Genomic DNA, 57,671 nt, shown 5'->3' with positions numbered 1-57,671 from the left:
CACTTGGGATGCAGGTGCAGATCGAGCTCGTCGATGAGGACGACGCCCGGCGTCTCTATCAGCACGGCGGCACCCAGGTGCGGGTTCAGCGTGGCGGCCCGCGTCGCGATGTCGGCGACCATCGCCAGCATGGAGCGCTGGCCGTCGCTGAGCTGGGTGAAGGGCTGGAGCCCGCGGGGGCCGAAGTCGATGACGACCTGGCCCAGGGCCGCGTCGAAGTCGATGCTCCGGGCGCCCGGCAGGCAGTCGGCGATGGCCTGCTGCACCGCCTTGAAGGCGCCGGTCTGCCGTCCAGCCTGTTGGAAGCTGATCCAGGTCTGGCGGGCGATCCAGCGGACGAAGGCGGTGGGGCTCACGCGCGGGGTCATCGCGTCCGCGTAGCCTTGCAGGCGGGACAGCTTCGTCCGCTCGGTCAAGGCACGCTCGCTGCGGACGATGGCCTGATCCGGTGCCTGGCTGCAGAGGCGGCAGACGCCGTAGTGGGCGATCAGCGGCAGCAGGCCATCGCCCTCGCGAGCCGTTGTGCTGGCCTTGTCCGCGCTCGCCTTGATGGCCTCGGCGTCGCGCGAGGTGGTGCGGCCAGGCCAGCTCTTCAATTCACGGCGCCAAGTCATTGCCTCACCCTGCACCCTTCCCTCGGCCTCCACGGCACAGGGGTAATGCGGCTCCCAGCTCGCGGGCTCGGCGATCCCTTGCCCATCCAACCCGTTGCTGTGACCGCCGAGCGCGGTGAAGCGGACTTCCTCCGGGCGCAGGCTCCGCGAGCGCTGCCCCGGGATGCCGAGTAGCCAGCTCCCGGCCGCCACCGCGAGGCCCTCCAGGATGCTGGTCTTGCCGGAGCCGTTGTCGCCGACAAACAGCGTGAATTGCGGGTGCAGCTCGAAGCTGTCCTGCGGGAAGCACTTGAAGTTGGTCAGGGTCAGGCGGTCGATGCGCATGGGCTGTGCTGGCGAGATTGATGCTTCGGCCGTGACCGGCGTGGTGGGCTCAAAGCCTGCCTTTGAAGACCTTGTCGAGCACGGCGGGGAGGAGGGCGTCGAGCTCGGCTTGGTTGGCGGCTTGGGCGTCTTGGATGGATTGCACCTTGGCGCGAAGCGCGGCGAAGGCGCGCTGCTTGGCGAACGCCGGGACCGGCACCTCGATCCTCGGGAGCATTTTGGCGTTCAAGGTGCGGTTGCGTGCGATAGTGGCGGGCGACGTCTCGACGATCTTCTCGAAGCCTTCTTCAGTCTGGAAGTAGAACCAGAGGAAGTCAGGATCGGCGAGACCGAGTTCGGGTAGGCAGGTGATGAAGCGGTGCACGCCGATGCGACCTTCATCTTCGGGCCGAACGACGGCGATGGCGCCCTCCCAGGCCATGATGTTGCTGAACACGAGGTCGCCCGGGACCATCTGGAACATTTTCTTGTGGCTGATGTCGGCGCCGCCGGATGTCCCTTTGAAGAAGGTGCCCTTGTGAAACGAACGGATGCCAATCTCGTCGTAGCTCTTGTCGGTGTCGATCTCCACCGGCCGCCGCACGATGGGTGCGACCTCGCCGAGGGGGCGATAGGCGGCGCCTTGGACCAGGTGGTGGAAGACGCTGTGGAGCAGGGCCGCAGCGTCGGACTGTATCTCAGCTCGGAGGCGCTTGGCTTCATCGACACGTGCCCACAGGCTGCTCAGCGATTCGGCGATGCGCTGCTGTTCCCGGAGCGGTGGGAGTGGGATGCGGTGCGACAGGAGCTTCTGTGGATGCAGGCGCTCGCGTCTTGCACCAACGCCCGTCGAGAACCGAGCCAAGTCTTGCCAGATCATTGGTCTTCGGAAGTACCAACCCAGGAATTCCGCGGACGTGCGAGCGCTTTCGATCTCGAACGTGGGGAACTCATTGGTAACGAATGCGCCACCGGCGCAGTCCGGCACCAAGGCATAGGCGCCTTCGAATGCCTTCAGCCGGCTGTAGATGAACTGGCGCGCTCCTACCCTGAACAGGTAGTCGGCACCGAAAGTCGAGCCATCAATCGGCTCCTTCTCGAACACCCCGCGCCCGAAGCTGTAGAGCCCGATGTTCGGATAGATCCTGCCCGCCTCCACCGGGTGCCGGTCGCTGACTTGTGTCAGCAGCTCGCCGAGCGGGACCAGCGGCCAATCGGTCATGCGGCCGAGACCGCCGCGATCTCGCCCTTGATCTCTTCCAGGATCTCCAAAACCCGCCGCTCCTTGCGCTCGATCTCGGCAATCAGCTCCGCCGGGTCACGATGCTCCATCGCCTCGCGCGCATGCGGGTTCTTGCGGTCCAGATTCACCGCCAGCAGCCGCCCGTCGCCGTCGTAGCGCAGCACGTCCTCCGCGCTGACCCGCCAGGCGTGCTCGTTCTCCTGCCGGTGGTGCCACCAGGCGAGACAGCCTTCGAGGTCCGCGTCCTGCAACGGCTTGGTCTTGGTGAGCTTGCGCCGGCCCTCGGGCAGCGGGATCTGGAAGTACCAGATGTCGCGCGTCGGCCCGGAGCGGTCGAAGAAGATGAGGTTGGACGGGATGTCGGTGTAGGGCGCAAAGACGCCCTCGGGCAGGCGCACGATGGTGTGCAGGTTGTAGTGCTTGAGAAGGTCTTCTTTGATGCGGGCGCAGACGCCGTCGCCGAACAGGGTGCCGTTGGGCACGACGACGCCGGCGCGCCCGCCGCGGTCGTTGCCGGTGCCGGGGCGCTTTAGGCGGCGCATGATGAGCTGGAGGAACAGGAGCGCGGTCTCGGCCGTGCGGCGGTCCTGCGGGAAGTTGCCGAGGATGCCGCGCTCCTCTTCGCCGCCGAAGGGCGGGTTGGTGAGGATGCAGTCCACGCGCTCGCGGTCGGTGAGGTCGCGCAGCGGCGTGCGCAGGCTGTTGCCGGGGTCGATGCGCGGGTAGTCGAGCCCGTGCAGCAGCAGGTTCATCTGTGCGAGCAGGTAGGGCAGGGACTTGGGCTCCCCGCCCTGGAGGCTCGCGCCTTGCAGCGTGCGGCGGTCCTCGACGGTCCGGCACTGCGCGGCGAGGTGGGCGAGGGCCTCCACCAGGAAGCCGCCTGTGCCGCAGGCGGGGTCGAGCACGGTCTCGCCCAGGCGCGGGTCCATCACGCGGACCATGAAGCGCACCACGGGTCGCGGCGTGTAGAACTCGCCGGAGTCGCCGGCGGCGTCGCGCATCTCCTTGAGCAGGCTCTCGTAGAGGCGGCTCAGCGTGTGCATCTCCTCGGATGCGTTGAAATGGATGCCGTCGATGAGGTTGATGACGTCGCGCAGCAGGTAGCCGTCGGCCATGCGGTTCTGCATGCCGCGGAAGACGGTGGCGATGACGTCGCGGCGGTCGGCGCCGTCGGCGCTCTGGAGCCCGCGCAGGTAAAAGAACAGGCCCGCGCCGCGCTTGCCGTCGGCGCGCATGGCCTCGTCGTTGTTGACGAAGGCGATGAGGTCATCACCCGTGAGGCCGCCGTCGGCGCCGGCCCAGTCGCGCCAACGGTAGGGCGGGGCGATGTCGGGGCGGAAGGGCCGGCCCGCGAGCTGCGCCTCGGTCTCGCGCAGCCGCTCCATGTCGTCCAGAAACTTGAGGAACATGACCCAGGTGAGCATGGGCAGGCGGTCCAGCTCGCCGTTCAGGCCCTTGTCTTTGCGCATGATGTTGCGCGCGGACTTGATGATGGCCGCGAGCTGCTGGGCGGTGGTTTGGGGCTTAGCGGGGTTTGCTTTGCTCGGCATGGGGTTGTGCGGTTGGGGGCTGGCGGGTCACGAAGCGCTCCAGGGCGGCATCGAAGGTGACGACGGGCAGGTTCATGGCTTCGGCGCGGGCGGCCAGCAGCGCGTCGGCGAAGCCGAGGCTCGTTGTGCCGTAGACCGCGAGCGCGCGCCGCAGGACGGGCACGTCGGGGCCGGTGATGCCGCGGTAGCCGAGCAGTCCGTCGAGCTTGTCCGCGATCTCGGGCCGCGGCACCCGATACAGGCGCTGCATGACGTAGACGCATTCGGCAAGCACGGACTCGAGCACGACGACATGCCGGTCCCCGATGCGTACGTCGTCGAGCAGCGCCTTGGCCCGCCGGTGCAGCGCTGCGTGATCGGCGAGCAGGTAGCGGAGGATGACGTTGGCGTCAATCAGCCCGGGTTTGGGCCGGCTCGTGTCGGGCACGCATCTCGGCCTCCCAGGCCGCGTCGGATTCGTCGGGGTGTGGGGCGGGCTCGGCGTAGCGCGCCAGGCTGGCGGCCAGGTCCGGTACCGGCTCCAGGCGGATGCTGCCGTCGTCGTCGATCAGCACCCGCACGACATCGGAGCCCAAGGCGTCGCGTGCGCGCTTGGGCAAGGTCACCTGGCCCTTGCTGGAGATTCGGGCGGTTTTCTCGAAGGCGATCATGGGCGCGGCTCGGTTGCTTTACCTTCTGCGGCTGCTTTACCGGCAGTCTAGTGCATTACGCCCGGTACAGCAGCGCCTGCAGGCGCGTCACGGCTTGGCGCAGCGCGAGCGGCCCGCCGAACAGCTCGGCGATCTCCTGCGGGTTGCCATGCTCGGTGAGCGGCGGGACTTGCAGGGCGTCCGGGATGCGAAACTCGCCGGGGCCGTGCTCGGTGTAGCGGTCCAGCAGCTCGTTCAGGATACCGCGGGCGGTGGCGCTCCAGCGCTCGAAGAAGTCGGGCTGTTGCCGGCGCAGGTACTCGGCGCGCTCGCGGCGGGTGCGCAGCGGCTTCTGGAAAGCGAGGTGGCAAAGCAGATCGAGCGGGTCGGCGTCCGGGCGGCTGGCGGCGTCCGCGAGCTGCGCGGCGTCGATGCCGTGGCGTGCAAGGCGAGCCTGCACCTCGTCGCGTGTTACGGGGTCTGCCCATTGGTCGCGCAGCTCATCGGCGGAGACGAACAGCAGGCGCAGGCGCTCGGCGCTGTAGTCGGTGTACTGCACGACGCGCAGTTGGCGGCCGGCGTCGTCGTGCTCGTAGACGACGTGGCCGATGATGCGGAACCTGCCGCCGTCTACGTAGAGCTTGCGCGGCTCCGGGTCGGCAACGGTGGACGCGCCGTTGGTGGCGGTGTCCGGGTCGCCGGCGGGCTCGGTGCCTGGGTCGGCCGGGGTGGCGGTGTCGGCGGCGGACTCGGGGTCGATGTCGGTGCTTGCGGTCGCGCTGCCGGCGGCGTCGATCTCGGTCACGTCGAGCGCGTCCGGAAAGCCGTCGAAGTCGGCGTCGGCGAAGCGCAGGGTGGCGGAGCCGGTGTAGTCGATGATGTTGAACCAGGTCTTGCCGTGGTCCTCGCGGATGCGGGTGCCGCGGCCGATGATCTGTTTGAACTCGCCGCCGCTGTTGATGACGCGCACCAGTACGACGTTGCGGCAGGTGGGCACGTCCACGCCCGTGGTGAGCATCTGCGAGGTCGTGACGATGGCGGGCGCGGGCTCGTCTGGCTCCTGGAAGCGGCTGAGCAGTGCCCGGCCGCGCTCGCCCTCGTCGCCGGTGATGCGGACGCAGTAGTCCGGACGGCGGGCGGCGAGGTCCTGGTTCAGCTCTGTCAGGGCCTGGCGCATGACTAGCGCGTGCTCCTGATCGACGCAGAAGACGATGGTCTTGGCCCAGCGGTCGCCGCGGCGCATGAAGTCGCAGAGGTGCTTGGCGATGGCGCGGGTGCGGGCCTTGAGCGCGATGATGCGCTCGAAGTCCTTGGTCTCGTAGTGCTCGTCCGGGATCGGGCGGCCGTAGCGGTCCTGCTCGTCGCGGCTCGGGCGCCAGCCGGTGGCGTCTACGTCCGTGATGACGCGGTGCACGCGGTAGGGGGCGAGAAAGCCGTCGTCGATGCCCTGGCGCAGGCTGTAGCTGTAGACCGGGCTGCCGAAGTAGCGGTAGCTGTCGCGGTTGTCGTCGCGCAGCGGGGTCGCGGTCATGCCGAGCTGGCAGGCGGGGTGGAACCACTCCAGAATCTCGCGCCAACTGCTCTCGTCGCGCGCGCTGCCACGGTGGCATTCGTCGATGACGATGAGGTCGAAGAAGTCCGGCGGGTACTCGCGGTACAGGCCGGGCCTGGCGGTGTCGGCGGCGAGGGCCTGGTAGATCGCGAAGCACATCTCCCGGCTCTTGTGCACGCGGCGGCCGTCGATCTTCCAGCGCGTGTTGCCGAACGGGGCGAAGTCCTTCGCCATCGGATCATCCACGAGCACATTGCGGTCGGCGAGGAAGAGCATGCGCGGCTTGCGGTGCAGCCCGGCAAGATTCCAGCGCGCCTGCCACAGCCGCCAGCAGATCTGAAAGGCGACGGTCGTCTTGCCGGTGCCGGTGGCCATGCAGAGCAGGATGCGCGGCTCGCCGGACAGGATCGCGGTCAGCACGCGCGCGATCGCAATCTGCTGGTAGTAGCGCAGGGGCCGCTCGGGCTGGTGATGGGCCGGGGTCAGGAATTGCTTGGCGCGGCGGTCGTCGAGCCCCTGCGCGGCCTTGAGGCGGGTGAACAACTCTGCCGGTGTCGGGAAGGCGTCGAGGCTGGTCTCGGTGCCGCGGATGAAGTCGAACTCGATGATCCAGTGGCCGTTGGTGGCGTAGGCGAACCTCAGATCCAAGTCGGTGGCATAGCCCTTGGACTGCTGCAGGCCGGTGCCCTCGGGGGCGTCCTCGGGCTTGGCCTCGACGGTGGCGATGGGCAGGTCGCGCAGGAACCGCAGCAGGTAGTCGACGCGCTTGCGCTCGCCGCGGACGGGGCGCCCGTCTAGGATGCGGATGCGCCCATCGGTATAGCCGTATTGCTCCGACAGCGAGTGCGGCTCGGTCTCCCAGCCCGCGTCGCGCAGGCGCGGTGTCACATAAACCCGGCAGGTGTCGGCTTCGTTGAGCGGCATCCCTGGTGTCCTCCGCCGACGCTCGGCGGTGGCTGTGTGCGTCTATGTCGAGTGTCGCACGGGCGGCGCGCTTGGTCAGCGCAAGGTGAGCCGGCTGGAAACCGGCACCACCGAGGCTCAGCCCTGCTTGAAGATCCGCTCCTTCTCGCGCGCCCAGTCGCGGTCTTTCTCGGTGGCGCGCTTGTCGTGGAGCTTCTTGCCCTTGGCGAGGCCGATCTCGAGCTTGGCGCGACCGCGCTTCCAGTACAGCGCGGTGGGCACCAGGGTGTAACCGGCGCGCTCGGTCTGGCCGATGAGGCGGTTCAGCTCGGCGCGGTGCAGCAGGAGCTTGCGGCTGCGGGTCGGGTCGGGCTGCACGTGCGTGGAGGCGGAGGCGAGCGGCGAGATGTGCGCGCCGATCAAAAAGGCCTCGGCGTGCAGGATCTTGACGTAGCTCTCCTTGAGCTGCACCCGCCCGGCGCGCATGCCCTTGACCTCCCAGCCCTCGAGCGCGAGGCCGCACTCGAAACGCTGCTCGATGTGATACTCGTGCCCCGCCTGCTTGTTGAGGGCGATGGTGTTGCCGCCGCCGGCGGACTTGTTCTTTTTTCCTTTGGTCATGCGTGGGAGTGTAAGCTATCGCGCACTCAGATCGTAACTCACAAAGCGCAAAGGTTGGTTGCGCCCTCGGGGGGGCAACGCTACACTTAGCGGCTTTTCAGCGGGGGATTACCCATGCGACGGCCTTTCATCGCTGGCAATTGGAAGATGAACGGCAGCAAGGCGGAGGCTGCGGAGCTGATTCGCGGCATCGTCGCCGGTGCGGCGTCGATGCAGAAGGTCGAGATCGCCGTCTGCCCGCCGTTTCCGTATCTGTACGTCGCCGAGCAGATGCTGGCCGGGACGGCCATCGCGTGGGGCTCGCAGGACGTGTCAAGGGAAGAGGCCGGCGCCTTCACCGGGCAGGTGTCCGCCGCCATGCTGAAGGACTTCGGCTGCCGTTACGCCATCGTCGGGCACTCCGAGCGGCGCCAGTTCAACGGCGAGACGGATGCGATCATCGCGCGCAAGTATGCGCGCGCCGTGGCCGGCGGCGTCACGCCAATTCTCTGCGTCGGCGAGACGCTGGACGAGCGTGAGAGCGGCAAGACCGAAGAGGTGGTCGCCAGGCATATCGACGCGGTCCTGGACCTAGGCGGTGCCGAGGCTTATGCGGTCGGCGTCGTCGCCTATGAGCCCGTGTGGGCCATCGGCACCGGCGTGACGGCGACGCCTGAGCAGGCACAAGAAGTGCACGCGTTCTTGCGCGAGCGTATCGCCGCAAAGAACAAAGCGGTCGCCGAGGGTCTGCGCATCCTTTACGGCGGCAGCATGAAGCCCGGCAACGCCGTCGAGCTCATCGGCCAAGCGGACATCGACGGCGGCCTGATCGGCGGTGCGGCGCTGAAGGCGTCGGACTTCCTCGCCATCTGCCAGGCAGGCGAGGACGCGGCTTGATGCAGCGACGCGGCCTGATGCAGCGAATGACCGAGCGCCCGATGCTGCGCCGCCGCTATACCCAGCCGCTGTACCAGTAGTAACGGAAACCCATGCAACTCTTTCTGACCGTTCTGCACTTGATGCTCGCCCTAGGGCTGATCGGGCTTATCCTGATCCAGCACGGCAAGGGCGCCGACGCCGGTGCTGCCTTCGGCAGTGGTGCGTCGGCCACCGTGTTCGGTGCGCAGGGTTCGGGGTCTTTCCTGACGCGGATCACCGCGATCATGGCGACGCTCTTCTTCCTCACCAGCATGGCGCTGGCCTACTATGCATCGCAGGTAGGGGAGCCGGCGGGCCTCATGGACGACGTCGCGCTGCCGGCACCATCCAGCGGGACGCTGGGTGATCTGCCCGAACCGGCCGATGACGCGCCGGCGCGGGCCGCGGCCGAGCCCGCCCCGCCGGAGGGCGTGCCAGCGAGCGCGGAGGAGGCGGACTTGCCCCCCGTGGCGGAGCAGGATGATCTGCCTCCGGTCGTGGACGCGCCGGCGTTCGTGCCTGCGGAGGCAGGCGCCACCGCCGAGGATGACACGCCGACGCTCGGGGAGCAGGATACGCAGGAGCAGGAGCAGGAGCAGGAGCAGGAGCAGGAGCAGGAGCGGGATACGCAATAGAATGGCCGGGCCTTCCCGGAGCGCTCGACAACCTAAGGTCGAGCCCCGAGATCTTTCGCCGACGTGGTGAAATTGGTAGACACGCTGTCTTGAGGGGGCAGTGGCGCAAGCCGTGCCGGTTCGAGTCCGGCCGTCGGCACCAACAATCGCAGCCCCGTGCGCCGGACATGCCGGCCAACGGGGTCCTGCCAAAGCAGTCGGCGATGCGGCCAACTGCCTGAAATTGCAAGGAATAACGCTAGTCTGTCAGCTTGACAGCCGGGTTCCCGCGGCTCTACACTCCCGCCCGCACCGGGGCGCAGCATTTGCTGCGGCAATCCTTCACATTGAGCGAGCGAGCGGCGCGTGCTGGAAGACTATCTCCATATCCTGATCTTCATCGTCATCGCGCTCCTCATCGGCTTCGTGCCGCGGGTGCTCGGGATGCTACTTGGCCCGCGCCGCCCGGACCAGGCCAAAGACTCCCCGTACGAGTGCGGTTTCGAGGCGTTTGAGCACGCGCGCATGAAGTTCGACGTGCGCTACTACCTCGTCGCCATCCTGTTTATTATCTTCGATCTCGAGATCGCGTTCCTGTTCCCTTGGGCCGTGGTGCTGGAGGACCTTGGCATCGCAGGCTTCATCGCCATGTCGGTGTTTCTCGGGATACTCGTCGTCGGGTTCCTGTATGAGTGGCGCAAGGGTGCCCTCGAGTGGGAGTGATCAGGCGTGGGAGTGACCCGGGCGTGACAGACCCGATCGCGGAAGCCGTATCCCCGCTGAACTTCGGAGAAGCGCACCATGGGCATTGAAGGCGTGCTCGAGGAGGGCGTCGTCACGACGACCGCCGACAAGCTGATTAACTGGGCGCGCACCGGCTCGCTCTGGCCGATGACCTTCGGCCTGGCCTGCTGTGCCGTCGAGATGATGCACGCGGGCGCCGCGCGCTACGACCTTGACCGCTTCGGCATCATCTTTCGGCCGAGTCCGCGCCAGTCCGACGTCATGATCGTCGCCGGCACCTTGGTCAACAAGATGGCGCCAGCGTTGCGGCGCGTCTACGACCAGATGGCCGAGCCGCGCTGGGTGATCTCGATGGGCTCCTGCGCGAACGGCGGCGGCTACTACCACTATTCCTACGCGGTGGTGCGCGGCTGCGATCGCATCGTGCCCGTGGATGTCTACGTGCCGGGCTGCCCGCCCACGGCCGAGGCACTTCTGTACGGCGTGCTGCAACTGCAGAACAAGATCCGCCGTACCAATACCATCGCGCGCTGACGCGCCCTCGCAAGTTCCGCAGTCGCAGCCATGTCCGACACGCTTGCTTCCACCGGCGACGCGCGCCTCGACACCCTCGCCGACCTCTTGCGCGAGCGCTGGTCGGGCGCCGGCTTTGAGCTGGGCTCGGACCTCGGCGAGCTCACGCTCACCGTACCGGCGCCGCAGCTCAAGCTCGTTTGCGAGCTGCTCCGGGACGCCGCCGCCTTCCGCTTCGAGCAGCTCATCGATCTGTGCGGCGTAGACTACGCGGCCTATGGCAAGTCCGAGTGGGACACCGAGGACGCCTCCAGCACCGGCTTCGGCCGCGGTGTCGATCGCGACGTTGAGCTGGCGGACGACGACCCGCGGCGCTTCGCCGTTGTGTACCACCTGCTGTCCGTGGAGTACAACCGCCGGCTCAGACTCAGGGTGTATGCCGGCGGCAGCCAGCCGATGGTGGACTCCGTGGCCGACATCTGGTCGGTTGCGAACTGGTTCGAGCGCGAGGCCTTCGACCTCTTTGGCATCCTGTTCCGCGGTCATCCGGACCTGCGCCGCATCCTGACCGACTACGGCTTCGTTGGGCACCCGTTCCGCAAGGACTTCCCGCTCATCGGCCACGTGGCCATGCGCTACGACCCGGAGCAGGCGCGCGTGGTTTACGAACCGGTGGACATCGTCCCGCGTACGCTCGTGCCCAAGGTCATCCGCAACGACAGCCGCTACGTGACCGAGGAGCAGGCCCGCGCCGCGCGGGCTGCGCAGGACGCGACCCAAGGCGCCACCGGAAACGCCGCCAATGCCTGAGATCCGCAACTACACGCTGAACTTCGGTCCGCAGCACCCGGCCGCGCACGGCGTGCTGCGCCTGGTGCTGGAGATGGACGGCGAGGTCATCGACCGCGCCGACCCGCACATCGGGCTGCTGCACCGCGGCACCGAGAAGCTCGCCGAGTCCAAGCCGTTCAACCAGAGTATCGGCTACATGGACCGGCTGGACTACGTGTCCATGATGTGCAACGAGCACGGCTACGTGCGCGCCATCGAGAAGCTGCTCGGCATCGAGGCACCGATCCGTGCGCAGTACATCCGCACGCTGTTCGATGAGATCACGCGCATCCTGAACCACTTGATGTGGCTCGGCGCGCACGCGCTTGATGTCGGCGCCATGAGCGTGTTCCTGTACTGCTTCCGCGAGCGCGAAGACCTGATGGACTGCTACGAGGCGGTCTCGGGAGCGCGCCTGCACGCGACCTATTACCGCCCGGGCGGCGTCTACCGCGACCTGCCGGCACAGATGCCGCGCTTCCCGGAGACCAGCACCAAGTGGCACGGCAAGGCGGCCATCGAGAAGCTGAACGAGGCCCGCAGCGGCTCGCTGCTCGACTTCCTCGAGGACTTCACGCACCGCTTCCCGGGGCTCGTTGACGAGTACGAGACGCTGCTCACGGACAATCGCATCTGGAAGCAGCGCACCGTCGGCATCGGCGTCGTGAGTCCGGAGCGGGCGCTGAGCTTGGGTTTCACGGGTCCGATGATCCGCGGCTCCGGCATTGCGTGGGACCTGCGCAAGAAACAGCCCTACGCCGCCTATGCGGACATGGACTTCGACGTCCCGGTGGGCCAGAACGGCGACTGCTACGACCGCTACCTGGTGCGCATCGAGGAGATGCGCCAGTCGAACCGCATCATCAAGCAGTGCATCGACTGGCTGCGCGCACATCCGGGTCCCGTGATGCTCGATGACCACAAGGTCACGCCGCCGGCGCGGGTGGACATGAAGGACGACATGGAAGCCCTAATTCACCACTTCAAACTCTTCACCGAGGGCTATTGCCCGCCGCCCGGCGAGGTCTATGCGGCCGTCGAGGCGCCGAAGGGCGAATTCGGCTGCTACATCATCTCCGACGGCGCCAACAAGCCGTACCGGCTCAAGGTGCGCGCCCCCGGCTTTCCGCACTTGGCCGCGCTGGACGAGATGTCGCGGGGCCACATGCTCGCGGACGTGGTCGCCATCATCGGCACCATGGATATCGTGTTCGGGGAGATCGACCGCTGATGAGCTTTCGCAACGCACCGCTCGCCGTTGTCCACGACGTGGACAAGAGCACGCTGCTAACGCCCGAGATTCGCGCCGAGATCGACACGCACGTCGCGAAGTACCCGCCGGAATGGAAGCAATCCGCCGTCATGCCGGCGCTGACCATCGTGCAGGACCACAACGGCGGCTGGCTCAGCAAAGATCTCATGGATCAGATCGCGGCCTACCTGGACATGCCGGAGGTGGCCGTCTATGAGGTCGCCACCTTCTACGCGATGTACGACCTGGAGCCGGTGGGCCGCCACAAGATCTGCATTTGCAACAGCGTGTCCTGCATGCTCAACGGCTCCGAGGCGCTGCTCGCGCACATCGAGCGCCGTCATGGCGTCGCGCCCGGCGGGACCTCGAAGGACGGCAAGTTCACGGTGAAGGAATTCGAGTGCCTGGGGGCCTGTCGCGACGCGCCGGCCGTGCTGGTCGACAAGACCTATCACGAGTCGGTGACGAAGGACGACATCGACAAGATCATCTCCAAGCTCGACTGACAACCGCGTGCCACGCCGGGACAGCACCCGGGCGGCACGAGCCCAAGGTCACGCCACATGGTCGACAACCAGAACACCGTCTGCTTCCGCAACATGCACCTGAAGCCCAAGGTGCGGCACACGCTGAAGAGCTACCGTAGCCTCGGCGGCTACGCGCAATGGGAGCGCATCCTGCGCGAGAAGCCGTCGGCCGAGTCGCTGATCGAGGCGATCAAGCGCTCGGCGTTGCGCGGCCGCGGCGGTGCCGGCTTCCCGACCGGGCTCAAGTGGAGCTTCATGCCGCGCAACAAGCCGGGGCAGAAGTACATCGTCTGCAACTCCGACGAGGGCGAGCCCGGCACCTGCAAGGACCGCGACATCCTGCGCTACAACCCGCACCAACTGATTGAGGGCATGGCCATCGCCGGTTACTGCATCGGTGCCACCGTCGGCTACAACTACACCCGCGGCGAGTTCTACGAACCCATCGCGCGCTTCGAGGCGGCCCTCGCGGAGGCCTACGCCGCGGGTCTGCTCGGCAAGGACGTGCAGGGCTCGGGCATCGACTTCGACCTCTATTCGCACCTGGGCGCCGGCGCCTACATCTGTGGCGAGGAGACGGCGCTGCTGGAGTCTCTCGAGGGTAAGAAGGGCCAGCCGCGCTTCAAGCCGCCGTTCCCGGCGCAGGTCGGCCTCTACGGCCGTCCAACGACCATCAACAACACCGAGTCGCTGGCCTCCATCCCGGTGATTCTCGAGAAGGGCGGCCAGTGGTTCCTGGAGCAGGGCCGGCCGAACAACGGCGGGCCGAAGCTCTTTTCCGTCACCGGCCACGTCAGCAAGCCCGCGAACTTCGAGGTGCCCCTCGGCACGCCGTTCCGGGAGCTCTTGGCCATGGCCGGCGGCGTCAGCGGCGGGCGAGCGCTCAAGGCCGTGATTCCGGGCGGCTCGTCGGTGCCCGTGGTGCCGGGCGCTGTGATGATGGAAACCGACATGGACTACGACGCCATCGCCAAGGCGGGCTCCATGCTCGGCTCCGGCGCCGTCATCGTTATCGCCGAGGGCACCTGCATGGTGAAGGTGCTCGCGAATCTCGCGCACTTTTATGCGCATGAGTCCTGCGGCCAGTGCACGCCCTGCCGCGAGGGTACCGGCTGGCTCGCGCGGGTGCTGCATCGCATCCTGCACGGGGACGGCCGGCCGTCGGACCTGGATTTGCTGGATAATGTCGCCGGCCGCATCGGCGGGCGTACCATCTGCGCCCTCGGCGATGCCGCGGCCATGCCGGTGCAGAGCTTCTTGAAGCACTATCGGCACGAGTTCGAATACCTGATCGAGCACGGCAAGCCCTTGGTGCAGGCCGCCTGAGCAGGCGCCACGCCGCGGGCGCCCGAGACACCCGACGTTGCACCGGGCAGCGACCGGTCGCCGACGAACGATCACCAGCCTCAGCGGGGCACGGGAGCGGAACCAGAGCACATGGCCGAAGAGATCACCGAAGAGATCAGCATAGAGATCGACGGCCGCATCTGCACGGCCGTGCCGGGCGAGATGATCATCGCGGTGACCGACCGCGAGGGCATCCCGGTCCCGCGCTTCTGTTATCACGAGAAGCTGTCCATCGCCGCCAACTGCCGCATGTGCCTGGTGGAGGCGGAGGCCGCTGGGCGGCCGTTCCCGAAGCCCGTGCCGGCCTGCGCGACCCCCGTCACCGAGGGCATGAAGGTGCTGACGCGCTCGCCGAAGGCGCTTGATGCGCAGCGCGGCACCATGGAGTTCCTGCTCATCAACCACCCGCTGGACTGCCCCATCTGTGACCAGGGCGGCGAGTGCGAGCTCCAAGACGTGTCCATGGGCTACGGCGAGGACGTATCGCGCTTTTCCGAGCGCAAGCGCGTGGTCAAGGACGAGGATCTCGGTCCGCTCATCGCCACCGACATGACCCGCTGCATCCACTGCACCCGCTGCGTGCGCTTCGGTGCCGAGATCGCGGGCGTGCGCGAGCTCGGCGCCACCGGCCGCGGCGAGGACATGCGCATCGGCACCTTCGTCGAGCACGCCGTCGCGCACGAGCTCTCCGGCAACATCATCGATCTCTGTCCCGTCGGCGCGCTGACCTCGAAGCCCTACCGCTTCACCGCGCGGCCCTGGGAGCTGACCGCCGAGGAGAGCATTGCCGCGCACGACGCGGTGGGCTCCAACCTGCACCTGCATACCCGCGACGGCCGCGTCATGCGCGTGCACCCGCGCGACAACGAGCCGGTGAACGAGACCTGGATCTCCGACCGCGACCGCTTCAGCTACCAGGGCTTGAACAGCGACAGCCGCCTTGACACGCCAATGCTGAAGGGCCAGGACGGCCGCTGGCGTCCGGTGGAGTGGCAGGAGGCGCTGCACGCCACGGCGGACATCCTGCGCGCGGCGGACCCGGAGCAGCTCGGCTGGCTCATGACGCCGACGGCGACGTTGGAGGAGTGCTGGCTGGCCCAGCGCCTGCTGCGGGCCATGGGCGGGCGGCACATCGACACGCGGCTGCGCCGCCAGGACTTCCGCGGCGACCGCGCGGACCCGGCCGTGCCATGGCTCGGCGTCCCCATCGCCGAGCTCGAGCAGCAGCAAGCGGTGCTCGTCATTGGCAGCGACATCCGCGCCGAGCAGCCGCTGTTGGCACATCGGCTGCGCAAGGCAGCGCTGCACGGCGCCGCCATCACCGTGCTGAACCCCTATGCGCTCGCGCTGACCCATCCGGCGCGGCAGCTCACCGCGGCACCGGGCCGGCTGACCGCGCAGCTCGCGGCCATCGCCCGGGCGCTGTCGGTGAGCGCCGGCGGTGCCGCCGCTGCGCTGCTGGGGCAAGCGAGCCCCGGCGAGGCGGACGCACGCGTGGCGATGGAGCTCAAGTCCGCCGGCGAGGAGGGCAGGGGGCTGGTGCTGCTCGGCGCGCTCGCCGAGGCCGACCCGGACTACACGCTGCTGAAGGAGCTGGCGGACCTGATCGCGGCGGCTTCCGGCTGCCGACTCGGCTTTCTGCCGCCGGCCGCCAACTCCGTCGGCGCCATGCTGGCCGGGGCGGTGCCGCACCTCGGGCCCGCCGGCGCGGCACTGGACGGCCCCGGGCTCGATGCGCTCGCGATGGTCACCGAGCCACGTCGAGCCTATGTGCTCTGGGGCCTGTCACCCGATCTCGATCTCATCGACCCGGTGCGGGCGCGGGCCGCGCTGGCCGATGCCGAGCAGGTCATCGCCTGCTCGGCGTTCCGCACCCCGGATCTCGATGCCGTGGCGCATGTGCTGCTGCCCATCTCGGCCTTTGCCGAAACGTCCGGCACCTTCGTCAACGCAGAGGGGCGCTGGCAGCGCTTCCAGGGCGCGGTGGCGCCGCCGGGCGAGGCGCGTCCGGGCTGGAAGGTGCTGCGCGTGCTCGGGAATCTCTTGGAATTGGACGGCTTCGATTACGGCAGCGCCAAACAGGTGCACGACGATGTCGCGGCGCACTGTGCGTCGATCGCGCTCGACAACGCCCGCCGCGGCGATTACGGCTTGCAGCAGCCGCTGCCGTCGGCGCAGTCGGGGGAGCTGATGCGCGTCGGCGACGTGCCCATCTACGCGACGGATCAGCTTGTGCGCGCGGCGCCCGCATTGCAGCAGACGCCGCTGGCCGGGCGCTGGGTGCTGCGTTTGCACCCGGACGACGCGGCGCGGCTCGGGCTCGGCGCAGGCGATATCGCCGCGGTCAACCAGGGCCGCGGTAGCGCGCGGGTGCCGGTGGCGCTCGACGACACCCTCGCGCCCGGCGCCGCGCGGCTGCCCGCCGCCGTCGCCGGCAGCGAGGCCCTTGGTCCGGCCATCGGCCCGATCCGCATCACCAAAGCGAGCGCGGAGGCGTTGCCGGCATGATGGATCTTTGGAACGCGCTGCCGCTGCCGCTGCAGAGCATCATCGCGACGCTCACGATCATCCTGCCGCTGCTCGGCATCGTGGCCTACTACACCTACGCCGAGCGCAAGGTCATCGGCTACATCCAGGTGCGCATCGGCCCGAACCGGGTCGGCTGGCGCGGCCTGCTGCAGCCCATCGCCGATGCGCTGAAGCTGATGGTCAAGGAGATCATCGTCCCGAGCAAGGCGAACAAGGGGCTCTTCTTGCTTGCACCGCTCATCGCCATCGCCCCCGCGCTCGCGGCCTGGGCGGTGGTGCCCTTCGATGCGGGGCTCGTGCTCGCGGATATCAATGCCGGGCTCCTGTACGTGCTGGCGCTGACCTCGCTCGGCGTCTATGGCGTCATCATCGCGGGCTGGGCATCCAACTCCAAGTACGCGCTGCTCGGCGCCATGCGCGCCGCGGCACAGATCGTCGCCTACGAGATCGCGATGGGCTTCGCGCTGGTGGGCGTGCTGGTGGCCGCCGGCAGTTTGAACCTGAGCGCCATCGTGGAGGCACAGTCCGGAAGCTTCCTCACCTGGTTCTGGCTGCCGCTGCTGCCGCTGTTCGGCGTCTACTACATCTCCGGCGTGGCCGAGACCAACCGCGCGCCCTTCGATGTCGCCGAGGGCGAGTCCGAGATCGTGGCGGGCTTCCATGTCGAATACTCGGGCATGGCCTTCGCGATCTTCTTCCTCGCCGAGTACGCGAACATGGTCCTGATCGCGGTGCTGACCACGCTGCTGTTCTTCGGTGGTTGGTTGTCGCCCTTTCAGAACCTGCCACTGCTGGACGCGGCCACGGCCTTCGTGCCCGGCACCGTTTGGCTGCTGTTGAAGACGTTCTTCTTCATGTTCGTCTTCCTGTGGCTGCGGGCGACCTTTCCGCGCTACCGCTACGATCAGATCATGCGGCTCGGTTGGAAGGTGTTCATTCCGATCACCATCGTCTGGATCCTGGTCGTCGCGCTTGCGGTGCTCGTGAAGCTGCCGCCGTGGTGGTCTTGAAGAAAGGATCTGGGGGCTAGGGGCTAGGGGCTAGGAAGATGCTCGCCCGAAGCCTTCGGCCAAGATGCTCCAAACGCGAAGCTTGAAATCATGCTTGATACCGCCCGCAAATACGTCGACAGCCTGCTCTTGACCGAGCTCTTCCGCGGCATGGGCCTGACCGGCAAGTATCTCTTCCGGCGCAAGTTCACGGTGCAGTACCCGGAAGAGAAGGCGCCGATCTCGCCGCGCTTTCGCGGCCTGCATGCGCTGCGCCGCTATCCGAACGGCGAGGAGCGCTGCATCGCCTGTAAACTGTGCGAGGCCACTTGCCCGGCGCTGGCCATCACCATCGAGGCCGAGCCCCGGGCGGACGGGTCGCGGCGCACGACGCGCTACGACATCGACCTGTTCAAGTGCATCTACTGCGGCTTTTGCGAGGAGTCCTGTCCCGTGGACTCCATCGTCGAGACCGGTATCTACGAGTATCACTTCGAGAACCGGGGCGAGAACATCATGACCAAAGAAAAACTGCTCGCCATCGGCGACATCTACGAGGCGGACATCGCCGCGGCGCGCGCCGCGGACTCGCGCTACCGCTGAGCGGTGCGCGGCGGCTCGCATTCGATGGCGCGCCGCCCTAGACTACTTGGCCTCCCCGCGGTCGGGGTTGTCTCGGTTGCCCTTGGGCGACTGTGCAAGGCCGCATGCGAGAACAACAAGGCCATTGCGCGGCGCGCGCGGCGGGAATCCTGCGCGGCGCTTCCCCGGCATCACCGTCGTCCGGTCGCGATCTGAGCAAGGTCCTGCCGGGCCCAGCAGCGGAAGTCCCATGGGTTTCGAGAAGTTTCTGTTCTATGTGTTCGCGGCCATAACCGTATTTGCAGCGGGGATGGTCGTGACCCGGCGCAACTCGGTCCACGCGGTGCTTTACCTCGTGCTGGCCTTCGTGAGCAGTGCGGCACTCTGGCTCCTCATCGAGGCGGAATTCCTCGGCATCGTGCTGGTGCTGGTCTACGTGGGGGCGGTGATGGTGCTGTTCCTGTTCGTCGTGATGATGCTGGACGTCGAGATCGCCGCCCTGCAGGCGCAGTTCATCAAGCATCTGCCGGTTGGCCTCGTCATCGCCGGGCTCATGCTGTTCAACCTCTTTCTGGTGCTCGGACCGTCGAATTTCGGGCTCGACGTGATTGCGAAACCGGCGGGGCAGCCGGCCGGTTACAGCAATACGTCGGTGCTAGGGCAAGAGCTCTATACCATCTACGTCTATCAGTTCGAGATCGCGGCCGTGATCCTGCTCGTCGCCATCGTCGCGGCGATCCGCCTGACACTGCGCCGCCGCCCGGACACCAAGTACATCGACCCGGCCGAGCAGGTGAAGGTGAAGAAGGGCCCGGACCGCGTCCGGCTCGTGTCCATGTCGGCGGAACAGACCCCGCGGCCGCCGCTGGCCGCTGCGCCGACAAGTGGGGATAAGGAGATGGCGCAATGATCGCCCTATCGGACTATCTGCTGCTCGGCGCCGTCTTGTTTTCCATCTCGGTGGCGGGGATCTTTCTGAATCGCAAGAACGTCATCGTGCTCCTGATGTGCATCGAGCTGATGCTGCTCGCGGTGAACATGAACTTCGTCGCCTTCTCGCACTTTCTCCAGGACGGGGCCGGGCAGATCTTCGTCTTCTTCATCCTCACGGTCGCCGCCGCCGAGGCCGCCATAGGCCTTGCGATCCTGGTGGTGCTGTTCCGTGCCCGCGGCACGATCAACGTCGATGACCTCGATCTGCTGAAGGGCTGACAAGCATGCAGAGCATCTATCTCCTGATCGTGCTGGCGCCGCTGGTCGGCGCCATCGTCGCGGGCTTCTTCGGTGGGCGCATCGGGCGCGTCAACGCGCATCGAGTCACCATTGCCGGTGTCGGTCTGTCGGCCGTGCTCTCGCTCGCGGTGCTGGTCGGCTTCATGTGGCTGGACCTGCAGAGCTTCAACGGCACGGTCTACACCTGGATGGTGGCCGACGGCATGCATTTTGAGATCGGCTTCCTCGTGGACCGGCTCACCGCGCTGATGATGGCGACGGTCACCTTCGTGTCGCTGATGGTGCACATCTACACCATTGGCTACATGGCCGACGACGAGCACAACTGGCCGCATGAATCGCTGGCCGGGCGCAACAGCTACCAGCGCTTCTTTGCGTACATCTCGCTGTTCACGTTCTCGATGCTGATGCTGGTGATGTCGAACAACTTCATGCAGTTGTTCTTCGGCTGGGAGGCGGTGGGCCTGGTGTCTTACTTGCTCATTGGCTTCTGGTCGACGCGCGAGTCGGCCATCTTCGCGAACCTGAAGGCCTTCCTGGTCAACCGCGTCGGCGACTTCGGCTTCATCCTGGGCATCGCGGCCATCGGCATGTACTTCGGCTCCATGGACTACGCGGAGGTCTTCGCCAAGGCGCCGGAGCTGGCGGAGACGCAGATCGCGGTGTTCGGCGGCGTGTCGCTGATGACGCTGATCTGCATCCTGCTCTTCATCGGCGCCATGGGTAAGTCGGCGCAGGTGCCTCTGCATGTCTGGCTGCCCGACAGCATGGAGGGTCCGACGCCGATCTCCGCGCTGATTCACGCGGCGACCATGGTCACGGCCGGCATATTCATGGTCGCGCGCATGTCGCCGCTGTTCGAGCTGTCGACCACCGCGTTGTCGTTCGTGCTGCTGGTCGGCGCCATCACGGCCTTCTTCATGGGCTTGATCGGGTTGGTGCAGAACGACATCAAGCGCGTCGTGGCCTATTCCACCCTGTCGCAGCTCGGCTACATGACCGCCGCGCTCGGCGCCTCGGCGTACGCCGCCGGCATCTTCCACCTGATGACCCATGCCTTCTTCAAGGCCCTGCTGTTCCTAGCGGCCGGCTCCGTGATCATCGCCATGCACCACGACCAGGATATCCGCAACATGGGCGGGCTTCGCAAGTACATGCGCATCACCTGGATCACCGCGCTGATCGGCTCCCTGGCGCTGATTGCGTTTCCCGGCTTCTCGGGTTTCTTCTCCAAGGACGCCATTATCGAGGCGGTGGGGGATTCGCACGTGTTCGGCTCCGGCATCGCCTGGCTCCTGCTCACGGTGGGTGCCTTCGTCACCGCGCTCTACAGCTTCCGCATGTATTACCTGGTGTTTCACGGCAAGCCGCGCATGGACGAGCACACGCGGCATCATCTGCACGAGACGCCCTGGGTCGTCACGGTGCCGCTCATTGCGCTGGCGATCCCGTCAATCTTCATCGGCTGGTTCACCGTGGAGCCGCTCCTGGTCAACAATTGGCTCGGCGATGCCATCTACGTGAAGCCAGAGCACGACTCGCTGCATCACCTCGCCGAGCACTGGCACGGCCAGCTCGCGTTCATCGCCCACGGCATGACCGCGCTGCCATTCTGGCTCGCGATGGCGGGGCTCGCGCTCGCGACATTCGTCTGGTTCTTCCTGCACCAGAAGAACCCCGATATCGACGCCCGGCTGCAGCGGGCCGCAGGGCCGTTAACGCGGTTGCTGGACAACAAATACGGCTTCGATGACTTCAACCAGAAGGTCTTTGCCGGGGGAGGGCGCGGGCTCGGGCAGTTGCTCTGGCAGGCCGGCGACCGCGCGCTGATCGATGGCGCGGTGGTCAATGGCTCGGCGCGGATGGTCGGCTACGTGGCCGGCGTCATGCGCCATCTGCAGACCGGCTATCTGTACCACTACGCCATTGCGATGATCGTCGGCCTCGTGGCGCTCTTGACGCTGTTTGTCGCGCTGTAACGAGCCAAGGAGACCTGTCCCGATGTTGCCCGAATTTCCCTGGCTTTCGTTGGTTATCTGGCTGCCGATCATCGGCGGCCTAGCGGTCATTGCCAACGGCGACAAGAACGCCGAGCTCAGCAAACGCATCGCGCTCGGCGTTGCGGTGGCGGCCTTTGCCGTGAGCCTGCCGCTATGGTTCATGTTCGATGCGAGCACCGCGGCGATGCAGTTCGTCGAGCGGGCGGATTGGATCCCGGCCATCAAGGTCGAGTATTCCCTCGGGGTGGACGGCATCTCGATGCCGCTGATCCTGCTCACCACATTTATCACCATCTTCGTCATCATCGCCGGCTGGGACGTGGTGACCTATCGCCCGTCGTATTACATGGGCGCCTTCCTGATCATGGAAGGCATCATGGTGGGCGTGTTCTCGGCGCTGGACGCGATCCTGTTCTACTTCTTCTGGGAGGCGATGCTGATCCCGATGTTTTTGATCATCGGGGTCTGGGGCGGGCCGAACCGCGTCTACGCGACCATCAAGTTCTTCCTGTATACCTTCTTCGGCTCGGTGTTCATGCTGATCGCGCTGATCTACATGTACTTCCAGGCCGACAGCTTCAGCATCCTGGACTTCCATGCCCTGCCGCTCGGCATGACCGCGCAGGTGCTCATCTTCATCGCCTTCCTGCTCGCCTTCGCCGTGAAGGTGCCGATGTTCCCGGTGCATACCTGGCTGCCGGACGCGCACGTTGAGGCACCCACCGGCGGCTCGGTGATCCTGGCCGCGATCATGCTCAAGATCGGCGGCTACGGCTTCCTGCGCTTTAGCCTGCCCATCACCCCGGATGCGAGTGCCGAGCTGGACGGGCTCATCATCGCCCTGTCGCTCATCGCCGTGGTCTACATCGGCCTAGTGGCACTGGTGCAGCAGGACATGAAAAAGCTCATTGCCTACTCGTCCATTGCACACATGGGCTTCGTGACCCTCGGCTTCTTCGTCGTCTTTGCCATCGTCCGCCATACCGGCAGCGCGGACGGCGCCGTGATGGGCATCGAAGGCGGCATGGTGCAGATGATCTCGCACGGGTTCATCTCCGGCGCGCTGTTCCTCTGCGTCGGCGTGTTGTATGACCGCATGCACACGCGCCAGATCGCCGATTACGGCGGCGTCATCAACACCATGCCCTGGTTCGGTGCCTTCGTCGTGTTCTTTGCCATGGCCAATGCGGGGCTGCCCGGCACGTCGGGCTTCGTCGGCGAGTTCATGGTGATCCTCGCCACCTTCCGTGCGGACTTCTGGTATGCGCTGCTAGCCGCGACGACGCTGATCCTGGCCGCCGCGTTTACGCTGTGGATGGTCAAGCGCGTCATCTTCGGCCCCGTCGGCAATGAGCAGGTAGCCGCGCTGAAAGATCTCAACCGCCGCGAGGCGCTGAATCTGGGCGTGCTCGCCGTCGCGACCCTCGCCATCGGCATCTGGCCGAAGCCGCTGGTGGATGTCATGGAGCCTTCCATCGTGCACCTTGTGGAGCAGGTCCAGGTGAGCAAGCTGGCCACCGCGGGCGTGCATGTCGATGCTGGCGCCGCGGTCGCCGCCGAGCTCGTGCAGATGACGCCCGCTGACTGACGGAATTCCCACCGATGAACTTCCAAGCCATCGATCTGTTCACGCTGCTGCCGGAGCTGGTGGTGTTGATCACCGCCTGTACCGTGCTCATCGCCGACCTGTACCTGCCGAAGGAGGAGCGGGACAACAACCAGCTCATTACCTTTGCGGGCCTCGCCGCGGCGCTCGCCGCGGTCGGCGTGGTGGGCTTGAGCTTCGGGTCCGAGCCGACGCTCGCCTTCGGCGGCGCCTTCATCCGCGACCCCATGAGCGATCTGCTCAAGGGCGCCGTGCTGGTGGTGACGCTGCTGGCCTTCGCCTATTCCGCGCGCTACATGCGCGAGCGGGAGATGTGGGTGGGGGAGTTCCATGTGCTGGTGCTGTTCGCACTGCTCGGCATCATGGTGATGATCTCGGCGAACGGTTTCCTGACCATGTACTTGGGGCTGGAGCTGCTGGCGCTCTGTCTCTACGCGCTGGTGGCCTTCAACCGGGATTCCGGCGCGGGCGCCGAGGCGGCGATGAAGTACTTCGTGCTCGGGGCGCTGGGCTCGGGCATGCTGCTCTACGGCGTCTCGATGATCTACGGCGCGACCGGGGCCATCGGCTTCGAGGCGGTGGCCGCGGCCGTGGCGGCGGACGGCATGGACAACAAGATTCTGGTGTTCGGGCTGGTGTTCGTGCTCATCGGCATCGCTTTCAAGTTCGGTGCCGTGCCGTTTCACATGTGGATTCCGGATGTCTATCAGGGCGCGCCGGCGCCGGTTGCGCTGTTTTTGTCCAGCGCGCCGAAGGTGGCGGCCTTCGCGATGGCCGCGCGCATCCTGGTGGACGCGCTGCCTGCCTTGAGCGCGGACTGGTCGGAGATTCTGATCATCCTGTCGGTGCTGTCCATGGGCATCGGCAATGTCGTCGCTATTGCGCAGAGCAACATCAAGCGCATGCTTGGCTATTCGACCATCTCGCACGTCGGTTTCATCTTTCTCGGGCTGCTGGCGGGCAGCAGCGAAGGCTATGCCGCGGCCATGTTCTATGCGGTAGCCTATGCGCTGATGGCGGCCGGTGCCTTCGGCGTGCTGGTGATGATCTCGCACCAGGGGTTCGAGGCGGAGAACCTGGACGACCTGAAGGGCTTGGGCGAGCGCGACCCTTGGCTCGCGGCCATGATGACCATGGTCATGTTCTCGATGGCGGGCGTGCCGCCGCTGGTGGGCTTCATGGCCAAGCTGCTGGTGCTGCAGGCCATCATCGACATCGGGCTGGTGTGGCTCGCGCTCGTGGCCGTCGCCTTCTCCATCGTCGGCGCCTTCTATTACCTGCGCGTGGTGAAGATGATCTACTTCGATAAGCCGGAGATCGATGCCCCGGTTGACGGCACCCGGGATGCCCGCATCGCCGTCAGCATCAATGGCCTGTCGATGCTGGTGCTGGGCATGTTCCCCGCGGCGCTGTTGTCTCTTTGCCAGGCGGCGTTCGTTGCCTGAGAGGCCGGCTGCAGATGATCCGACAACAGGACTTTGGCGAGGCCGAGAGCCGTCAGGCGGCGCTGTTCCTTGGCGTGCGTGTGCTCGCGATCCTGCTCGTGGCCGCGGCGCTTTTGTACCTGGTCGCCGTGGTGCCGGGCGTTCCGTACCATGTGCGCGAGCTCTTCGGCCCTGCTCCCACGCCGGTAACTGCGCTTCTGTTTGCGCTCATGGTGCTCTTGGCGCTGGGGCCGCCGGCGCTGCTCGGGCTGCAGCTCATCCGTGCACCGCGGCCTTGGGCCTGGCTCTTCCCCATCGGCATCCTGGCCCATGCGCTGCTGATATTCCTGATCTTCCGCTTCGCGACGCCCATCGAGAGCGTGCACGATCTGGTGGGCCTGCCGGTCTGGTCGCTGCCCGCGGAGGTTGAGCGTCTCATCCGCTTTACCGGCGTGTTCGTGGTCTTGTCCGTCAGTGTCGCCGGCGGCACGGCCATGCTCTACGCCATCACCCGCTCCTTCGAGCCCCTGCGTTTTCTGTTGTGGGTGGGGTACGCGGCCCTGTTCTTCGTGCTCAGCTATTGGATCGTCATCCTGCTGGCGGCGACGGACAACGTGATGATCCTGCTGCGGGGCGATGGGTCGCCGCTGGCTTGGTTGCTGCTCTGGCTCTGGCTCCTGCTCGTCGCCTTCGGCGCCTCGTTGCTGGGGGAGCGCCTGTCCGGCGTCTTCACCGGCACGGCGGCGGCAGTCTTCGCCCTGGTCCTGCTGTTGCCGGTGAGCTACGGCGCCCTGTTCGTGGCTGCCGAGCCCCAGGTGCTTGGCGGCGACACAAGCCTGTCCGCGCTGGAGTTTCTGCTGAGCGCGACGCGCTACGAGTACGGGCTGGGTAACGCGGAGCTGTTCGGACGCTACGCGCTTGCCTATGTCGCCGTCGTCCTGCTGCTGACCTTTGCGCAGTATCCGGTCTGGGCCGCGTATTCGACGCGGCGCTTTGCGCGCAACCCGGCGCAGCGGGGCTTGGCGGAGGCGTCGCCTGACGCCGCCGGGGAAGCATCGGCTCAGGAGCGCTGAGCCGAGCGCCGGCGCGGGCAGCCGGGCGGTAGCAGGCCTTTCTCAGGATGATCCGCGCTCCCATCGCCGAGTTCCGCGAGCCCCGCTGGTGGCCCTGGCTGCTGCTGTATCTGGCCTTCGTCGTCTACGGCAGCCTGGTGCCGCTGGAGCTGCGGCCGCTTTCTCTCGACGAGGCCTTTGCCCGCTTCGCGCAGATCCGCTTCCTGGATTTGGGCGCCGCCTCGCGGGCGGACTGGGTTGCGAACATCGTCCTGTACGTGCCCCTGACCTTCCTCGGGTGCGTCGCGCTGTTCGGCTTGCGGGCCGGGGGCGTTGCGGCCGTCGTCGGCGCCATTGTCGTGCTCGCCGCCGGCGTCGGCGTTGCCGTCGCGGTCGAGTTTACGCAGCTCTTCTTCGCACCGCGCACCGTATCACTCAACGATTTGTTGGCGGAGAGCATCGGCTCCGCCATCGGCGTACTGGTCTGGCTGTTCGGTCGCTGGCGCGTGGTCGGGCTGGGGCTGGCCTTCGCGCGGGGCGGGCGCGCGTCCCTGGTTGCGGCGCTGGCGGTGCTGCTGCTCACCTATGTGCTGCTGGCGTTGTTCCCGTTCGACTTCGTGGTCTCCATGGCGGAGCTGCAGGCGCAACTGGGGAGCGATCTGCACGCGTGGCTCGCGACGCCCTGTGCGTCGGGGCTGCGCTGCGCGGCGTTCTGGCTCGCGGAGCTGCTTGCCGTCGCGCCCATGGGCCTGCTGCTGGCGCTGCTGTATCCGCGCTGGCCGCTGCCGCGGTTCCTTCTGCTCGGCGTCGCGCTCGGGCTGCTGATCGAGCCGGTGCAACTGCTGCTCGTGTCCGGCAAGAGCCAGGGGCTGTCGGTGCTGCTGCGGGGTCTCGGCATGCTGGCCGGCGCCGCGCTGGGCCGGGCGTTGACCAACGGCATCGGCATCGATGCGCTGGCGCGCATCGGCTGGCGCGCCGTGCCGGTGTTGGCCTTGCCCTATCTTGCGGCCATCACCGCGCTGTCCGGCTGGTGGAGCGGGCCCTGGCGCGATGTGTCGCAGGCGTTGTCCCGCCTCGACACCCTCGGCTGGGTGCCCTTCTACTACCATTACTGGACCAGCGAGCCGGTGGCGATGGCGAGCCTGCTGTCGCAGCTCGCGCTGTATGCGCCCATGGGGGCCGGCTTCGCCGCGCACGCGCTGACGCGGCCGACGCGGCAGCCCGCCGGGTGGGCACCGGCGGCGGCCGCGCTGGTGCTTGCGATAGTGATCGAAGCCGGCAAACTGTTCGCTCCCGGCGCACGGCCGGACCCCACCAACCTGCTCATTGCCCCGGTGGGCGCCTGGCTCGCCTTTGCCGCCGCGCTCTGGTTTGCGCGGGCGGTGCGTCAGGTCCAGGGCGACACGCGTGCGTGGATGGCGGCCCCGTGGGGGGCGTCGCGCGCAGTGCAAACGCAGTCCGCGGGGGCAGGACCTCATCACGCGCTGGCCGGGACATTCGGCGATGTGCAGCGGCGGCAGGTGGTAGCGGGTGCCGTTGCAGGACCTGATCACGAGCTGGCCGGGACGTTCCGCGGGCCGACACCGGACGGGCCGCGGCGGCTAGGCAGCGAAGGCGACGCGTCTGCGCAGCCCTGGCCTGCGGCTGAGTCCGCGCACCGCTCGGTGAGTCGCGGCGGCGGGCTCGGGCCGGCAGACACCGAGTCGCTGCCCGAGCCGACGCTGCTCGGCTACCTGTATGCCTTCGGTGCGGGCGGCGTCGCGCTGGCCGGTGTCGTGCTCTATCCGGTGGCGCAGGTCTGGCTCGCGCTCGCACTGCTCGCCTTCGCGGCGGCGCTGTGGCGCTGGCCCTGGCTCTGGCTCGCGGTGGTGCCCGCGGCGCTGCCGGTGCTGGACCTGACGCCCTGGAGCGGGCGGGTGATGCTCAGCGCGTTCGATCTGTTCGTGCTGGTGGGGCTCGCCGTCGCCGGGCTCCGGCTGTCCGGCCTCAAGCCGGCGCGGCTGCCGAACGTCTGGCTGGCCGTCGCTTTGCTGCTGCTGTGGGTGAGCTGGCTGGTGTCCACCGGCGTCGGCCTTGCGCCTGCGGCGGGTGGCGGGCTGCCGCTCGCATCGTCGCATGCGGTACTCGCGCCATGGCACGAGGGCAAGGGCCTGCTGTGGGCGCTGCTGGCGGTGCCGCTGCTGCGCCGGTTCCGCCGTCAGTTGGGCTCGACGGCGGCCGCAACGCTCGTGCTCGGGGGCGCGGCCGTCGGTCTCGCGGTCGTGTCGGCGACGGTGCTAGCCGAGCGTGTCGCGCATGTCGGCCTGCTGGACTTCGGCAGCGAGTTCCGCGTAACCGGGCCGTTCGGCAGCATGCACGACGGCGGCGGCTACATCGGTGCCTACCTCGCCTTCGCGCTGCCGATGCTGCTCGGCTGGACCCTCGTCGTAAAGGGTCGCTGGTGGAAGCTGGGCGGGGTCGTGCTGGTGCCGCCGGCGGCCTATGCGCTGCTCGTGACCTTTGCCCGCGGTGGCTATGTCGGTGCCGCGACGGGCGTCGGGGTGCTGGTGGTGGGTCTGCTGCTGGCCGGACGCATCCGCACCCTGCGCCAGTGGTCGCTGCTCGGCGGCGCATTGGCGCTGGCGGCGTTTCTCGCGGCGCACATGCTGACCGGCGGTTTCGCCGGGGACCGGCTGTCGCGGATCGAAGGGGACCTGCGCGCACGAATCGCGCACTGGCAGCAGGCGTTGGACCTGATGGGAGACGACATGGCGCCGATGCTGGTTGGCACGGGGTTCGGCCGCTATCCCGCGCTCTACCTGTTCGCCGTGCAGGCGGGCACGCCCCCCGGCACATTCGAGGTCATCGAGGAAGGGGACAACGCCTTGCTACGTCTCGGCAAGGGTCAGCCGGTCTACTTGGATCAGCGCGTCTCGGTGCGGGCGGGCACGGACTATCGGCTTGCGGCACGGGTGCGCGGCACGGAGCCGGATGCGCGGCTCAGCGTGATGCTGTGCGAGAAGGCGCTCCTGTACTCATTCACCTGCGTAAGCGCCGGGCTCGCGCCCGGCGAGGCCGGTGTTTGGCAGCGACGGGAAGCGACGATCTCCGCCGGCGAGGTCGGCCGCGGCGGGCGCTGGCCGCACGGGCCCGTGAAGCTGTCGCTGTACAACGCCGGCACGGGCCGCATCGATGTGGACGACGTGAGCCTGCTCGCGCCGGATGGCAGGCAGCTCATTGCCAACGGGGGTTTCAGCCCGGGGGCTGCGCGCTGGCTCTTCGTCGCGGACCAGGCGCAGGGCTGGCACATCGACCAGCTCTTCGTCGAGACCTTTGTGGCGCAGGGGCTGGTCGGGCTCGCGGCGCTCGCGTTCTTGATGCTCGCGGTGGCGGTCGTGCTCTGGCCCGGCATCCGTGCCGGGCGTCTCGAAGCGGTGGCCTTTGCCGCCGCGCTTGCGGGCTTAGTCGGCGCCGGGATGCTGGGGAGCGTCGTGGATGCGCCGCGGACGGGGATGCTGTTCTATCTCGCCTTGCTTTGTGCTGCGGTGCTGGTGCGCGGAGGCGACGAGCGGCGCGGCCGCAAGCCGCGCAGGCGACGCCCGAAGGTCGAAGTGCAATGACAAAACACGCGAAAGCCGCGAAAACGGAGCGTAGCTTCGTGCCTACTGACTTCGGCCCGACCGCTTACTACCACGCGCAGGGGTTCACTGTGGCGGCGTCCGTTGCGAGCGGTTCAATGGACTTGATCGTTGCGATCAGATTGTTGCTGTCATCGCAGAATTGGTAGTTGCCGGAAGTGTCATTGACCCTATACGTGTAGGGGCCAGCCGAGCCGTAGGTGTACGTGACGACTGCATTCGGGGACGCCCCAGTAACTGTCCACGTCCCAATCACCTCCGGTGGCTGCATCGTGCTGTTGCCGCCGGGGCCGAACTCCTGGACATCTCCGTTTTCTAGGTGGTTCTCAGACCAGCGCTGATTCGGGTCCGAGAAGTCAGCGCCCTTGAAGGCGCATACGAGCTGGTTGTCGAGAAGATTCTCCAGGGCCGTCGTATCACTGATACGGGTTCCGGTGCAGGCGGTCTGTGCGTTCAAAACCGTGGAGGCGGTGACGGCAGTGACGATAGCCGTTGCCATTATCAAGCGTTTGATGGACATTCGTTACTCCTAATTCAACGTCGGTTTGTGAGAATCGCCTGAGTCTCTTCTTTCGGCAGTCGTGGTCCAAGACTCGTCACCAGCTTCGCCGACGCCGCCGACGCCAGATCCCCGGCCCGCTGGTGGCTCCAGCCCTGCGTGAGCCCGTATAGGAAGGCGCCGGCAAACATATCACCCGCGCCCACCGTGTCAACGGGCGTGACGGGCACCGGGTCGATGTCGATGGCCTGCGCGCCGTCCCAGATGAGCGCGCCCTTGGGGCCGCGGGTGATGGCGAATTCGCGGGCGATGGTCTTGAGGTAGGCGATGGCGCCATCGAGGTTGTCGGCGTCGGCCATGCCCATGGCCTCTTCTTCGTTGGCGAAGATCATGTCGACGCCGTCGCCGATCATGTCCTTCAGCCCGTCCTTGAAGAACCGGACCATGTTCGGGTCGGACAGGGACAGGGCGGTCTTCACGCCGTGGCGCTCGCAGAGCTTGCGCGCCTCGATGGCGGCGACGCGGGCGGTGTCGGAGGTGACCAGATAGCCCTCGGTGTAGAACCACTTGGAGGCCTTGAGCGCGTCCTGGTCCAGCTCGTGCAGCGACAGGTTACCGCTGATGCCCAGATACGTGCACATGGTGCGGTCCGAGTCCGGCGTGACCAGCACCACGCAGCGGCCGGTGTCGCCCTGCTCCAGGAAGCTGGTGTCGCGGGTCGCGATGCCGCCGTCGCGCAGATCCTTGAGGTAGAAATGCCCCAGCTCGTCGTCCGCCACCTTGCACGAGTACCAGCCGGTGCCGCCGAGTTGCGCGAGCGCGATGACGGAGTTGGCCGCGGAGCCGCCGGAGCCCCGATGGTGCCGGCGCTCGCGCAGGTGCTCCATGATGCGCAGTTGATGCGCCTCGTCCACGAGCGTCATCACGCCCTTGTCGATGCTCAGGTGCTTGAGGTCCTCCGGCGAGACCTCGTATTCCATGTCCACCAGGGCGTTGCCCAGGGCGTAGACGTCAAAGCTCTTCATGCAGTACCTCGTGCGTTACGGCAAACGCCGGGCATTGTCGCAGATTTGCACGCGGGGTTTGCGACCGATGCGGGCGGTTACAGCACCGAGGCCCAGATCAGGCCGAGATCGAGTCGGAATCCCGGCAGCACATCGCCGCCGTCGAGCACCCGCGGGCCTTCCACTACCGAGGGCAGGGCGGCCGGGCGGTAGATGCGCGCCTGCGAGGCCGCGGGGAGCAGCAGCCAGCCGAGCCGGACGCCGCAGGCGCGGTACTCGGCCATCTTGTCCGCGAGCTTGTCGGGATCATCGTTGGGCGACGCCAGCTCGACGACGAAGTCCGGCGCCAGCGGCAGAAACCGCTCCTTGTCTTCGGCGCCAAGGCCCGCCAGCCGGTGCCTGGCCACCCAAGCGGCATCCGGCGAGCGGGTCGCGCCGTTCGGCAACCGAAAGCCGGTGGACGAGTCGAACACGAACCCGCTGCCGTCGGCGCGCGCCCACAGGTTCAGCTCGGTGACGAGATCGGTGTTGCGGCGACCCGTCTCGGCACCCGTCGGCGGCATGATCTCGATCTCCCCTTGGATATCGCGCTCGATCCGGTAGTCCGGGTTCTCCCGGCAGAAGGCGTAGAACTGCGCGTCGTCCATGCGCAGGCCGGGCGGCATGCGCAGGCGGACGGCGGCCTGTGGTGTTGCGGGAGCCATGTGCATCAGCCGTGCCTCGGAGCGCTGTTTGAACCGGCCGAGGGCCGGCCTTTCTGACACTCAACCTCAGTCGGCCCGCTCGGCCAGATACAGCCAGGTGTCGATGACGGTATCGGGGTTCAGGGAGACGCTCTCGATGCCTTGCTTGACCAGCCAGTCGGCGAAGTCGGCGTGGTCCGAGGGTCCCTGGCCGCAGATGCCGACGTACTTGCCGGCGTCGCGACAGGCGCGGATGGCCATGGACAGCATCGCCTTGACGGCCGGGTCGCGCTCGTCGAAGGCCTCGGCGACCAGGGACGAGTCGCGGTCGAGGCCGAGCGTGAGCTGGGTCATGTCGTTGGAGCCGATGGAGAAGCCGTCGAAATAGGCCAGGAACTGCTCGGCCAGCACGGCGTTGGACGGCAGCTCGCACATCATGATGAGCTTGAGGCCGTTCTCGCCGCGGCGTAGCCCCTGCTCGGCCAGCGCCTCGGTGACGGCCTTGGCCTGCCCGAGTGTGCGCACGAAGGGGACCATGATCTGCAGGTTGGTCAGGCCCATGTCGTTGCGCACGTAGCGCAGCGCCTCGCATTCCAGCGCGAAGCATTCGCGGAAGCCGTCGGCGACGTAGCGGCCGGCGCCGCGGAAGCCGATCATCGGGTTTTCTTCTTCCGGCTCGTAGCGCTTGCCGGCGATGAGGTTGGCGTACTCGTTGGACTTGAAGTCCGACATGCGCACGATGACCGGATTCGGCGCGAAGGCCGCCGCCAGCGTGCTGATGCCCTCGGCCAGGCGCATGACGTAGAACTCCCGCGGGCTCGGGTAGGCCGCAATGCGCGGGGCGATCTGCGCCTTGAGGTCCTCGGGCAGGCTGTCGAATTCCAACAGCGCCTTCGGGTGGATGCCGATGCTGTTGTTGATGATGAACTCCAGCCGCGCGAGGCCGATGCCGGCGTTCGGCAGCGCCGCGAAGGCGAAGGCGCGCTCGGGGTTGCCGACGTTCATCATGATCTTGACCGGCACCTCCGGCATCTTGTCGAGCTCTGCGGTCTTGTGCTCGAAGGGCAGGGCGCCTTCGTAGATGAAGCCGGTGTCGCCCTCGGCGCAGGACACGGTGACCTCGGCGCCGTCCTGAATCCTGTCCGTGGCGTTGTTGCAGCCGACCACGGCGGGCACGCCGAGCTCGCGGGCGATGATGGCGGCGTGGCAGGTGCGCCCGCCGCGGTTGGTGACGATGGCGGCGGCGCGCTTCATGACCGGCTCCCAGTCCGGGTCCGTCATGTCCGTGACCAGCACGTCGCCCGGCTGCACGTCGGCCATGTCGCGGATGGAGTCCACCACCCGCGCCCGGCCGGCGCCGATGCGGTGCCCGATGCTGCGCCCGGTGGCGAGCACCTCGCCCTTGCCCTTTAAGATGTAGCGCTCGATGACCTGGCCGGAGCGGCTCTGGACGGTCTCGGGGCGGGCCTGCACGACGTAGAGCAGGCCGTCGGTGCCGTCCTTCGCCCACTCGATGTCCATGGGCCGGCCGTAGTGCTGCTCGATCAGCAGCGCCTGGCGGGCGAGGTCCTCGACCTCGGCGTCGGTGATGCTGAAGTGTCCGCGGTCCGCCGCCGGCACGTCCTCCGTCAGGACCGGCTCGTGCGAGCCGGGGGCGGCGTAGACCATGCGGATCGCCTTGTCGCCGACGCTGCGGCGCAGGATGGCCGGGCGGCCGGCGGCCAGCGTCGGCTTGTGCACGTAGAACTCGTCGGGGTTCACGGCGCCCTGAACCACCATCTCGCCGAGGCCATAGCTCGCGGTGATGAACACGGCATCCCGATAGCCGGACTCGGTGTCGAGCGTGAACATCACGCCCGACGCGGCCAGGTCGCTCCGCACCATGCGCTGCACGCCGGCGGACAGCGCGACGTCGGCGTGCGCGAAGCCCTGGTGCACCCGGTACGCAATGGCGCGGTCGTTGTACAGCGACGCGAAGACCTCGCGGATGGCGCGCTTGACGCTTTCCAGCCCCTGCACGTTGAGAAACGTCTCCTGCTGGCCGGCGAAGGACGCATCCGGCAGGTCTTCGGCCGTGGCCGACGAGCGCACCGCCCAGGACGCGCCGTCGTTGCCGGCCTGGCCGACCAGGGCGCTGAAGGCGGCCTCGATGTCGGCATCGAGCCCGGGCGGGAAGGGCTGCTCGATGATCCAGCCGCGGATCTTCGGGCCGGCCTCGCTCAGTGCCGCGATGTCGTCGACGTCGAGGGTGGCCAGCTCGGCCGCGATGCGCTCGGCGAGGCCGCTCGCGGACAGGAACTCCCGATACGCCTCTGCCGTCGTCGCGAAGCCGCCCGGCACCCGCACGCCCACGGCCGTCAGGTGTTGGATCATCTCGCCCAGGGATGCGTTCTTGCCGCCAACGATAGGCACGTCGCCCATGCCCAGCTCGGAAAGCCAACGTACGGTCTCGGTCATCGCAGCGTGCCTCAGGAACGGTGGTGGGGCGCGCCCGTGACGGATTCGCAACCCTTTGGAAGTAACCCGGCAATATACCCCCCACTGGCCTAGGGAGAAGACGATGGGTGTCAATGGTGACCATTGAGGCGCAAGCGGCGCTGTCGGCGTCGGACCCGCCGGCAGGCGCTCGCGCTCGCGCTCACGGCCTGGCCTGCGCCGCGTGTGCCCGGTCGCCCGCGCCGGGCAGCGCCGAGCCCGCGGGCGTGCGCTCCAGGCACTTCACCGTCTTCACCGCCGTTTCGTCCGTTTGCAGGATCTCCAGCGGATGGCCGTAGAGGCGGAGGCTGGTGCCGGGCTGGGGAATGGTCTCCAAGTACTCGATGATGAGCCCGTTCAGGGTTTTCGGGCCATGCTGCGGCAGGCTCCAGCGCATGGCACGGTTCAGCTCGCGGATGTGGATGCTGCAGTCGATGAGTAGGCTGCCGTCGTCGGCGCGGTGGATTTCAGGATAAGCGTCGGCCGGGTCGGTGGTGAACTCGCCGACGATCTCCTCCAGCAGGTCCGCCAGGGTGATGAGCCCCTGGAAGTCGCCGTACTCGTCCACCACCAGCGCAACCCGCCGCTTGGCGCGCTGGAAGGCGATGAGCTGCCGATACAGCCGCGTGCCCTCGGGCACGAAATAGGGCGGCCGGGCGATGGCACGGAGCTTCTCGCGGATGTCCTCGCCGCCTTCCAGGATGCCGATGGTGTTGCGCGTGTGGAAGATGCCGATGACGTTGTCGATGCCGCCGTCGAACAGCGGCAGCCGGGTGTAGCTCGCGCGCTTGATGGCCGCGACGATCTCGTCGGGCGGGTCCTGCAGGTCGATGCCTTCCACGTCGTTGCGCGGGATCATGATGTCCTCGACCACCGCGTTCTCGAGGTCCAGGATCGCGACCAGCATGTCCCGCGAGCGCTCCGGGATCATGGCGCCGGCCTCGATGACGACGGTGCGCAGCTCCTCGCGGCTCAGCGCCGAGCCCTCCGCCGCGTCCGTTCGCACGCCCAGGAGCTTGAGCAGGCCGTTGGTGATGAAGGCGACGGCCACGACCACGGGCTGCAAGACCTTCAGCAGTACGGTGTAGACGTAGGCGGCCGGGTAGGCGATGGCCTCCGGGTGCAGCGCCGCCAGCGTCTTTGGCGTGACCTCCGAGAAGATCAAGATCACCAGCGTCAGGATGCCGGCGGCGATGGCGATGGCGCCCTCGCCGCCCAGTTTGATTGCGATCACCGTCGCCAGCGACGACGCCAGGATGTTGACGAAGTTGTTGCCGAGCAGGATGAGGCCGATCAGCTTGTCCGGCTGGTCCAGCAGCTTGCGCGCGAGCTTGGCGCCGCGGTGGCCCTGGTCCGCCCGATGCCGCAATCGGTAGCGGTTCAGCGTCATCAGCGCCGTCTCGGAGCCGGAGAAGAAGCCCGACAGCGCCAACAGCGCGACGAGCGACAGGAGTTCGGCAATGGGAATCTGGCTCAAGGCGGGCGTGCTCTGCGGCTCGGCGGTGGGGAGGCTGGGGAGGGTTGCGGGATTCGGGTTGGGTTCGGCGCCGCGCCCCGGCTAGTCGCCGAAGGACTCGGTGCGATAGCGAAAGACCGCAAGCGCATCGCTCCAGTGGTCGGCGGGCAGCCCGGCCTTTTCCTTCAGCCGGCGCAGAAACTGCCGCGGCTCCGGCAATTGCTCCCAGACCGACGGCAGGAAGGTGCCGCGGTGCGGGCCGTCGGCGAGGATCAGGCCGTCCACGCCGGGCGTCAAGCGGGCGATGAGGTCCGCCTCGTCCGCGAACCTGAGCGGTGTGGCCGGCGTCAGGATCGAGATCTTGATCGCGAGCGCTGCAAGCTCGGGCGCCCGCAGCGGCGGAAAGCGTGGGTCGCGGAAGGCCGCGGCAAAGGCGTTGTCGGCGACATCGAGCACCAGCGGTTGCACCGCCTCCAGATGGCCGATGCAGCCGCGCAGATGCGCGTCGATCTCCAGCGTCACGAAGGCGGCGCGCGGCACCCTGAGGGCCGCGGGCGTCGCTGCGATGTCGAGCGTCGGCGGGCGCCCCGTGTCGAGTCCGTGGCGGATGGCGCCGCGGGCGATGTCGAGCAGGTGCCGGCGATGCGCCGCCGACAACGGCGCGTCGGCGTCGTCCTCGGCGGCTTGGTCGGTCTCAGGCAAAGCCGTAGGCACCATAGCCGACGACCCGGTCCCGCGGCCCCGCCGTGTCGCCGGAGTTGCGCAGATCCAGCGGCGTCGCGTGCAGCGCGTGCCGGCGCGCGGCCGTGAGCAGGCCGGCGATGGGGTTGCGGCCACAGGCCTGGCGCGTCGAGATGGCCTCCGGGTGCAGGCCGCAGATGGCCGCGGTCGTCTGCGCGTCGATCGCCTGCGCGCTGTCGTAGTCCAGGTAATGACTGAGATCGGAGCTGATGACGATGAGCGTCTCGGGTCCGCCCCAGAGCTGCTCCAGCACCGCTGCGATCTCCTCGCCGGTCGCCTCGCCCACCACCAGCGGCACGATGCGGAAATCGCCAAGCAGCATCTGCAGGAACGGTAGCTGCACCTCTAGGCAGTGCTCGCCGTCGAAGGCGCGGTCGAGCCGAGTCACCTGCGGCAGGTCCGCGATTGTGGCAATGGCGTCTTGGTCTACGGGCACGTCGCCGAGCGGCGTTGCGAACGCATCGGCCGTCGGATAAGCGATGCCACGAAACGGCAGCCGATGGGCCGGACCGAGCAGCAGCACCCGGCGGATGTCGGCGGCGTCGCCGAGCCGCGCGTAGGCGCTGGCGGCGACCGGGCCGGAGTAGACGTAGCCCGCGTGCGGGGCGATGAGTGCCTTGGGCCGAGTCGGGTCGCCCGTTGCCGTTGCCGCGTTGGCGGCAGCGAGCAGTTGCGCGACCGCCCGGCGCAGCTCGCTCGGGTCGTCCGGATAGAAGAGCCCCGCCACCGCGGGGCGGCGAATGTTCGTCATGGCTCGATAGGGACCACCGCCCTGGTTGGTTGGGACCATACTTCAAAAGACAGGGTGCGGGCTCGGCAAAGCCCGGCAGCAGCGCCGGGCGATCTCGATCGTCCCGCAGCCTCGTTTCAATTCTAGCGCGCGCGACGCGCCGCTGCGCCCGCGCCTTGAACATTAGGAGGGCTTGCCATGACCGCCGCCGCCCATCCCACCGAGCTTTGGCACCGCCTCGACGACGGGCGTGTGCAGTGCGATGTCTGTCCGCGCGCCTGTGCGCTGAAGGACGGCCAGCGCGGGCTCTGCTTCGTGCGCGGTGCCGAGGACGGCGCCGTCGTGCTCTACACCTATGGGCGCTCCAGCGGCTTCTGCATCGACCCCATCGAGAAGAAGCCGCTGAATCATTTTCTGCCCGGCACGCCGGTGCTGTCCTTCGGCACCGCCGGCTGTAACCTGACCTGCCGCTTCTGCCAGAACTGGGATATGTCCAAGTCGCGCGAGATGGACACGCTGGCCGCCGAGGCGGCGCCCGCAGCCATCGCCCGGGTCGCCGCCGCGCACGGCTGCCGCAGCGTCGCCTACACCTACAACGACCCGGTGATCTTTCTGGAGTACGCCTGCGACACGGCCGACGCCTGCCGGGCGCTCGGCATCAAGAACGTCGCCGTCACGGCGGGCTACATCTCGCCCGGGGCGCGGGAGCAGTTCTTTGCGTGCATGGACGCGGCCAACGTGGACCTGAAGGGCTTCACCGACGACTTCTACCACAAGCTCTGCGGTGCCCATCTGGGTCCGGTGCTGGAGACGCTGGAGTATATCCGCCACGAAACCGACGTCTGGCTGGAGCTGACCACGCTGATCATCCCCGGCCACAACGACAGCGACGCCGAGCTCGCGCGCATGGCCGCCTGGGTGGTGGCGCACTTGGGGCCGGACGTGCCCATGCACTTCAGCGCCTTTCACCCGGACTACCGCATGCGCGACCTGCCGCCGACACCGCCCGCGACGCTGACCCGCGCCCGGCAGATCGCCATGGCCGAGGGCGTGCGCTACGCCTACACCGGCAACGTGCACGACGGCGACGGCGGCAGCACCTGGTGCCATGCCTGCGGCGAGCTGCTGATCGAGCGCGACTGGTATCGCCTCGGCCGTTGGGGCCTCACCGCCGACGGGCGCTGCGGCCACTGCGGCACGCCCTGCGCCGGTGTCTTCGAGGCCGAGCCCGGCCACTGGGGCACGCGGCGGCTGCCGCTGTCGCCAGGGGTGATGGCCGCGGCGGCCTGACCGGCCCGGCCTCGCGCGAGCAACGCGCCCCCGTCGAGGGCAGCCCGCGTCGAGGTCGCTTGGCGGAACCGTTTGCCGCAGGGCGCGCGGACCCGGATAATCCGGCGCTTTTGCGCGGGAGCAGCGGATGTTCAAGAACGCCCGGGCCTATCGGCTCAACACCCCCTTCGAGCTGGACCAGCTCGGCCTGCACGAGCGGCTCTCGGAGAAGGCCTTTCGCGGCTGCGGCCCGCTGGAGGCCGCGACCATAGGCTGGGCGCCGCCGCTCGGGCCCCAGGCGGAGATGCTCACGCATGCCGTCAACGGCTGCCTGCTGGTGGCGGCGCGCCGGCAGGAGCGGCTGCTGCCGGCGTCGGTGGTGAGCGAGGCCGTCGCGGAGCGCGCGGCGGAGCTGGAGCAGACCGAAGGCCGCGATGTGACCCGCCGCGAGCGCGGCCAGTTGCGCGACGCGCTGCTCGCCGAGATGCTGCCGCAGGCCTTCACGCGCTCGCGCGTCATCCCGGCCCTCATCGACCCGCAGGCCGGCCGCGTGGTCATCGATGCAGCCTCCGACAAGCTCGCCGAGGAGGTGCTGTCGCTCTTGCGCCAGAGCCTGGGCTCGCTGCCGGCGACGCCGCTTGCGGCCACCGCCGCCGCCGAGCGCTTCACCGCCTGGGTGCTCACCGGCGAGCCGCCCGCCGGCCTGACGCTGGAGGATCAGTGCGAGCTGCGCGATCCGGCCGAGAAGGGTGCCGTCGTGCGCTGCCGCGGGATGGATTTGGGCTCGCCGGAGGTACGCGCGCACATCGACACCGGCATGCAGGTGGCGGCCATCGGGCTCAACTGGCAGGACGCGCTGTCCCTGGTGCTTGCAGATGACTTGTCACTCAAGCGCCTGCGCTTCGAGGACGAGCTTTTGGAGCAGGCCATGGACGGTGCCGAGGATGAGGACCCTGCGCTGCGCTTCGAGGCCGAGATGACCCTCATGACGGCGCAACTGCGCGGGCTCTTGGATTGTCTGGAGGCGGCGCTGGCGCCCGCCGGCGAGGCGGCAACGCCGAAGCCCGTCGCCCCGCCGAAGCCCGTCGCGCCGGCCGCGGACGCTGCCCTGGAAGACGCGACGCCGCCGTTCTGAGCCCCGCGAGCACGACGTCCCCAGCGTCCTCGGCTGCCGGTGCCGGTGCTCTGCCCCGGCGCCGCAGTCGAGCGCTCGCCCGGCCGCCAGCCAGCGGCGCCTACTGTCTCGACGCAGCGATCTCTGCGCGCAGCCGAGCAAGCTCCGCTTCGGCCTGCCGGCGCGCGGCGGCCTCCGTCTCTGCGCGCTCGGTCGCGAGCCCGGCACGCGCGGCCTCGGCCGCGGCGCGCTGCTCGGCCGCGGTCCAGCCGGGCAGCACGAAGCCCGCGTAAACCGGGTCGGCGCGCAGGCTGTCCCAGTCCGGCTGCGCGCAGAGGTCGCGTTGGCGGAACTGGAAGCCGGGCAGCACCCGCGAGCGGATGATGCCGTCGGTGATGGGCAGCGGCACGTAGCGGCCGGTCGCATCCAGGCCGTAGAAGGCCTGGTGCTCGTCGCGATGGGAGAGGATGTAATACTCGGGCACGCCGCCGCTGGCGTATTCGCCGTGCTTGGTGACGGTGTCGCGGCGAATGTCCCGCTGGCGCAGGTCGGACAAGGCCTCGATGCAGAGGTCAAACACGCCCGGATAGGAGGCCATGCCGGGTCGCAAGGGCTCGGGATTGTCCCGGCGCACCACACCCAAGTCCGGCCGGCGGATGACGGTCTTCTCAGCCAGCGCGAGCCGAAAGCCCATGTCCAGCACCACCCAGTCGGCGATGGGGTGGACCTTAAGAAAGTGCTCCAGCAGACCCATGAGCCACTTGTAGACGGCGATGGTGTCCCAGCTCGACACGGGCTTCTCCTCCAGCCGGCCGTTGTTCCATTCGTAGCAGATGTCCGCGGCTTGGTAGTACTCGGCCCAATAGTCCGCCTCCGACACGCGGCGGCCGTCCTCGGAACGGGGCTCAATGGCCTCGTCGGGGGCGGGATAGGCCTGGGTGCGGACCGGCGCGGGCTCGGTCGCTGCGCTGTGGGTCATGACGGCAGAAAAAAGGCTGGAAACTGTGCCAAAGAGCCTAGCACAGGCGCCGAATCATGGCTTCGGCTTGCGAGTAGTAGCGGGAGCGCCCGCACGCCGGGCTGGCGGACTCAGCGCGCATCGTCTTGCCAAAAGGCCCGGTACCCGAAGGATGAGGCCGCGTCCGCCTAGAGTCGGCCATTCCCCGTGAACGCGACTCGGCCGATCCGCGGCACGGCGCCAACCGCGCAAGCCCCCGACATCGGGCAGAGCATCGCCGCCCCTGAGCTACGGACCGTGGCTCCCGACCGCTGCCTTGGTGGTCCTCGTCCTGCTGGCTGCGCTCGTTGTATCCCCCCGAAAACGGCCGCGCCTAGCGTGACGCGGGAGCCCGCGGGAGCCCGCGGGAGCACCGGCAGCGCAGCGACGTCCCCGAACGGCGCTTACTGTTTCGATGCGGCGATCTGCGCGCGCAACCGAGCAAGCTCCGCTTCGGCCTGTCGGCGCGCGGCGGCCTCGGTCTCGGCGCGCTCGGTCGCGAGCTCGGCGCGCGCGGCCTCGGTCTCGGCGCGTGCGGCCTCCGTCTCTGCGCGCTCAGTCGCGAGCTCCGCGCGTGCCGCCTCGGCCTCTGCGCGTGCGGCCTCCGTCTCTGCGCGCTCGGTCGCGAGCCCGGCACGCGCGGCCTCGGCCGCGGCGCGCTGCTCGGCCGCGGTCCAGCCGGGCAGCACGAAGCCCGCGTAAACCGGGTCGGCGCGCAGGCTGTCCCAGTCCGGCTGCGCGCAGAGGTCGCGTTGGCGGAACTGGAAGCCGGGCAGCACCCGCGAGCGGATGATGCCGTCGGTTGCCGGCAGCGGCACGTAGTGGCCGGCTGCGTCCAGGGCGTAAAAGGCCTGGTGCTCGTCGCGGTGGGAGAGGATGTAATACTCGGGCACGCCGCCGCCGGCGTATTCGCCGTGCTTGGTGACGGTGTCGCGGCGAATGTCCCGCTGGCGCCGGTCGGACAAGGCCTCGATGCAGAGGTCAAACACGCCCGGATAGGAGGCCATGCCGGAGCGCAAGGGCTCGGGATTGTCCCGGCGGACCACACCCAAGTCCGGCCGGCGGATGACGGTCTTCTCAGCCAGCGCGAGCCGAAAGCCCATGTCCAGCACCACCCAGTCGGCGATGGGGTGGACCTTAAGAAAGTGCTCCAGCAGACCCATGAGCCACTTGTAGACGGCGATGGTGTCCCAGCTCGACACGGGCTTCTCCTCCAGCCGGCCGTTGTTCCATTCGTAGCAGATGTCCGCGGCTTGGTAGTACTCGGCCCAGTAGTCCGCCTCCGACACGCGGCGGCCGTCCTCGGAGCGGGGCTCAATGGCGTCGTCGGGGGCGGGATAGGCCTTGGTGCGGACCGGCGCGGGCTCGGTCGCTGCGCTGTGGGTCATGACGGCAGAAAAAAGGCTGGAAACTGTGCCAAAGAGCCTAGCACAGGCGCCGAATCATGGCTTCGGCTTGCGAGCAGTAGCGGGAGCGCCCGCACGCCGGGCTGGCGGCCTCAGCGCGCATCGTCTCGTCGGTGGCCCCGCGCTGCGGATCAGCGTCAGCGCTTCGGCCCCAGCGGCTCTGTCGCACGGGTCCGCCTGCTCAAGGTTGTCGGCAGGGGGCCTCAATTCGGGCGCTTCCAGGCGCGTTTCTAGAGGTTAGACCGGCGCCAGCGGACGAAGCCCGCGCACGGGGCGCGGGAGCGCCCGCAGATGCGCGACACCGCTGGAGCGGTGTCGCGAGGCCATCTCTAGCCGGCTGATCGCGCGCGGCACCAGCTCTTCGCGGCTCTGCCGCGCTGCGACCAGGCGACGCATCGGCCCCTAGCCTGGGCACGGGGCGCGGGAGCGCCCGCAGATGCGCGACACCGCTGGAGCGGTGTCGCGAGGCCATACTTGCCCCATCTGCGCCGCGCTTCTTCGCGCGTCGCCCGTCATACTGCGCCCGTCCCGCCTTCAAACTTCCAACGCCAAGCCTCAAACTTCACCCTTCGCGCTCCAGCCTTCAAACTTCACTCTTCAAACTTCAAACTTTTCTTCAATGCGGCTGGAAAAAATCAAACTGACCGGGTTCAAGTCCTTCGTGGACGCAACCACGGTGCCTTTCCCGAGCAATCTGGTCGGTGTTGTAGGGCCGAACGGCTGCGGCAAGTCCAATGTCATCGATGCCGTGCGCTGGGTGATGGGAGAGAGCTCGGCGAAGATGCTGCGCGGCGAGTCCATGGCCGACGTCATCTTCAACGGCAGTACCGGGCGCAAGCCGGTCGGCATGGCCGGCATTGAGCTGACCTTCGACAACAGCCAGGGCCGTGCCGGCGGGGAGTTTGCGAAGTTCACCCAGATCGCCGTCAAGCGCCAGGTCTCGCGCGACGGCCAGTCGGCCTATTTTCTGAACGGCGCTCGCTGCCGGCGCCGCGACATCCAGGATCTGTTTCTCGGCACCGGCATGGGGCCGCGCAGCTACGCCATCATCGAGCAGGGCATGATCTCGCGCTTCATCGAGGCCAAGCCCGATGAGCTCAGGCTCTTCATCGAGGAGGCCGCCGGCATCTCCAAGTACAAGGAGCGCCGGCGCGAGACCGAGACCCGCATCCGCCACACCCGCGAGAACTTAGACCGCCTGAACGACCTGCGCGATGAGGTCGGCAAGCAGCTCAAGCACCTGGAGCGCCAGGCCGAGACCGCCGAGAAGTACCGCAAGCTCAAGCAGGACGAGCGCACGCTGGAGGATGAGCTGATCGCGCTGCGCTGGCGCGAGCTGGATCATGATCTCGGGCAGCGCGACCGGGCGCTCGCCGAGCTCGACATCGACCTGGAGCGCCGCCGCGCCGAGCAGCGCCGGCTGGAGGCGCAGATCGAGGCGGACCGCGACGCCCACGCGGAGGCGTCCGAGGGCTTCAACACCGTGCAGGGCCGCTGGTACGCCGTCGGTGCCGAGATCGCGCGGCTGGAGCAGGCCATCCGCTTCGCCGACGAGAACCGCACCCGCCAGGAGTCGGAGCTGGCGCGGGTGCGCGGCGAGCTGGCCGGCGCCGAGGACCATCGCGAGCGGGACACGGCGCGGCTTACCGAGCTGACGGCGGAGCTGGCGCGCGACGAGCCGGCACTGATTGAGCTCGCCGAGCGCATGGCCGCGGCCGGCGACGAGGTCGGCGCCGCCGAGGAGCGCCTCGACGCCTGGCAGGCCGCTTGGGACGCCCTGCAGGAGGGCCCAGGCGGCCCCACCGAGCGCGCGCAGAGCGAGCGCGGGCGCATCAACGACCTGGAGCGGCGCATCGCCCGCGCCGACCAGCGCGCCGCGCGCATCGCCGACGACCGCGCCAAGCTCGACACCACCGAGCTCAGCGCTCGCCTCGTGCAGCTCACCGAGCGCTCCGAGGCGCTGGACGAGCAGATCGCCGCCGCCGCCGATGCCCAGGCCGAGAGCGCCGATTGGCTGCGCCGGCTGGACGAGGAGCGCACGGCCGTCGCCGCCCGCCTGGACGCCGCGCGCACGGAGCTGCAGACCTGCCGCGGCCGGCAGGCGTCGCTGGAGGCCCTGCAGGACGCCGCCCTGGAGCACGGCGACGACGCCGTCGGGCTGTGGGTCGAGGCGCAGGGCCTCGGCGACGTGCCGCGGCTGGTGGACAGCATCGAGGTGGACGCCGGCTGGGAGGCCGCCGCCGAGGCCGTGCTCGCGGACATGCTCGCCGCGCTCTGCGTCGCCGATCTCGACGCCCATGGTCCCAAGCTCGACTGCGGCCCCCTGGGCTTGCTCGGGCCCGGGTTGCGGCACGATCCGGACCCCCGCGACCCGCCCGCCGATAGCCTCGCGGCCAAGGTCCGCTGCCCCTGGCCGCTGCATGGGCTGCTGCACGGCATCCGCATCACCAACACGCTGCCCGAGGCCCTGTCCCGGCGCGGCGAGCTCGGCCCCGGCGAGCGCATCGTCACCCGCGACGGCGCCCAGGTCGGCCGCGACTGGCTGCAGCGCCCGGGCGACGGGCCCAAGGTCGCGGGCACCCTGGCGCGGGCCGAGGCGCTGCGGGCCCTGCATGGCGAGATCGACGAGCTGGAGCAGGTGATCGCCGCGCTGGTCGAGCAGCACGATGCGCTCGCCGAGCGCCGCCGGGGCCTGGAGCAGGCCCGCGACGATGCGCTGGACACCGTGAGCCGGCTGAGCCGCGAGCGCGCCGCGCTCGATGCCGAGCTCGGCGCCGGGCGCTCGCGCCTGGAGCACATGCGCGAGCGCGTCGCGACGCTGGATGAGGAGCTCCAGGAGCTGATCGAGGGGCGTGGCGAGGCCGCCGACGAGATCGACGGCGCCCGCGAGCGCCTGCACGCGGCGCTGGAAGAGACCGACCGGCTCGCCGCCGAGCGCACCGCGCTCGGGGTCGAGCGCGATGCGCTGCGCGGGCGCGTCGCCGAGGCCCGCGCCGCGGAGACGGCGCTGCGCGATGAGCGCCAGCGGCTGACGGTCGCCATCGAGACCCGCCGCACCTCGGCCACCGCGCTCAAAGATCAACTGGAGCGCGCCGCGGGCCAGTTGGAGGCCCTCACCGAGCGCCGCGACGAGCTGATCGAGGCGCTGACCGAGGCCGCGGAGCCCATCGCTGAGCAGCGCGAGCAGCGCGACGAGCAGCTCGCGCTGCGGCTCGAGGTGGAGGCCGAGCTCGGCGCCGCACGCGAGCAGATGGAGTCCCTCGACCAAGCGGTGCGCGAGGCCGAGCAGCGCCGCCAGCGCGTGGAGCAGGACATCGCCGGGGTGCAGTCGGAGCTGGACGCGAAACGTCTGGAGCGCCAGGAGCGGCTGGTCCGCCGGCGCACGCTGGAGGAGCAGCTCGCCGCGCGCGGCGGCGCCATGGCCGGGCTCGTGGCCGGTCTCGACGCCACCGCCACCAGCGCGGCCCACGAGGCGGCGCTCGCGCAGGTGCAGGCCCGCATCGAGCGCCTGGGCAACATCAACCTCGCGGCCATCGACGAGTTTCGCGAGCAGTCCGAGCGCATCCGCTACCTGGACGAGCAGCACGCGGACATCAGCGAGTCCCTGGAGACGCTGGAGTCCGCCATCCGCAAGATCGACCGCGAGACCCGCTCGCGCTTCCAGGACACCTTCGACCGCGTCAACCAGGGCTTGAAGCAGCTCTTTCCGCGCGTCTTCGGCGGCGGGCACGCCTATCTGGAGCTCACCGGCGAGGACCTGCTCGACACCGGCGTGACGATCATGGCGCGCCCGCCCGGCAAGCGGAACGCGAGCATCCATCTGCTCTCGGGCGGCGAGAAGGCGCTGACGGCGGTCGCGCTGGTGTTCGCGATCTTCCAGCTCAATCCGGCGCCCTTCTGCATGCTGGACGAGGTGGACGCGCCGCTCGACGACGCCAACGTCGGGCGCTTCTGCGAGCTGGTGCGCTCCATGTCGGACCAGGTGCAGTTCATCTTCATCACCCACAACAAGGTGACGATGGAGATCGCCGACCACCTCATCGGCGTCACGATGCATGAGCCCGGTGTCTCGCGGCTCGTGTCCGTCGATGTGGAAGAGGCGGCAAAGCTGGCCGCGATCTCCTGAGCCGGCGCCGACCGACGCCGGGGCGCGCTGATATACTGCGGCCGGCGATGCGCGCCCGCGCATTAGAGCAAGTCAGCAAGTCAGCCTGGGGGAGGGCACCGAATGGATGCCGCGACACTGCGCCTGATTCTCGTGGTCATCGGGGCCGTGTTCCTGATCGCGCTCTATCTTTGGGAGCGCCAGCGTGCCGAAGGCGCGGAACGGCCGCGCGTCCGCAGCCGCCGCCGAGCCCCGCAGCCCAAGCGCGCCACGACCGGGACCAAGTACGAGCCGAACATCGGGCGCTTCACCGACGACGAGCTCGACCAGGGCGGCACCGCCCTCGGCTATGCCTATGCGTCCGAGGCGAGCACGGCGCCGCAAGCCGATTGGGACGACCATGCGTCCTATGACGACGATGCGGACGAAGCCTCAACAGAGCCCGCTGAGCCGGCCCGTGATGAGCTGTTGATCCAGCTCTACATCACCAGCGCCGGTGGCGCTTTCGCGGGTGACGAGATCTTGAGCGCGGCGGAGCGCTGCAACCTTCACCCCGGCGAGATGGACATCTTCCATCGCACCCGCGGCGACGAGCCGGATGCGGAGCCCCTGTTCAGCATGGCCAACCTGGTCAAGCCCGGCACCTTCCCGTTTGACGACATGAGCGAGTTCGCGAGCCCCGGGCTTGCCGTGTTCGGGCAGTTCCGCGGCGAGCCGAGCGATCTTATGGTCTTCGACGAGATGCTCGACGCCGCGCGCGTCATGGCGGAGCTTTTGGGCGGCGACATCCGCGGCCCGCGGCGCGAGCCGTTGCGCGATGCCGATGCCAAGGCCCTGCGCGCCCGGGTCCGCGCCCTGCTGCACGGCGGCGATTAAGGACCGCGCTAGGCCGTGAGCGCCCCCCCGGAGGCAAGCGAATCTGCGGTGCAGCGTGCCGCCGAGCTGCGCCGGGCGCTGCACCATCACAACCATCGCTATTACGTCCTCGATGATCCGGAGATCACCGACGCCGAGTACGATCGGCTGTTCCGTGAGCTCCAGGCGCTGGAGACGGCCCACCCGCAGCTCTGCACGCCCGATTCACCGACGCGGCGGGTGGGCGCCGCGCCCGGCGAGCGCTTTGCCGAGGCCCGCCACCGGGTGCCGATGCTCTCCCTCGGCAACGCCCGCACCGACGTGGACATTCAGGACTTCGACCGCCGCATCCGCAAGGATCTGGGCGTGGACCGCGTCGACTATGTCGCCGAGCCGAAGCTCGACGGCCTCGCCATCAGCCTGCTCTACGAAGACGGCGTGCTCGTGCGCGGCGCCACCCGCGGCGACGGCAGCGTCGGCGAGGACGTGACCGCACAGGTGCGCACCATCGGCGCCGTGCCGCTGCGACTTTCCGGTAGCGGCTGGCCGCGGCTCATCGAGGTTCGCGGCGAGGTCTACCTGCCGCTGGCGGCCTTCGCGCGGCTCAATGCCGAGATGCTCGCAGCCGGCCAGTCGCCGTTCAAGAACCCCCGCAACGCCGCCGCCGGCAGCCTGCGCCAGCTCGACCCCGCCGTCACCGCGGGCCGGCCGCTGACCATGTTCTGCTACGGTTTCGGCGCCGTGGAGGGCGGGGAGCTGGGTCCGAGCCAGAGCGATGCGCTTGCGGCCTTCCGCGCCTGGGGGCTGCGGGTGTCGCCGGAGTCCCGCGTCGTCGGCGGCGCCGAGGGCTGCATCGACTACCACCGCGGCATCGGCGCGCGCCGCGACGCGCTCGACTACGAGATCGACGGCGTCGTCTTCAAGGTCAACGATATCGCCGCGCAGCGCGCGCTCGGCTTTCGCGCGCGCGACCCCGTCTGGGCCATCGCCTACAAGTATCCGGCGCGGGAGGAGCAGACCGTCGTGCGCGCGGTCGAGTTCCAGGTCGGGCGCACCGGCGCCGTCACGCCCGTGGCGCGACTGGAGCCGGTGGACGTGGCCGGCGTCACCGTCTCCAACGCGACGCTGCACAACATCGACGAGGTGCATCGCAAGGACGTCCGCGTCGGCGACACGGTCATGGTTCGGCGCGCCGGCGACGTGATTCCGGAGGTCGTCGCGGTGGTCGAGTCGCTGCGCCCGGCCGGCACCGAGCCGGTGCAGTTGCCGGCGCAGTGCCCGGTCTGCGGCTCGGATGTGATCCGCGCCGACGGCGAGGCGGTGGCCCGCTGCAGCGGCGGCCTGAGCTGCGCCGCGCAGCGCAAGGAGGCGCTGAAGCACTTCGCCGCGCGGCGGGCGATGGATATCGATGGCCTGGGCGAGAAGCTGATCGAGCAGTTGGTGGATCAGGGCCTGGTGCATGATCCCGCGGATCTCTACCGGCTCGGCCTCGACGACTACGCCGGGCTCGATCGCATGGGCGCAAAGTCCGCGCAGAACCTGCTCGACGCGCTGGACCGCAGCCGCCGCACGACGCTCGCGCGCTTCATCTACGCGCTCGGCATCCGCGAGGTGGGCGAGGCGACCGCGGCGGCGCTGGCGGCGCATTTCCGCGACCTTGAGCCGCTGATGCAGGCCGGCCTGGACGGCTTGCTCCACGACGAGCCGGGCATCGAGGGCGTCGGCGAGAAGACCGCGACCGCGCTGCTGGACTGGCTCGCGGCCCATCCGGACGCCGCGCCCGGCGACGAGCCCTTGGCGGACTGGCTCGCCGGGCTCGGCCTGCTGCGGGCCCCGCAGGCGGCGCGCATCGCCGAGCGCTGGCCGGACGCGGCGGCGCTGCGCCGGGCGCAGGTCGCCGAGCTCACGGGCGGCAAGCGCAGCCGCGTCGAGGGCGTCGGCCCCATTGTCGCCGCGCACATCGCGAGCTTCTTCCAACAGCCGCACAACCGCGAGGTCATCGACAAGCTGCTGGACCCGAGCATCGGCGCCATCCGTTGGGAAGCACCGCCCGCCGCGGCCGGCACGGAGACCTCCGACGCCGCTGCCGCGCCCCTCGCGGGCAAGACCATTGTCATCACCGGCACGCTGAGCCGCCCGCGGGACGCCGTGAAGGGCATGCTGGAGGGCTTGGGTGCCAAGGTCACGGGCAGCGTGTCCGGGAGCACGGACTACGTCCTCGCCGGCGTCGAGGCAGGCTCCAAGCGGGCGAAGGCCGAAGCGCTCGGCGTCGCCATCCTCGACGAGGCGGGGCTCGCGGCGCTGACGGACGGTGCCTACCGGCCCGCCGCCGTCGATACCTGACCAAAGGGGTCGCTTTCCGCGGCCGCGCGAGCGATGAATAATGCCCCCGCCGCCCCGACCCTACAGGCCGTGGCGACGCCCATCAGGCCCGGAGACCCGAGCCCGGCGGGTCTTGGCCGAGTCAAGCCCAGCTCTGCCGCACGCGGGCGCCGCGTCGCCGGCCAACCGAACAGCACATCACGGGGGAGGACCCACATGCACGAGCTCAGTCAAGAGCAGCAGATTCTGCTGGCGATGCGCAAGACGCTCGCCGCCATCATCAAGGACGTGACGCCGCCGCCCGGGATGCAGCACCCGCTGTCCAACAACACCATCCAGGACGTGCGCCAGTGCCTGGCGCTGATCTCCGCCCGCGAAAAGGAGCTCGCGGACCAGGACGGCCGCGGCGGCGAGCGCCCGTACTACGCCGACGAGCCGCAGGCCGCGCAGGTGGTGCCCATCGCCGCGCTCAAGCGTCCCCGGGACAAAGGTTGATTCGCCGCTCCATGCCCCGGTCTTTGCCCCTATCCCTGCGCCCGCTGCCGCGTGCCGCCATCGTTGTCGGCGCTGCGCTCGCGCTCGCAGCGACGTCGGCTGCGGCTTGGCAGAACCGGATCTCGACACCCGACCCGGGGGCGATGCCGACCTGGACCTACAGCGGCGAGAAGGGGCCGGAGCGCTGGGCCGAGTTGGACCCGGCCTTTGGCGCCTGCGGCGGCGGCGAGAAGCAATCGCCGGTGGAGCTGACCGAGGCCGTCGCGGTGCACGCGGCCTGCGAGCCGCTGCGGTTTCGCTATCGCAGCAGCTCGCTGTACGTGACCAACGACGGCCGCGCACTGCGCCTGGGCTACGACCGGGGCAGCTTTCTCGTCGTCGAGGGATTGAGCTATGAGCTGGTCGAGGTCCGCTTTCACGTGCCCTCGGAGCACGTCATCGACGGCGTTGCGGCGGACGCCGAGGTGCAGCTCATCCACGCGAACAACCGCGGCGATATCGCCGTGGTCGCGGTGCCGCTGGTGGCGGGCCTACGCGTGAACCAGGTGCTGAGCCGCGTGCTGGCGCATGCGCCGCGCGAGTCGGGCGGCACCTTCTATGGCCGCAACGTCGGCGTCAATCCGACCTTTCTGCTGCCGGGCCGCAAGGACTACTTCGCCTACATCGGCTCGCTGACCCGGCCGCCCTGCACCGAGGGCGTGCACTGGTACGTGCTGAGCACGCCGGTGGAGGTGGCCACCGCCGACCTGCGCCAGCTCGCGGCACTGGTGGGACCGAACAACCGGCCGCTGCAACGCCTCGGCAACCGGCGCGTGACCAAGGCCTGCCTGCCCTGAACAGCATCGCCCGAGTGGCCACCGGCGCGGTGCCGGATTACGGGCAGCGCGGCGCGAAGCGCCATCAGAACCGGCACAGGGTCTCGCCGCCGTGCTCGATCCAGCCGTGGACCATTCTCGGTGTTGTCATGCCGCTCGCGCAGCGGCCGGCCGCGTCGATGCAAATAACGCCGCCGCGGCCGCGCACCTTGCGGGTGAGATAACCGATGCCGTAGGCCACGGCGCCGGCGGCATCGACGCCGGTGAACTGGATGGCGTCGGCGATGGTCTTGGCGAACACCGTGCGCATGAACTCCTCGCCGTAGCCGGTGGCCGAGACGGCGCAGGTCTCGTTGTCGGCGTAGACGCCGGCGCCGATGATGGGAGAGTCGCCGATCCGCCCCATGCGCTTGTTGACGATGCCGCCGGTGGACGTGGCGGCAGCCAGATTGCCGGCGCGGTCGCGGGCGACGGCGCCGATGGTGCCGTACTTCTGTGCGTCGCCGTCCGCGTCGTGGTCGAGCATGATGCGTCCGCGCAGTTGCGCCTGCTCCAGTTGCCGGATGCGGTCGGGCGTGAAGAAGTAATGGTCCGGCGTCAGCTTCATGCCGCAGTGCTCGGCGAAGCGCAGCGCGCCGTCGCCGATGAGGAGCACGTGCTCGCTGCCGTCCATGACGAGCCGCGCGAGCTGCACGGGGTTCGCGATGTTGCCGATGGCGGCAACGGCACCGGCGGCGAGATCGCGCCCGTCCATGATGCCGGCGTCCATCTCCACCTTGCCGTTCTCGTTCAGCACCGAGCCGCAGCCGGCGTTGAACAGCGGGTCGTCCTCCAACTGCGATGCGCAGGACTCCACGGCCTCGGTGGCGCTCGCCCCCTGCTCCAGGATGGAGCGGCCGTGCTCCAACACCACGCGGATGCTCTCGAGATAGCGCACGGCCGTGCGCTCGTCCTGGACGTTGTCGAGGGCCCCGGCACCGCCGTGGACCATGAGGGAGAAGCTGTCGTGCATGGCGTGGCTGACCTTGGCGTGGCTGACCTTGGCGCGGCGGTTTACGGGTGCGCAATCGCTATCGAAATCGCTGTCGCTATCGAAATCGCTTTCGCGATCGACACGACACCGGGCCACGAGAAGCGCGACGTCTACCGTCTTTTCGATCGGTTGATCAGAACATCTATCGCGATTAGATGCGCGATTTTGATTTCGATACCGATACCGATACCGATACCGATACCGATTTCGATGAAGACGGCGTTCTTTGGACGCCGACCATGAGGGAGATTGCGGCCAGGAACGGGTTGCTCAAGGCGGTCCTTCCCACCCTTGTGGGTGCGAAGGCTCCGCCCGCTAGAGCCGCTGCAGCAGGACCCGCTCCAAGGCTTGCTGCTGCTCCGGGCTGCCCGCGAGCAGCACCAGGAGCTTGCCCACGAGGATCGGCCCCCAATTGACCAGCACGATACCGGTGCCGGTGTCGGGGTCGTACTCGATGCCGGTGAGGTCGAGGTCGGCGAGGGTGCGGTGCCGGGTTGCGTAGGCCTTCGCGAGCCAATGCGCGATGCCAAGCTTGTGCGCGACGGCCGTGGGATAGCTGGCGCCGTTGTAACGCGGATTGCATTCGATGGCGAGAAAGCGCGGCGCCGCGGCGTCGCCGACCACGGCCACGTCGAAGGCGTACACGCCGCGCATGCCCTCGGCATGCAGCCAGTGTGCCATCGGCTCCACCGCCTCCCAGGGGGCATGCGCGGCAGGGTGGCGGTTGCCCTGATGCACGAAGCCGTTTAGCACCTGCTCCGTGGCCGCGTGCCGCGCGGGACCGTTCTCGGTGGCGCTGTACTGGAGGTTCAGGAAGCAGTCGGTGACGACCTCTTCCTGGATCTGCACCGGGGTGTCCGGTGCGAACCGGCCGATGGCCGCACGCAGCTCGGCGGCGTCGGCGCAGCGATGGATGCCGATGCCGGACACCGACAGCGCCGCCTTGATGTAGCAGGGGCAGGGCGCGGCTGCGATGTCCGCCGCCGTGATGTCGCCGGCGCGCTCGAAGGGCGTTGTCAGCGGCACCGGCACGCCGAGCTCCGCCGCCAGGGACATGAAGGTGTTCTTCGAATTGATGGCCTGCACGGCGTGGAACCAGCCCGGGTCCGGGCGGGCCGCGTGCTCGTCGGCGCCGAAGAAGAACACGGACAGCTCATAGTCCGGGCGCTCCGCGAGCCGCGCATGGCTCAGGTCCCAAAGCACCGCATCGCTGTGACGCAGGCCGATGCGCCGGTAATGCGCTGTGACGTGCTCCCACTGGCCGGCTAGGTCCGGGTGGAGCTGGATCAGGTCGCCGGGCTCGCTCACGGCAAGCGCACGCCCCGAATACAGGTGGTTGCCCACGACGCCATCGGCGGTGCAGCCCATGATGTCGTGGTTCAGGATACGCCGCTGCCGGCCCGTGGTGGTCGGTTCTGCCAAGGCTGTGCCCTCGCACACTGCTGTGCAGATCCCGCGGTCGCGGAACCCTCCGTGCGCACGGTTAAGCAAAATCAATGCCATCAATCATTTGCGCTGCGGCGGCAGGTCGCCCGCCGCGGCGCCAAGGGCCGAGGCGCCATGCTCGGCGATGCCTGCCCTTGTCGGTCCGCCGCTGCGCCGCGCTGGGGCTTTGCCGCGGTGCGCTGCCCGTCGCCGCTGCACCAAAACGGGGCCGTCCGTGCGGTTACGCTACAGCGTGCGCTGGCCCTCAGGCGGACGGTGTCGAGCCCTGTGGCTCCAGGAAGGTGCGCCGAAAGCGGTCGCACTTATCGATGAGGTCCCGCGTGCTCTTCGGCATCGGCACCCGGGCGCGAACGATGTGGCTCACCAGCGCGGTGCCGGCCTTCAGGATGCGGTTCGCCTCCTGGGCCTCGTGGATGTCCCGCGGCGTCGGGGCCGGCGGCAGTTGGGGTTGGACGCGTTTCAAGCGGTCGCTGGCAACGACGAAGGCGGGCCAGACGCTGAAAATGATGGGGTCCGTGCGCAAGGTCTCGGTCTTGCGCTTGGCGGTATCGGCGAGGTCGTCCAGGAGCGGGCGCAGCTCCGGCAACTGCCTGCTGCCCTCGAAGGTCGCGGCGATGGTCGCGGTAATGCGGTCGATGTCGCGCATGGTCAGCGCAATCTTGACGTAGCGGCTCTCGTAGAAGGCGGCGATGGGTTGGCTGAAGGCCTTGAAGGGCTCGCCCCAGAGCTCGTCGATACCCTCGTCGCCGCCGCGGTGGCGCACCAGCCGGCCGAGCTCCAGCGCCTCCAGCAGGTACTGGCCGCACTCGTGCATCAGCGCGTCGTCCGGCTCCACCTGGACGCCATCCTCTTGCAGCTCCACGAGCTTGGTGAAGATGGTGGCCGCACGGTTGAACAGGGCGCCGGCGAGCATGGCACCATTGACGCGCTTGCGATCGGGCTCGGTCTCGCGCTCGTAGGCGGCGCGGGCCTCCGCCAAGCGGAAACCCGGGATGTTGATGCCGTGCTCGACGTGGTTGAACAGCCGGCGGGTCAGGGCCTCGATCAGCGCCTTCTTGGCGGCCAGGGTCTCGGGCGGTGGCTCGTAGTATTTGATCCAGTAGCCGTCGGTGAAGATGCAGGTCCGGCCGTCCACTTCGGCCATGGTGCCGTTCTCGGGCGCCCCGTCATCGGCGACGGTCGGCTGCCGGGAGCGCTGGTCGGCGCTTGGGTTCTGGGCCTCGCTCTGCATGCTGGGTGGCGGCGCTCCGGCGCGGCGGTGTTGGCTGGCGGGAAGACTGATCAGGCGGCGCCGCAGGCCGACAGGGACCGGGAGCCGTCTCGGTCAACGCGCTCCGTGCAGCAACCGGGCCAAGCGGCGAGGGCGTGATGGGCGGCTCGGCTGCGCCTTCGCGCACGCTTGGTCTTTTAAGCCCGGGGCCCCTTCGCTCCGCGATCGCGGCAGCGCCACGGGGCTTGATGGCTCTGCAAGCATTCTGCGCCAACGCCAATTCTAAGGCAGTGGCGCCATTTTGGGCGCGGGAAGTGCGCGGTTGCAACTGTGCAAACAGTATTCGAACCGTGCGGCAACCAGTTGAAAAAACTTGGTTCTTTGCATCGGAGCGATTATTATCGGGCGTCTTGGGTGCGGTGCCGTTCATCCCTTTGTACACGCCGTCTACCCATTTTCCGCCACAGCGACGCGGGTGCAACAGGCGAAGCGCATGAACCGACCCGAATCGACCGAATCCACCGCTGCGGGTGTTGCGGCAGTCATGGCCACGGAACCGCGTCGCCGCGGCCTGCGCGCGACGCTCCTGTTGCTGTCCGCGGTGGCCATATCCGCCGTGTTTCATATCGGCGACGCGCGTGCGGACGTTGCGGCTGCCGATGCCAAGCTCAAGGGCGCGGGCGCCGCTACGGCCGCCGATGCCAAGCGCAAGGGCGCCGGCGCGGGCGCCGCTGCGCCAGCGGCGCCCGAGCGCAAGGCGCTGCCGCGTCCGCCGAGCAAGTCGCGGCCGGGGCGTGCCGCGGTGAACAAGCTCATCGAGACCCATGCCGCGCGCAACGGCCTCGATCGCGCGCTGGTGCACGCGGTGGTGCGGGCGGAGTCCGGCTACAACGCGCATGCGGTCTCCCCCGCCGGCGCCGTGGGGCTGATGCAGCTCATGCCGGCCACCGCGGCGGACTACGGCGTGCAGTCGGTGTCGGCGCTGTTCGATGCGAGCACCAACGTGCGCATCGGCACGCGGCACCTAAAGCGCCTGGTGTCGCGCTACGGCATCGGCAAGGCCGTGATGGCCTACAACGCGGGCGAGGGTGCGCTGGAGCGTCACGGCGGCTTCGTGCGCTTCGCGGAGACGCAGCGCTACACCCACACCGTGCTCAGCAACTATCTGCAGACCAAGGGCGTCAGCGCCTATTCGGACCAGGCCCGACAGATCACCGGCATCACGTTGACGCCGACCATGGCCAGCGCGGGCGGGGGTAGCCGCAGCGCAGCCGGCGGCCGCTATGCCGGGCGCCTCACGCCGCGGGAGCAGGCACGGCGCATGCGCCGCGCAGACCTGTCGACACTGTCCCTCAAGGTCCGGCCGTCACTGAGCGACCGGGCGCTCGACCCGTCCGCGCACGACGTGGGTCCGGAGAGCAAACCGATGTTCGTGCTCGAACGGCCCGTCTCCGCGACCAACTGACCGGCACCGGCCTGCTAAGTGAAGACTCAAAAATAAGGTGTACAACTTCTTCTAACTACGAAAAACACGAAACATACGAAAAGGTCGGCGGGTGGCCGAGCATTTTTCGCGCTTTTCGCGTGTTTCGTAGTTCCTTTTCAGTCGTCGATGCCCTCGGCTTTGGCGACACAGGTGTTTGAGTTGTTTTTGAACCGTCACTAAGCGGGCCCCGATGGCCGCTCACAGCAGCATGCCCACCACGGCGCCGGTGAGCAGCGTCGCCAGCGTCCCGGCGAGGATCGATCGCAGCCCGAGCCCGGCCACCTCTGCCCGCCGCGTCGGCGCCAGCGCGCCCAAGCCGCCGATCATGATGCCGAGGCTGCCGAAGTTCGCAAAGCCGCACAGGGCGTAGGTCATGATGAGCCGGCTGCGCTCGCTTAAGTCTTCCGCCGGCAGCCGCGCCAGCTCCAGGTACGCGAGCAGCTCGTTCAGCACCGTCTTGATGCCCATGAGCTGGCCCGCAGCGGTGGCCTCCTGCCATGGGATGCCGATGAGCCACACCACCGGCGCGAAGGCCCAACCCAGCATGCGCTGCAGCGTCAGCGGCGCATCGCCGACCTGCGGCAGCAGCGCCAGCGCGGCGTTGCCGAGGCTCACCAGCGCGACCATCACGATGAGCATGGCCATGATGTTCAGCATCAGCGGGAGTGCATCCAATGCACCGCGGGTGATGGCGTCCATGGTGCCCGCGTAGCCCAGGTTCAGCGCCGGCAGCTCGTCCTGCGGGGAGCCGTTGGCACAGGCGCGCGACTGCGGCACCAGGATGCCCGCGATGACGAGTGCGGCCGGTGCGTTCACCAGCGACGCCGTCAGGATGTGGCCCAGCGCGTTCGGCACCGCGTCGCCGAGCAGCGTCGCGTACAGCACCATGACGGTGCCGGCGATGGTGGCCATGCCCGTGGTCATCAGCGCGAACAGCGCGCCGCGGTTCATTGCGCCGAGGTAGGGCTTGATCAAGAGCGGCGACTCCACCATGCCGATGAAGACGTTGGCCGCGGCCCCAAGCCCGAGCGCACCGCCGACGCCCAGCGTCCGCTGCAACAGCCACGCGAAGCCGCGCACCACCACCGGCAGCACCCGCCAGTGGAACAGTACGGCGGCGAGCGCACCGATGACGAGCACCAGCGGCAGCGCGCGGAACGCGAGCACGAAGCTGTTCTCCGGGTAGGCCATCTCGTAGGGCGCCGCGGCACCGCCCAAGTGGCCGAACACGAAGCTCGTACCGGCCTCGGTGGCGCGGTTCAGCGCGAGCACCAGCTCGTTGATGGCGCCGAACAACTGCCGCGCCCCTGGCAGCTTCAAGAGCAGCAGCGCGAGCAGCATTTGCAGCGCGAGCCCGGCCAGCACCAGTCGGGCGCTGATGGCGCGGCGGTCCTCGCTCAGCAGCCAGGCGATGCCGAGCAGCGCGCCGATGCCGAGCGCGCCGCGTCCGAGCTGCACCGTGAGGTCCATCATCGGTTGTTTCGGTGGCGTTGGGGTGGGGGCGTTGCGAGTAGGGAGGTGGAGTTTAACGCCATCGCTGGGCGCCATGCGGGCCGGCTCGCCGGTGGGGCCGACTGCGGTTAGGGGCTGAGGTATCCCCACAACATCGGTCTGGACAGCGAGACTGGGAGCGCCGGCTTTCAGCCGGCTTCGCGCGCCCGGGGCTCGATGCCCCCGGCGTGCGATCGACTGCGCTGGAGCAGGGCGACTACCCATACCGCGCCGCCGGGCGGGCGACCGCGCTTGCGCCCTTGTGCCGGCCCAGGCGACGCCGACGCGGCATCAAGCCGCGACGGCGCCGAGCCGGCTGGAAAGCCGGCGCTCGTACGCCCGTGAGGGCGCATTGTCAGCACGGTGTAAGTCCGTGTCCGGGTATGCCAAGGCCCGGTAGCCGAAGGTAACTGCGTCGCGCCGAGCGAAGGTGGGCAGGAAGGTTGATCCGTGAATGCCATGAAGATGGAGGCGAGATGCCGAGTGCGTCAGTGCCGGAGACGGCTAAACAAGCATACGATCCTCATGATCCACAGACGTGGACGTGGGTGGAGCCATCGGTGTGGAGCGAGCGGATGTTGGCGGCCTTGGGTCTTCGGGGTCAAAGGAGGCAAGTATCGGCGCTGGCCGAATGCCTTCTTCGCTCACCACGGGCTGTTCACCATGACCGCAGCCCATGCCCGGGCGCGCCAATCCCGATGAGGAACCAACCGACCGGAGAGCCGTGTGCGGGAGAACCGCACGCACGGTTCGGAGGGAGGGGAGGCGCAAGCCTCCCCTACCCCTATCAGTCAACACTCCAGTCACTCCCGTCAACACCTCGGACATCAAATGAAGACTACGAGAGCGACAGTGACGGAAGCCCGG

General features: G+C 68.5%; 46 protein-coding genes and 1 tRNA gene (1 of these 47 running past the window's edge). 27 read left to right on the top strand and 20 right to left on the bottom strand.

Features of this window, described 5'->3' with window-relative positions:
* The 7 genes from ML01_RS06865 to smpB all read right to left on the bottom strand — a co-directional run.
* Nucleotides 1-938, bottom strand: the 5' portion of a protein-coding gene (locus ML01_RS06865; protein ID WP_058554659.1) for an AAA family ATPase. 406 nt of this gene lie to the left of the window's left edge; 938 of the gene's 1,344 nt are visible here — the first part of the coding sequence; it begins with the start codon at nt 936-938; its stop codon lies off the left edge, out of view.
* 49 nt (nt 939-987) lie between these two features.
* Nucleotides 988-2,139 (bottom strand): restriction endonuclease subunit S, encoded by a 1,152-nt coding sequence (locus tag ML01_RS06860; protein ID WP_058554658.1) that lies wholly within the window; start codon nt 2,137-2,139, stop codon nt 988-990.
* Nucleotides 2,136-3,710 carry a class I SAM-dependent DNA methyltransferase gene (locus ML01_RS06855; protein WP_058554657.1) on the bottom strand — a complete coding sequence of 525 codons (1,575 nt, stop codon included), beginning with the start codon at nt 3,708-3,710 and terminating at the stop codon, nt 2,136-2,138. Before ML01_RS06855 ends, ML01_RS06860 begins: the two co-directional genes overlap by 4 nt.
* Nucleotides 3,685-4,137 carry a PIN domain-containing protein gene (locus tag ML01_RS06850; RefSeq protein WP_058554656.1) on the bottom strand — a complete coding sequence of 151 codons (453 nt, stop codon included), beginning with the start codon at nt 4,135-4,137 and terminating at the stop codon, nt 3,685-3,687. The genes ML01_RS06855 and ML01_RS06850 overlap by 26 nt, the downstream gene beginning before the upstream one ends.
* Nucleotides 4,100-4,360: an AbrB/MazE/SpoVT family DNA-binding domain-containing protein gene (locus tag ML01_RS06845; protein ID WP_058554655.1), complete on the bottom strand. Its 261-nt coding sequence runs from the start codon at nt 4,358-4,360 to the stop codon at nt 4,100-4,102. Before ML01_RS06845 ends, ML01_RS06850 begins: the two co-directional genes overlap by 38 nt.
* A 55-nt stretch (nt 4,361-4,415) precedes the next feature.
* Complete coding sequence (gene hsdR, locus ML01_RS06840) at nt 4,416-6,815, bottom strand: EcoAI/FtnUII family type I restriction enzme subunit R (RefSeq protein WP_058554654.1); 2,400 nt, start codon at nt 6,813-6,815, stop codon at nt 4,416-4,418.
* A 117-nt stretch (nt 6,816-6,932) separates the two neighbouring features.
* Nucleotides 6,933-7,415: an SsrA-binding protein SmpB gene (gene smpB, locus ML01_RS06835; RefSeq protein ID WP_058554653.1), complete on the bottom strand. Its 483-nt coding sequence runs from the start codon at nt 7,413-7,415 to the stop codon at nt 6,933-6,935.
* Between the two features lie 114 nt (nt 7,416-7,529).
* Here smpB and tpiA point away from each other — a divergent pair, with 114 nt between their 5' ends.
* The 19 genes from tpiA to ML01_RS06740 all read left to right on the top strand — a co-directional run bounded on the left by tpiA (nt 7,530) and on the right by ML01_RS06740 (nt 29,154).
* The gene (tpiA, locus tag ML01_RS06830; protein ID WP_058554652.1) at nt 7,530-8,291 is read left to right on the top strand and encodes a triose-phosphate isomerase; all 762 of its coding nucleotides are present in this window, start codon (nt 7,530-7,532) and stop codon (nt 8,289-8,291) included.
* A 92-nt stretch (nt 8,292-8,383) separates the two neighbouring features.
* Complete coding sequence (gene secG / locus ML01_RS26960; protein WP_082674032.1) at nt 8,384-8,947, top strand: preprotein translocase subunit SecG; 564 nt, start codon at nt 8,384-8,386, stop codon at nt 8,945-8,947.
* A gap of 57 nt (nt 8,948-9,004) precedes the next feature.
* Nucleotides 9,005-9,089, top strand: a tRNA-Leu gene (locus tag ML01_RS06820).
* Between the two features lie 203 nt (nt 9,090-9,292).
* On the top strand, nt 9,293-9,649 hold the full coding sequence (locus tag ML01_RS06815) for an NADH-quinone oxidoreductase subunit A (RefSeq protein WP_058554651.1): 357 nt from the start codon (nt 9,293-9,295) through the stop codon (nt 9,647-9,649).
* Between the two features lie 78 nt (nt 9,650-9,727).
* Nucleotides 9,728-10,204, top strand: a complete 477-nt coding sequence (locus ML01_RS06810; protein WP_058554650.1) for an NADH-quinone oxidoreductase subunit B family protein — start codon at nt 9,728-9,730, stop codon at nt 10,202-10,204.
* 30 nt (nt 10,205-10,234) lie between these two features.
* Entirely contained in the window at nt 10,235-10,993 is a 759-nt protein-coding gene (locus ML01_RS06805; protein WP_058554649.1) for an NADH-quinone oxidoreductase subunit C, read from the top strand.
* On the top strand, nt 10,986-12,245 hold the full coding sequence (locus tag ML01_RS06800) for an NADH-quinone oxidoreductase subunit D (protein WP_058554648.1): 1,260 nt from the start codon (nt 10,986-10,988) through the stop codon (nt 12,243-12,245). The genes ML01_RS06805 and ML01_RS06800 overlap by 8 nt, the downstream gene beginning before the upstream one ends.
* Nucleotides 12,245-12,772, top strand: coding sequence for an NADH-quinone oxidoreductase subunit NuoE (nuoE, locus tag ML01_RS06795; RefSeq protein WP_058554647.1), 528 nt, complete (start codon nt 12,245-12,247; stop codon nt 12,770-12,772). Before ML01_RS06800 ends, nuoE begins: the two co-directional genes overlap by 1 nt.
* Before the next feature lie 57 nt (nt 12,773-12,829).
* On the top strand, nt 12,830-14,119 hold the full coding sequence (nuoF, locus tag ML01_RS06790) for an NADH-quinone oxidoreductase subunit NuoF (RefSeq protein ID WP_082674031.1): 1,290 nt from the start codon (nt 12,830-12,832) through the stop codon (nt 14,117-14,119).
* 111 nt (nt 14,120-14,230) lie between these two features.
* On the top strand, nt 14,231-16,648 hold the full coding sequence (gene nuoG / locus ML01_RS06785; protein WP_254045158.1) for an NADH-quinone oxidoreductase subunit NuoG: 2,418 nt from the start codon (nt 14,231-14,233) through the stop codon (nt 16,646-16,648).
* Nucleotides 16,645-17,679 (top strand): NADH-quinone oxidoreductase subunit NuoH, encoded by a 1,035-nt coding sequence (nuoH, locus tag ML01_RS06780; protein WP_058554646.1) that lies wholly within the window; start codon nt 16,645-16,647, stop codon nt 17,677-17,679. The genes nuoG and nuoH overlap by 4 nt, the downstream gene beginning before the upstream one ends.
* Before the next feature lie 90 nt (nt 17,680-17,769).
* Nucleotides 17,770-18,261, top strand: a complete 492-nt coding sequence (gene nuoI, locus ML01_RS06775; protein WP_058554645.1) for an NADH-quinone oxidoreductase subunit NuoI — start codon at nt 17,770-17,772, stop codon at nt 18,259-18,261.
* Nucleotides 18,262-18,490: 229 nt separating this feature from the next.
* On the top strand, nt 18,491-19,150 hold the full coding sequence (locus ML01_RS06770) for an NADH-quinone oxidoreductase subunit J (protein ID WP_058554644.1): 660 nt from the start codon (nt 18,491-18,493) through the stop codon (nt 19,148-19,150).
* Nucleotides 19,147-19,452 (top strand): NADH-quinone oxidoreductase subunit NuoK, encoded by a 306-nt coding sequence (gene nuoK / locus ML01_RS06765; RefSeq protein ID WP_058554643.1) that lies wholly within the window; start codon nt 19,147-19,149, stop codon nt 19,450-19,452. Before ML01_RS06770 ends, nuoK begins: the two co-directional genes overlap by 4 nt.
* 5 nt (nt 19,453-19,457) lie before the next feature.
* Nucleotides 19,458-21,452, top strand: coding sequence for an NADH-quinone oxidoreductase subunit L (nuoL, locus tag ML01_RS06760; RefSeq protein ID WP_058554642.1), 1,995 nt, complete (start codon nt 19,458-19,460; stop codon nt 21,450-21,452).
* Nucleotides 21,453-21,474: 22 nt separating this feature from the next.
* Nucleotides 21,475-23,061, top strand: coding sequence for an NADH-quinone oxidoreductase subunit M (locus ML01_RS06755; RefSeq protein ID WP_082674030.1), 1,587 nt, complete (start codon nt 21,475-21,477; stop codon nt 23,059-23,061).
* 14 nt (nt 23,062-23,075) lie between these two features.
* On the top strand, nt 23,076-24,524 hold the full coding sequence (nuoN, locus tag ML01_RS06750) for an NADH-quinone oxidoreductase subunit NuoN (protein WP_058554641.1): 1,449 nt from the start codon (nt 23,076-23,078) through the stop codon (nt 24,522-24,524).
* Nucleotides 24,525-24,538: 14 nt separating this feature from the next.
* Nucleotides 24,539-25,576, top strand: a complete 1,038-nt coding sequence (locus tag ML01_RS06745; RefSeq protein WP_058554640.1) for a hypothetical protein — start codon at nt 24,539-24,541, stop codon at nt 25,574-25,576.
* Nucleotides 25,577-25,623: 47 nt separating this feature from the next.
* Nucleotides 25,624-29,154, top strand: coding sequence for a VanZ family protein (locus tag ML01_RS06740; RefSeq protein WP_058554639.1), 3,531 nt, complete (start codon nt 25,624-25,626; stop codon nt 29,152-29,154).
* A gap of 67 nt (nt 29,155-29,221) precedes the next feature.
* On the opposite strand, the gene ML01_RS06735 is transcribed toward ML01_RS06740, so the two are convergent.
* The 7 genes from ML01_RS06735 to amrB form a co-directional block, all read right to left on the bottom strand.
* A complete protein-coding gene (locus ML01_RS06735; protein WP_058554638.1) occupies nt 29,222-29,692 on the bottom strand; it encodes a hypothetical protein in 471 nt (156 codons plus the stop codon).
* Between the two features lie 14 nt (nt 29,693-29,706).
* On the bottom strand, nt 29,707-30,696 hold the full coding sequence (locus ML01_RS06730; protein ID WP_058554637.1) for an adenosine kinase: 990 nt from the start codon (nt 30,694-30,696) through the stop codon (nt 29,707-29,709).
* A gap of 77 nt (nt 30,697-30,773) precedes the next feature.
* Nucleotides 30,774-31,385, bottom strand: a complete 612-nt coding sequence (locus tag ML01_RS06725) for a Uma2 family endonuclease (RefSeq protein ID WP_082674029.1) — start codon at nt 31,383-31,385, stop codon at nt 30,774-30,776.
* Between the two features lie 60 nt (nt 31,386-31,445).
* Entirely contained in the window at nt 31,446-33,815 is a 2,370-nt protein-coding gene (gene ppsA / locus ML01_RS06720) for a phosphoenolpyruvate synthase (protein ID WP_058554635.1), read from the bottom strand.
* Nucleotides 33,816-33,996: 181 nt separating this feature from the next.
* A complete protein-coding gene (locus ML01_RS06715; RefSeq protein ID WP_058554634.1) occupies nt 33,997-35,310 on the bottom strand; it encodes an HlyC/CorC family transporter in 1,314 nt (437 codons plus the stop codon).
* Nucleotides 35,311-35,391: 81 nt separating this feature from the next.
* Complete coding sequence (gene amrA / locus ML01_RS06710; RefSeq protein ID WP_254045157.1) at nt 35,392-35,991, bottom strand: AmmeMemoRadiSam system protein A; 600 nt, start codon at nt 35,989-35,991, stop codon at nt 35,392-35,394.
* Nucleotides 35,984-36,820 (bottom strand): AmmeMemoRadiSam system protein B, encoded by an 837-nt coding sequence (gene amrB / locus ML01_RS06705; protein ID WP_371258189.1) that lies wholly within the window; start codon nt 36,818-36,820, stop codon nt 35,984-35,986. Before amrB ends, amrA begins: the two co-directional genes overlap by 8 nt.
* A gap of 138 nt (nt 36,821-36,958) precedes the next feature.
* Between amrB and amrS the strand changes: the two genes are divergently transcribed.
* Complete coding sequence (gene amrS / locus ML01_RS06700) at nt 36,959-38,050, top strand: AmmeMemoRadiSam system radical SAM enzyme (protein WP_058554631.1); 1,092 nt, start codon at nt 36,959-36,961, stop codon at nt 38,048-38,050.
* A 127-nt stretch (nt 38,051-38,177) separates the two neighbouring features.
* The gene (locus tag ML01_RS06695; RefSeq protein WP_082674028.1) at nt 38,178-39,164 is read left to right on the top strand and encodes a recombination-associated protein RdgC; all 987 of its coding nucleotides are present in this window, start codon (nt 38,178-38,180) and stop codon (nt 39,162-39,164) included.
* A 100-nt stretch (nt 39,165-39,264) separates the two neighbouring features.
* Here ML01_RS06695 and ML01_RS06690 read toward each other — a convergent pair whose 3' ends face one another.
* Nucleotides 39,265-40,122, bottom strand: coding sequence for a Uma2 family endonuclease (locus ML01_RS06690; protein WP_058554630.1), 858 nt, complete (start codon nt 40,120-40,122; stop codon nt 39,265-39,267).
* 422 nt (nt 40,123-40,544) lie between these two features.
* On the bottom strand, nt 40,545-41,528 hold the full coding sequence (locus ML01_RS06685) for a Uma2 family endonuclease (protein ID WP_058554629.1): 984 nt from the start codon (nt 41,526-41,528) through the stop codon (nt 40,545-40,547).
* 637 nt (nt 41,529-42,165) lie between these two features.
* Here ML01_RS06685 and smc point away from each other — a divergent pair.
* The 5 genes from smc to ML01_RS06660 all read left to right on the top strand — a co-directional run bounded on the left by smc (nt 42,166) and on the right by ML01_RS06660 (nt 50,159).
* On the top strand, nt 42,166-45,672 hold the full coding sequence (smc, locus tag ML01_RS06680) for a chromosome segregation protein SMC (RefSeq protein WP_058554628.1): 3,507 nt from the start codon (nt 42,166-42,168) through the stop codon (nt 45,670-45,672).
* 102 nt (nt 45,673-45,774) lie between these two features.
* The gene (locus ML01_RS30110) at nt 45,775-46,527 is read left to right on the top strand and encodes a cell division protein ZipA C-terminal FtsZ-binding domain-containing protein (protein WP_058554627.1); all 753 of its coding nucleotides are present in this window, start codon (nt 45,775-45,777) and stop codon (nt 46,525-46,527) included.
* 15 nt (nt 46,528-46,542) lie between these two features.
* Nucleotides 46,543-48,849, top strand: coding sequence for an NAD-dependent DNA ligase LigA (ligA, locus tag ML01_RS06670; RefSeq protein WP_058554626.1), 2,307 nt, complete (start codon nt 46,543-46,545; stop codon nt 48,847-48,849).
* Between the two features lie 195 nt (nt 48,850-49,044).
* The gene (locus ML01_RS06665; RefSeq protein ID WP_058554625.1) at nt 49,045-49,323 is read left to right on the top strand and encodes a hypothetical protein; all 279 of its coding nucleotides are present in this window, start codon (nt 49,045-49,047) and stop codon (nt 49,321-49,323) included.
* An 11-nt stretch (nt 49,324-49,334) separates the two neighbouring features.
* Entirely contained in the window at nt 49,335-50,159 is an 825-nt protein-coding gene (locus ML01_RS06660; protein ID WP_082674027.1) for a carbonic anhydrase, read from the top strand.
* 64 nt (nt 50,160-50,223) lie between these two features.
* Here ML01_RS06660 and ML01_RS06655 read toward each other — a convergent pair whose 3' ends face one another.
* From ML01_RS06655 to ML01_RS06645, 3 genes are all read right to left on the bottom strand, one after another.
* A complete protein-coding gene (locus tag ML01_RS06655; protein ID WP_058554742.1) occupies nt 50,224-51,150 on the bottom strand; it encodes an isoaspartyl peptidase/L-asparaginase family protein in 927 nt (308 codons plus the stop codon).
* Between the two features lie 336 nt (nt 51,151-51,486).
* Complete coding sequence (locus ML01_RS06650) at nt 51,487-52,593, bottom strand: ATP-grasp domain-containing protein (RefSeq protein WP_254045156.1); 1,107 nt, start codon at nt 52,591-52,593, stop codon at nt 51,487-51,489.
* Between the two features lie 268 nt (nt 52,594-52,861).
* Nucleotides 52,862-53,848, bottom strand: a complete 987-nt coding sequence (locus ML01_RS06645; protein ID WP_371258188.1) for a hypothetical protein — start codon at nt 53,846-53,848, stop codon at nt 52,862-52,864.
* A 472-nt stretch (nt 53,849-54,320) separates the two neighbouring features.
* Between ML01_RS06645 and ML01_RS06640 the strand changes: the two genes are divergently transcribed.
* A complete protein-coding gene (locus ML01_RS06640; RefSeq protein ID WP_254045155.1) occupies nt 54,321-55,292 on the top strand; it encodes a lytic transglycosylase domain-containing protein in 972 nt (323 codons plus the stop codon).
* Nucleotides 55,293-55,511: 219 nt separating this feature from the next.
* On the opposite strand, the gene ML01_RS06635 is transcribed toward ML01_RS06640, so the two are convergent.
* On the bottom strand, nt 55,512-56,786 hold the full coding sequence (locus ML01_RS06635) for a nucleoside transporter C-terminal domain-containing protein (protein ID WP_058554622.1): 1,275 nt from the start codon (nt 56,784-56,786) through the stop codon (nt 55,512-55,514).
* Nucleotides 56,787-57,671 lie beyond the last annotated feature (885 nt).

Origin of the sequence: Thiohalocapsa sp. ML1, from assembly GCF_001469165.1 — a bacterium.
In the GTDB taxonomy this organism is placed as follows: Bacteria; Pseudomonadota; Gammaproteobacteria; order Chromatiales; family Chromatiaceae; genus Thiohalocapsa.
Note: the sequence above shows the minus strand (reverse complement) of the source record. Positions and strands in the feature narration are given on the sequence as shown.

Bases quoted from the DNA above. Each gene is read 5' to 3' on its own strand.
- nuoF (WP_082674031.1), top strand. From the start codon at position 12,830: ATGGTCGACAACCAGAACACCGTCTGCTTCCGCAACATGCACCTGAAG.
- ML01_RS06745 (WP_058554640.1), top strand. From the start codon at position 24,539: ATGATCCGACAACAGGACTTTGGCGAGGCCGAGAGCCGTCAGGCGGCG.
- nuoG (WP_254045158.1), top strand. From the start codon at position 14,231: ATGGCCGAAGAGATCACCGAAGAGATCAGCATAGAGATCGACGGCCGC.
- nuoN (WP_058554641.1), top strand. From the start codon at position 23,076: ATGAACTTCCAAGCCATCGATCTGTTCACGCTGCTGCCGGAGCTGGTG.
- ppsA (WP_058554635.1), bottom strand. From the start codon at position 33,815: ATGACCGAGACCGTACGTTGGCTTTCCGAGCTGGGCATGGGCGACGTG.
- nuoL (WP_058554642.1), top strand. From the start codon at position 19,458: ATGCAGAGCATCTATCTCCTGATCGTGCTGGCGCCGCTGGTCGGCGCC.
- ML01_RS06770 (WP_058554644.1), top strand. From the start codon at position 18,491: ATGGGTTTCGAGAAGTTTCTGTTCTATGTGTTCGCGGCCATAACCGTA.
- ML01_RS06845 (WP_058554655.1), bottom strand. From the start codon at position 4,360: ATGATCGCCTTCGAGAAAACCGCCCGAATCTCCAGCAAGGGCCAGGTG.
- ML01_RS06690 (WP_058554630.1), bottom strand. From the start codon at position 40,122: ATGACCCACAGCGCAGCGACCGAGCCCGCGCCGGTCCGCACCCAGGCC.
- nuoE (WP_058554647.1), top strand. From the start codon at position 12,245: ATGAGCTTTCGCAACGCACCGCTCGCCGTTGTCCACGACGTGGACAAG.
- ML01_RS06685 (WP_058554629.1), bottom strand. From the start codon at position 41,528: ATGACCCACAGCGCAGCGACCGAGCCCGCGCCGGTCCGCACCAAGGCC.
- ML01_RS06730 (WP_058554637.1), bottom strand. From the start codon at position 30,696: ATGAAGAGCTTTGACGTCTACGCCCTGGGCAACGCCCTGGTGGACATG.
- hsdR (WP_058554654.1), bottom strand. From the start codon at position 6,815: ATGCCGCTCAACGAAGCCGACACCTGCCGGGTTTATGTGACACCGCGC.
- ML01_RS06800 (WP_058554648.1), top strand. From the start codon at position 10,986: ATGCCTGAGATCCGCAACTACACGCTGAACTTCGGTCCGCAGCACCCG.
- ML01_RS06725 (WP_082674029.1), bottom strand. From the start codon at position 31,385: ATGCACATGGCTCCCGCAACACCACAGGCCGCCGTCCGCCTGCGCATG.
- nuoI (WP_058554645.1), top strand. From the start codon at position 17,770: ATGCTTGATACCGCCCGCAAATACGTCGACAGCCTGCTCTTGACCGAG.
- ML01_RS06810 (WP_058554650.1), top strand. From the start codon at position 9,728: ATGGGCATTGAAGGCGTGCTCGAGGAGGGCGTCGTCACGACGACCGCC.
- ML01_RS06695 (WP_082674028.1), top strand. From the start codon at position 38,178: ATGTTCAAGAACGCCCGGGCCTATCGGCTCAACACCCCCTTCGAGCTG.
- ML01_RS06805 (WP_058554649.1), top strand. From the start codon at position 10,235: ATGTCCGACACGCTTGCTTCCACCGGCGACGCGCGCCTCGACACCCTC.
- ML01_RS06665 (WP_058554625.1), top strand. From the start codon at position 49,045: ATGCACGAGCTCAGTCAAGAGCAGCAGATTCTGCTGGCGATGCGCAAG.
- tpiA (WP_058554652.1), top strand. From the start codon at position 7,530: ATGCGACGGCCTTTCATCGCTGGCAATTGGAAGATGAACGGCAGCAAG.
- ML01_RS06740 (WP_058554639.1), top strand. From the start codon at position 25,624: ATGATCCGCGCTCCCATCGCCGAGTTCCGCGAGCCCCGCTGGTGGCCC.
- smpB (WP_058554653.1), bottom strand. From the start codon at position 7,415: ATGACCAAAGGAAAAAAGAACAAGTCCGCCGGCGGCGGCAACACCATC.
- ML01_RS06755 (WP_082674030.1), top strand. From the start codon at position 21,475: ATGTTGCCCGAATTTCCCTGGCTTTCGTTGGTTATCTGGCTGCCGATC.
- amrS (WP_058554631.1), top strand. From the start codon at position 36,959: ATGACCGCCGCCGCCCATCCCACCGAGCTTTGGCACCGCCTCGACGAC.
- ML01_RS06655 (WP_058554742.1), bottom strand. From the start codon at position 51,150: ATGCACGACAGCTTCTCCCTCATGGTCCACGGCGGTGCCGGGGCCCTC.
- ML01_RS30110 (WP_058554627.1), top strand. From the start codon at position 45,775: ATGGATGCCGCGACACTGCGCCTGATTCTCGTGGTCATCGGGGCCGTG.
- ML01_RS06735 (WP_058554638.1), bottom strand. From the start codon at position 29,692: ATGTCCATCAAACGCTTGATAATGGCAACGGCTATCGTCACTGCCGTC.
- ML01_RS06640 (WP_254045155.1), top strand. From the start codon at position 54,321: ATGAACCGACCCGAATCGACCGAATCCACCGCTGCGGGTGTTGCGGCA.
- secG (WP_082674032.1), top strand. From the start codon at position 8,384: ATGCAACTCTTTCTGACCGTTCTGCACTTGATGCTCGCCCTAGGGCTG.
- nuoH (WP_058554646.1), top strand. From the start codon at position 16,645: ATGATGGATCTTTGGAACGCGCTGCCGCTGCCGCTGCAGAGCATCATC.
- amrB (WP_371258189.1), bottom strand. From the start codon at position 36,820: ATGGTCCCAACCAACCAGGGCGGTGGTCCCTATCGAGCCATGACGAAC.
- ML01_RS06860 (WP_058554658.1), bottom strand. From the start codon at position 2,139: ATGACCGATTGGCCGCTGGTCCCGCTCGGCGAGCTGCTGACACAAGTC.
- ML01_RS06855 (WP_058554657.1), bottom strand. From the start codon at position 3,710: ATGCCGAGCAAAGCAAACCCCGCTAAGCCCCAAACCACCGCCCAGCAG.
- ML01_RS06645 (WP_371258188.1), bottom strand. From the start codon at position 53,848: ATGCAGAGCGAGGCCCAGAACCCAAGCGCCGACCAGCGCTCCCGGCAG.
- ML01_RS06660 (WP_082674027.1), top strand. From the start codon at position 49,335: ATGCCCCGGTCTTTGCCCCTATCCCTGCGCCCGCTGCCGCGTGCCGCC.
- smc (WP_058554628.1), top strand. From the start codon at position 42,166: ATGCGGCTGGAAAAAATCAAACTGACCGGGTTCAAGTCCTTCGTGGAC.
- nuoK (WP_058554643.1), top strand. From the start codon at position 19,147: ATGATCGCCCTATCGGACTATCTGCTGCTCGGCGCCGTCTTGTTTTCC.
- ML01_RS06635 (WP_058554622.1), bottom strand. From the start codon at position 56,786: ATGATGGACCTCACGGTGCAGCTCGGACGCGGCGCGCTCGGCATCGGC.